The 51,759-nt window shown below is 68.1% G+C and carries 61 protein-coding genes, 1 tRNA gene and 2 riboswitches; of the genes, 34 read left to right on the top strand and 28 right to left on the bottom strand.

What is annotated here, in order from left to right:
* Nucleotides 1–98: 98 nt before the first annotated feature.
* Both ST3T6A_RS21440 and ST3T6A_RS0107250 read right to left on the bottom strand, forming a co-directional pair.
* On the bottom strand, nt 99–257 hold the full coding sequence (locus tag ST3T6A_RS21440) for a hypothetical protein (protein WP_019832248.1): 159 nt from the start codon (nt 255–257) through the stop codon (nt 99–101).
* A 5-nt stretch (nt 258–262) separates the two neighbouring features.
* The gene (locus ST3T6A_RS0107250) at nt 263–928 is read right to left on the bottom strand and encodes a uracil-DNA glycosylase (RefSeq protein WP_019832247.1); all 666 of its coding nucleotides are present in this window, start codon (nt 926–928) and stop codon (nt 263–265) included.
* A gap of 23 nt (nt 929–951) precedes the next feature.
* On the opposite strand from ST3T6A_RS0107250, the gene folK reads away from it, so the two are divergent.
* From folK to ST3T6A_RS0107235, 3 genes are all read left to right on the top strand, one after another.
* The gene (gene folK / locus ST3T6A_RS0107245; RefSeq protein WP_019832246.1) at nt 952–1,482 is read left to right on the top strand and encodes a 2-amino-4-hydroxy-6-hydroxymethyldihydropteridine diphosphokinase; all 531 of its coding nucleotides are present in this window, start codon (nt 952–954) and stop codon (nt 1,480–1,482) included.
* Nucleotides 1,483–1,507: 25 nt separating this feature from the next.
* Nucleotides 1,508–1,583: transfer RNA gene (locus ST3T6A_RS0107240), tRNA-Lys, on the top strand.
* Between the two features lie 198 nt (nt 1,584–1,781).
* Complete coding sequence (locus ST3T6A_RS0107235) at nt 1,782–2,147, top strand: hypothetical protein (RefSeq protein WP_019832245.1); 366 nt, start codon at nt 1,782–1,784, stop codon at nt 2,145–2,147.
* 48 nt (nt 2,148–2,195) lie between these two features.
* Here the strand turns inward: ST3T6A_RS0107235 and gcvPB are convergent, their stop codons facing one another.
* From gcvPB to ST3T6A_RS0107205, 6 genes are all read right to left on the bottom strand, one after another.
* Nucleotides 2,196–3,755: an aminomethyl-transferring glycine dehydrogenase subunit GcvPB gene (gene gcvPB / locus ST3T6A_RS0107230; RefSeq protein ID WP_019832244.1), complete on the bottom strand. Its 1,560-nt coding sequence runs from the start codon at nt 3,753–3,755 to the stop codon at nt 2,196–2,198.
* A complete protein-coding gene (gene gcvPA / locus ST3T6A_RS0107225) occupies nt 3,752–5,116 on the bottom strand; it encodes an aminomethyl-transferring glycine dehydrogenase subunit GcvPA (RefSeq protein ID WP_019832243.1) in 1,365 nt (454 codons plus the stop codon). Before gcvPA ends, gcvPB begins: the two co-directional genes overlap by 4 nt.
* Nucleotides 5,116–5,883 (bottom strand): class I SAM-dependent methyltransferase, encoded by a 768-nt coding sequence (locus tag ST3T6A_RS0107220; protein WP_019832242.1) that lies wholly within the window; start codon nt 5,881–5,883, stop codon nt 5,116–5,118. The genes gcvPA and ST3T6A_RS0107220 overlap by 1 nt, the downstream gene beginning before the upstream one ends.
* A 97-nt stretch (nt 5,884–5,980) precedes the next feature.
* Entirely contained in the window at nt 5,981–6,361 is a 381-nt protein-coding gene (gene gcvH, locus ST3T6A_RS0107215; protein ID WP_019832241.1) for a glycine cleavage system protein GcvH, read from the bottom strand.
* Nucleotides 6,361–7,542, bottom strand: a complete 1,182-nt coding sequence (gcvT, locus tag ST3T6A_RS0107210; RefSeq protein WP_019832240.1) for a glycine cleavage system aminomethyltransferase GcvT — start codon at nt 7,540–7,542, stop codon at nt 6,361–6,363. Before gcvT ends, gcvH begins: the two co-directional genes overlap by 1 nt.
* A 57-nt stretch (nt 7,543–7,599) precedes the next feature.
* Nucleotides 7,600–7,725, bottom strand: a riboswitch (glycine riboswitch).
* Nucleotides 7,726–7,830, bottom strand: a riboswitch (glycine riboswitch). It lies immediately after the preceding riboswitch.
* A gap of 112 nt (nt 7,831–7,942) precedes the next feature.
* Nucleotides 7,943–8,608, bottom strand: coding sequence for a hypothetical protein (locus tag ST3T6A_RS0107205; RefSeq protein WP_019832239.1), 666 nt, complete (start codon nt 8,606–8,608; stop codon nt 7,943–7,945).
* Nucleotides 8,609–8,706: 98 nt separating this feature from the next.
* Between ST3T6A_RS0107205 and ispH the strand changes: the two genes are divergently transcribed.
* Genes ispH through ST3T6A_RS0107185 form a run of 4 tightly spaced genes read left to right on the top strand, consistent with a single transcriptional unit; the run spans nt 8,707 to nt 11,491 of the window.
* A complete protein-coding gene (gene ispH / locus ST3T6A_RS0107200) occupies nt 8,707–9,687 on the top strand; it encodes a 4-hydroxy-3-methylbut-2-enyl diphosphate reductase (RefSeq protein ID WP_019832238.1) in 981 nt (326 codons plus the stop codon).
* A 33-nt stretch (nt 9,688–9,720) separates the two neighbouring features.
* Nucleotides 9,721–10,680, top strand: a complete 960-nt coding sequence (thrB, locus tag ST3T6A_RS0107195) for a homoserine kinase (protein WP_019832237.1) — start codon at nt 9,721–9,723, stop codon at nt 10,678–10,680.
* Nucleotides 10,677–11,129, top strand: a complete 453-nt coding sequence (rnhA, locus tag ST3T6A_RS0107190) for a ribonuclease HI (RefSeq protein ID WP_019832236.1) — start codon at nt 10,677–10,679, stop codon at nt 11,127–11,129. Before thrB ends, rnhA begins: the two co-directional genes overlap by 4 nt.
* Entirely contained in the window at nt 11,129–11,491 is a 363-nt protein-coding gene (locus ST3T6A_RS0107185; protein ID WP_019832235.1) for a DMT family protein, read from the top strand. Before rnhA ends, ST3T6A_RS0107185 begins: the two co-directional genes overlap by 1 nt.
* Here the strand turns inward: ST3T6A_RS0107185 and ST3T6A_RS0107180 are convergent.
* Together ST3T6A_RS0107180 and ST3T6A_RS0107175 are read right to left on the bottom strand one after the other, a co-directional pair.
* Nucleotides 11,481–12,602 (bottom strand): NAD(P)/FAD-dependent oxidoreductase, encoded by a 1,122-nt coding sequence (locus ST3T6A_RS0107180; protein ID WP_019832234.1) that lies wholly within the window; start codon nt 12,600–12,602, stop codon nt 11,481–11,483. The genes ST3T6A_RS0107185 and ST3T6A_RS0107180 overlap by 11 nt on opposite strands.
* Nucleotides 12,599–13,549 (bottom strand): alpha/beta fold hydrolase, encoded by a 951-nt coding sequence (locus ST3T6A_RS0107175; protein WP_051103408.1) that lies wholly within the window; start codon nt 13,547–13,549, stop codon nt 12,599–12,601. The genes ST3T6A_RS0107180 and ST3T6A_RS0107175 overlap by 4 nt, the downstream gene beginning before the upstream one ends.
* A 39-nt stretch (nt 13,550–13,588) precedes the next feature.
* Between ST3T6A_RS0107175 and ST3T6A_RS0107170 the strand changes: the two genes are divergently transcribed.
* The 9 genes from ST3T6A_RS0107170 (at nt 13,589) to ST3T6A_RS0107130 (ending at nt 21,736) form a co-directional block, all read left to right on the top strand.
* Nucleotides 13,589–14,074 (top strand): A24 family peptidase, encoded by a 486-nt coding sequence (locus ST3T6A_RS0107170; RefSeq protein ID WP_235785749.1) that lies wholly within the window; start codon nt 13,589–13,591, stop codon nt 14,072–14,074.
* Between the two features lie 45 nt (nt 14,075–14,119).
* Nucleotides 14,120–15,139: a Flp pilus assembly protein CpaB gene (gene cpaB, locus ST3T6A_RS0107165; protein WP_019832231.1), complete on the top strand. Its 1,020-nt coding sequence runs from the start codon at nt 14,120–14,122 to the stop codon at nt 15,137–15,139.
* Nucleotides 15,140–15,141: 2 nt separating this feature from the next.
* On the top strand, nt 15,142–16,671 hold the full coding sequence (locus ST3T6A_RS0107160; RefSeq protein WP_019832230.1) for a type II and III secretion system protein family protein: 1,530 nt from the start codon (nt 15,142–15,144) through the stop codon (nt 16,669–16,671).
* 11 nt (nt 16,672–16,682) lie between these two features.
* Entirely contained in the window at nt 16,683–17,351 is a 669-nt protein-coding gene (locus ST3T6A_RS0107155) for a CpaD family pilus assembly protein (RefSeq protein WP_019832229.1), read from the top strand.
* On the top strand, nt 17,351–18,625 hold the full coding sequence (locus ST3T6A_RS0107150) for a hypothetical protein (protein ID WP_019832228.1): 1,275 nt from the start codon (nt 17,351–17,353) through the stop codon (nt 18,623–18,625). Before ST3T6A_RS0107155 ends, ST3T6A_RS0107150 begins: the two co-directional genes overlap by 1 nt.
* Nucleotides 18,626–18,674: 49 nt before the next feature.
* Nucleotides 18,675–19,643: a type II secretion system F family protein gene (locus ST3T6A_RS0107145; RefSeq protein WP_019832227.1), complete on the top strand. Its 969-nt coding sequence runs from the start codon at nt 18,675–18,677 to the stop codon at nt 19,641–19,643.
* 19 nt (nt 19,644–19,662) lie between these two features.
* Entirely contained in the window at nt 19,663–20,667 is a 1,005-nt protein-coding gene (locus tag ST3T6A_RS0107140) for a type II secretion system F family protein (protein WP_019832226.1), read from the top strand.
* 67 nt (nt 20,668–20,734) lie between these two features.
* A complete protein-coding gene (locus ST3T6A_RS0107135; protein ID WP_019832225.1) occupies nt 20,735–21,217 on the top strand; it encodes a hypothetical protein in 483 nt (160 codons plus the stop codon).
* 120 nt (nt 21,218–21,337) lie between these two features.
* Nucleotides 21,338–21,736: a DoxX family protein gene (locus ST3T6A_RS0107130; RefSeq protein ID WP_019832224.1), complete on the top strand. Its 399-nt coding sequence runs from the start codon at nt 21,338–21,340 to the stop codon at nt 21,734–21,736.
* A 3-nt stretch (nt 21,737–21,739) separates the two neighbouring features.
* Here the strand turns inward: ST3T6A_RS0107130 and ST3T6A_RS0107125 are convergent, their stop codons facing one another.
* From ST3T6A_RS0107125 to ST3T6A_RS0107110, 4 genes are read right to left on the bottom strand one after another with little or no spacing between them, the layout of a single operon-like run.
* The gene (locus tag ST3T6A_RS0107125; protein ID WP_019832223.1) at nt 21,740–21,988 is read right to left on the bottom strand and encodes a hypothetical protein; all 249 of its coding nucleotides are present in this window, start codon (nt 21,986–21,988) and stop codon (nt 21,740–21,742) included.
* Nucleotides 21,985–24,648 (bottom strand): pyruvate, phosphate dikinase, encoded by a 2,664-nt coding sequence (gene ppdK / locus ST3T6A_RS0107120; RefSeq protein WP_019832222.1) that lies wholly within the window; start codon nt 24,646–24,648, stop codon nt 21,985–21,987. The genes ST3T6A_RS0107125 and ppdK overlap by 4 nt, the downstream gene beginning before the upstream one ends.
* A gap of 56 nt (nt 24,649–24,704) precedes the next feature.
* A complete protein-coding gene (glyS, locus tag ST3T6A_RS0107115) occupies nt 24,705–26,945 on the bottom strand; it encodes a glycine--tRNA ligase subunit beta (RefSeq protein WP_019832221.1) in 2,241 nt (746 codons plus the stop codon).
* The gene (locus ST3T6A_RS0107110) at nt 26,942–27,844 is read right to left on the bottom strand and encodes a glycine--tRNA ligase subunit alpha (RefSeq protein ID WP_019832220.1); all 903 of its coding nucleotides are present in this window, start codon (nt 27,842–27,844) and stop codon (nt 26,942–26,944) included. Before ST3T6A_RS0107110 ends, glyS begins: the two co-directional genes overlap by 4 nt.
* A 125-nt stretch (nt 27,845–27,969) precedes the next feature.
* Here ST3T6A_RS0107110 and ST3T6A_RS0107105 point away from each other — a divergent pair, with 125 nt between their 5' ends.
* The 3 genes from ST3T6A_RS0107105 to pth all read left to right on the top strand — a co-directional run bounded on the left by ST3T6A_RS0107105 (nt 27,970) and on the right by pth (nt 30,289).
* On the top strand, nt 27,970–28,890 hold the full coding sequence (locus tag ST3T6A_RS0107105; RefSeq protein ID WP_019832219.1) for a TraB/GumN family protein: 921 nt from the start codon (nt 27,970–27,972) through the stop codon (nt 28,888–28,890).
* Between the two features lie 135 nt (nt 28,891–29,025).
* Complete coding sequence (locus ST3T6A_RS0107100; RefSeq protein ID WP_019832218.1) at nt 29,026–29,649, top strand: 50S ribosomal protein L25/general stress protein Ctc; 624 nt, start codon at nt 29,026–29,028, stop codon at nt 29,647–29,649.
* A 70-nt stretch (nt 29,650–29,719) separates the two neighbouring features.
* Nucleotides 29,720–30,289 carry an aminoacyl-tRNA hydrolase gene (gene pth, locus ST3T6A_RS0107095; RefSeq protein WP_019832217.1) on the top strand — a complete coding sequence of 190 codons (570 nt, stop codon included), beginning with the start codon at nt 29,720–29,722 and terminating at the stop codon, nt 30,287–30,289.
* An 8-nt stretch (nt 30,290–30,297) separates the two neighbouring features.
* Here pth and gcvA read toward each other — a convergent pair whose 3' ends face one another.
* Entirely contained in the window at nt 30,298–31,197 is a 900-nt protein-coding gene (gene gcvA / locus ST3T6A_RS0107090; protein ID WP_019832216.1) for a transcriptional regulator GcvA, read from the bottom strand.
* Nucleotides 31,198–31,313: 116 nt separating this feature from the next.
* Here gcvA and ST3T6A_RS21435 point away from each other — a divergent pair, with 116 nt between their 5' ends.
* From ST3T6A_RS21435 to ychF, 6 genes are all read left to right on the top strand, one after another.
* Nucleotides 31,314–31,478, top strand: a complete 165-nt coding sequence (locus ST3T6A_RS21435; RefSeq protein WP_157602554.1) for a hypothetical protein — start codon at nt 31,314–31,316, stop codon at nt 31,476–31,478.
* Between the two features lie 94 nt (nt 31,479–31,572).
* Complete coding sequence (purC, locus tag ST3T6A_RS0107080; RefSeq protein ID WP_019832214.1) at nt 31,573–32,352, top strand: phosphoribosylaminoimidazolesuccinocarboxamide synthase; 780 nt, start codon at nt 31,573–31,575, stop codon at nt 32,350–32,352.
* 8 nt (nt 32,353–32,360) lie between these two features.
* On the top strand, nt 32,361–33,515 hold the full coding sequence (locus ST3T6A_RS0107075) for an acyltransferase family protein (protein WP_019832213.1): 1,155 nt from the start codon (nt 32,361–32,363) through the stop codon (nt 33,513–33,515).
* Nucleotides 33,512–33,742 (top strand): phosphoribosylformylglycinamidine synthase subunit PurS, encoded by a 231-nt coding sequence (purS, locus tag ST3T6A_RS0107070; RefSeq protein WP_019832212.1) that lies wholly within the window; start codon nt 33,512–33,514, stop codon nt 33,740–33,742. The genes ST3T6A_RS0107075 and purS overlap by 4 nt, the downstream gene beginning before the upstream one ends.
* A 12-nt stretch (nt 33,743–33,754) precedes the next feature.
* On the top strand, nt 33,755–34,420 hold the full coding sequence (purQ, locus tag ST3T6A_RS0107065; protein ID WP_019832211.1) for a phosphoribosylformylglycinamidine synthase subunit PurQ: 666 nt from the start codon (nt 33,755–33,757) through the stop codon (nt 34,418–34,420).
* Nucleotides 34,421–34,625: 205 nt separating this feature from the next.
* Nucleotides 34,626–35,726: a redox-regulated ATPase YchF gene (ychF, locus tag ST3T6A_RS0107060; RefSeq protein WP_019832210.1), complete on the top strand. Its 1,101-nt coding sequence runs from the start codon at nt 34,626–34,628 to the stop codon at nt 35,724–35,726.
* A 39-nt stretch (nt 35,727–35,765) separates the two neighbouring features.
* On the opposite strand, the gene ST3T6A_RS0107055 is transcribed toward ychF, so the two are convergent.
* Nucleotides 35,766–36,008, bottom strand: coding sequence for a hypothetical protein (locus tag ST3T6A_RS0107055; protein WP_019832209.1), 243 nt, complete (start codon nt 36,006–36,008; stop codon nt 35,766–35,768).
* 109 nt (nt 36,009–36,117) lie between these two features.
* Here ST3T6A_RS0107055 and ST3T6A_RS0107050 point away from each other — a divergent pair, with 109 nt between their 5' ends.
* A complete protein-coding gene (locus ST3T6A_RS0107050) occupies nt 36,118–36,561 on the top strand; it encodes a MaoC family dehydratase (RefSeq protein WP_019832208.1) in 444 nt (147 codons plus the stop codon).
* A gap of 4 nt (nt 36,562–36,565) precedes the next feature.
* Nucleotides 36,566–37,021 carry a YiiD C-terminal domain-containing protein gene (locus ST3T6A_RS0107045; protein WP_019832207.1) on the top strand — a complete coding sequence of 152 codons (456 nt, stop codon included), beginning with the start codon at nt 36,566–36,568 and terminating at the stop codon, nt 37,019–37,021.
* A 13-nt stretch (nt 37,022–37,034) separates the two neighbouring features.
* Here the strand turns inward: ST3T6A_RS0107045 and ST3T6A_RS0107040 are convergent, their stop codons facing one another.
* The 5 genes from ST3T6A_RS0107040 to petA form a co-directional block, all read right to left on the bottom strand.
* The gene (locus ST3T6A_RS0107040; protein WP_019832206.1) at nt 37,035–37,433 is read right to left on the bottom strand and encodes an NUDIX domain-containing protein; all 399 of its coding nucleotides are present in this window, start codon (nt 37,431–37,433) and stop codon (nt 37,035–37,037) included.
* Complete coding sequence (locus tag ST3T6A_RS0107035) at nt 37,433–37,975, bottom strand: adenine phosphoribosyltransferase (RefSeq protein ID WP_019832205.1); 543 nt, start codon at nt 37,973–37,975, stop codon at nt 37,433–37,435. Before ST3T6A_RS0107035 ends, ST3T6A_RS0107040 begins: the two co-directional genes overlap by 1 nt.
* A gap of 110 nt (nt 37,976–38,085) precedes the next feature.
* Entirely contained in the window at nt 38,086–38,925 is an 840-nt protein-coding gene (locus ST3T6A_RS0107030; protein WP_019832204.1) for a cytochrome c1, read from the bottom strand.
* Nucleotides 38,926–38,946: 21 nt separating this feature from the next.
* Nucleotides 38,947–40,233, bottom strand: a complete 1,287-nt coding sequence (locus ST3T6A_RS0107025; protein WP_019832203.1) for a cytochrome b — start codon at nt 40,231–40,233, stop codon at nt 38,947–38,949.
* 26 nt (nt 40,234–40,259) lie between these two features.
* Complete coding sequence (gene petA, locus ST3T6A_RS0107020; protein WP_019832202.1) at nt 40,260–40,850, bottom strand: ubiquinol-cytochrome c reductase iron-sulfur subunit; 591 nt, start codon at nt 40,848–40,850, stop codon at nt 40,260–40,262.
* A gap of 201 nt (nt 40,851–41,051) precedes the next feature.
* Here petA and ST3T6A_RS0107015 point away from each other — a divergent pair, with 201 nt between their 5' ends.
* Genes ST3T6A_RS0107015 through ST3T6A_RS0107005 form a run of 3 tightly spaced genes read left to right on the top strand, consistent with a single transcriptional unit; the run spans nt 41,052 to nt 42,960 of the window.
* Nucleotides 41,052–41,501, top strand: coding sequence for a tRNA (cytidine(34)-2'-O)-methyltransferase (locus tag ST3T6A_RS0107015; protein WP_019832201.1), 450 nt, complete (start codon nt 41,052–41,054; stop codon nt 41,499–41,501).
* A complete protein-coding gene (gene hemF, locus ST3T6A_RS0107010; RefSeq protein WP_019832200.1) occupies nt 41,498–42,349 on the top strand; it encodes an oxygen-dependent coproporphyrinogen oxidase in 852 nt (283 codons plus the stop codon). The genes ST3T6A_RS0107015 and hemF overlap by 4 nt, the downstream gene beginning before the upstream one ends.
* Entirely contained in the window at nt 42,346–42,960 is a 615-nt protein-coding gene (locus ST3T6A_RS0107005) for a GNAT family N-acetyltransferase (protein WP_019832199.1), read from the top strand. Before hemF ends, ST3T6A_RS0107005 begins: the two co-directional genes overlap by 4 nt.
* Here ST3T6A_RS0107005 and ST3T6A_RS0107000 read toward each other — a convergent pair.
* Nucleotides 42,909–43,724, bottom strand: coding sequence for a hypothetical protein (locus ST3T6A_RS0107000; protein WP_019832198.1), 816 nt, complete (start codon nt 43,722–43,724; stop codon nt 42,909–42,911). The two genes, ST3T6A_RS0107005 and ST3T6A_RS0107000, sit on opposite strands and share 52 nt — an antisense overlap.
* 105 nt (nt 43,725–43,829) lie before the next feature.
* Here ST3T6A_RS0107000 and lipB point away from each other — a divergent pair, with 105 nt between their 5' ends.
* The 3 genes from lipB (at nt 43,830) to ST3T6A_RS0106985 (ending at nt 45,713) form a co-directional block, all read left to right on the top strand.
* Nucleotides 43,830–44,489, top strand: a complete 660-nt coding sequence (gene lipB, locus ST3T6A_RS0106995) for a lipoyl(octanoyl) transferase LipB (protein WP_051103409.1) — start codon at nt 43,830–43,832, stop codon at nt 44,487–44,489.
* Nucleotides 44,490–44,575: 86 nt separating this feature from the next.
* Entirely contained in the window at nt 44,576–44,842 is a 267-nt protein-coding gene (locus ST3T6A_RS0106990) for a hypothetical protein (RefSeq protein ID WP_019832196.1), read from the top strand.
* A 202-nt stretch (nt 44,843–45,044) separates the two neighbouring features.
* Nucleotides 45,045–45,713 (top strand): hypothetical protein, encoded by a 669-nt coding sequence (locus ST3T6A_RS0106985; protein WP_019832195.1) that lies wholly within the window; start codon nt 45,045–45,047, stop codon nt 45,711–45,713.
* A gap of 43 nt (nt 45,714–45,756) precedes the next feature.
* Here the strand turns inward: ST3T6A_RS0106985 and queE are convergent, their stop codons facing one another.
* From queE to ST3T6A_RS0106955, 6 genes are all read right to left on the bottom strand, one after another.
* Entirely contained in the window at nt 45,757–46,392 is a 636-nt protein-coding gene (gene queE, locus ST3T6A_RS0106980; protein ID WP_019832194.1) for a 7-carboxy-7-deazaguanine synthase, read from the bottom strand.
* The gene (queC, locus tag ST3T6A_RS0106975; RefSeq protein WP_019832193.1) at nt 46,389–47,105 is read right to left on the bottom strand and encodes a 7-cyano-7-deazaguanine synthase QueC; all 717 of its coding nucleotides are present in this window, start codon (nt 47,103–47,105) and stop codon (nt 46,389–46,391) included. Before queC ends, queE begins: the two co-directional genes overlap by 4 nt.
* A 220-nt stretch (nt 47,106–47,325) precedes the next feature.
* Nucleotides 47,326–48,222: an Hsp33 family molecular chaperone HslO gene (locus ST3T6A_RS0106970; protein WP_019832192.1), complete on the bottom strand. Its 897-nt coding sequence runs from the start codon at nt 48,220–48,222 to the stop codon at nt 47,326–47,328.
* Nucleotides 48,223–48,362: 140 nt separating this feature from the next.
* Nucleotides 48,363–49,292 (bottom strand): ornithine carbamoyltransferase, encoded by a 930-nt coding sequence (argF, locus tag ST3T6A_RS0106965; protein ID WP_019832191.1) that lies wholly within the window; start codon nt 49,290–49,292, stop codon nt 48,363–48,365.
* Nucleotides 49,293–49,377: 85 nt separating this feature from the next.
* Complete coding sequence (locus ST3T6A_RS0106960; RefSeq protein WP_019832190.1) at nt 49,378–50,568, bottom strand: aspartate aminotransferase family protein; 1,191 nt, start codon at nt 50,566–50,568, stop codon at nt 49,378–49,380.
* Nucleotides 50,569–50,727: 159 nt separating this feature from the next.
* Nucleotides 50,728–51,576, bottom strand: a complete 849-nt coding sequence (locus ST3T6A_RS0106955) for an ABC transporter permease (RefSeq protein ID WP_051103407.1) — start codon at nt 51,574–51,576, stop codon at nt 50,728–50,730.
* Between the two features lie 62 nt (nt 51,577–51,638).
* On the opposite strand from ST3T6A_RS0106955, the gene ST3T6A_RS19560 reads away from it, so the two are divergent.
* On the top strand, nt 51,639–51,759 hold a 121-nt coding region (locus tag ST3T6A_RS19560), incomplete at its 3' end, for a GcrA family cell cycle regulator (protein WP_037537996.1).

The raw sequence follows: 51,759 nt of genomic DNA, 5'->3' as shown, positions 1-51,759 counted from the left end.
CGCGGCGGCGGCGCGNGNGNGNGNGNCGCCTTCATGCGTCGCGCCCTTCCCCTCCACCATGCTGCGCATGGTCCCCCTCCCCGCACGCGGGGAGGATGTCAGTCGCGCTTGCGGACCAGCCGCCGCACCGCCCAGAAGGTGCCGCCCAGCGCCGCGAGGCCGAGCAGGATCATCCCGCCCGCCGACGCCGCCGCCCAGAGAGCGGCGGTGATCAGGATCATCATGAAATCCGCGATCGCCAGCGTCAGATGGACCATGGCGCCTAGCCCGCCGCCTGCCCGAGCGCGGCGGCCCGTTCGAACACCGCCTCGAACAGCGGCGCGGTAATCACGCCCGTGTTCTGGTTGTAGCGCGACGGATGATAGCTATCCACGAGCCGCATCCCCGACGGCAACCGATGCTCGGCGAGGTGTGCGAAGGGCATCTTCGGCAGCTTACCGCCCAGCGCCTTCACGGCCGACTGGTGCGCGATCTGGCCGAGCGCCACCACCACCTTGAGGTTCGGCAACGCATCGAGCGCGGGTTCGAGGAACTGTCGACAGGTGCGGATCTCCTCCGGCGTCGGCTTGTTCTGCGGCGGCAGGCAGCGCACCGCGCTGACGATGATCGCCCCCTTCAACGTCACGCCATCGTCGGGCGTTCCCGCATAAGTGCCTTCGGACAGGCCGAACTTCGCCAGCGTCTCGTAGAGCAGCGGGCCTGAAAAATCCCCGGTGAAGGGCCGCCCGGTGCGGTTCGCGCCCTGCATCCCCGGCGCCAGCCCGACGATCGCGAGCCATGCCTGCGGGTCGCCAAACGAGGGCACCGGCGCGTTGAACCAGTCCGGGTGCAGCGCCCTCTGCTCCTCGCGCAACGCCACCAGCCGGGGGCAGAACGGGCAATCGGGCGAAGGCTCTGCGGCGGCGATATCGGGGGTTTCAACGGCCATCGGCCCGCGATAGGCGCTGGGGGATGGGATCGGCAAGTTATGTCATCGGCCTAGGCTCGAACCGCCCGCACGGGACGCACGGCCGGCCGCGCGCCGTCCTCGCCGCCGCGATCGAGGCGATGGCCGCCGAGGGCCTGACGATCCGCGCGCAGAGCGCCACGCTCCGCACCCCAGCGCTCGGCCCCAGCATCCGCGACTTCGCCAACGCCGCCGTGCTGGTGGAGAGCCGCCTTGCGCCTCCCGATCTGCTCGCGCTCCTCAAGCGAATCGAGCGCAGCTTCGGCCGGCGGCGTGGGCGGCGCTGGGGCGCGCGCGTGATCGATCTCGACATTCTGGCGTGGTCGGAAGGCGCATGGCCTCCCCTCCCGCGCCGCAGCTTCTCGGGCCGGCTCGCGGTGCCGCACATCGCCCTGCCTGCCCGCGATTTCGCGCTCGCCCCCGCCGCCGCCGTGGCGCCCGGCTGGCGCCACCCGATCGCCGGCCGCACGCTCCGCCAGCTCGACGCGCGCCGCCGCAAGCCGCGACCGGTTGACCGCCGGCCCCGAGACCAATAGGGACGGCCACGCGGCGGCGCGGCATGGGTCCGTAGCTCAGTCGGTAGAGCAAGCGACTTTTAATCGAGAGGTCCCGGGTTCGAGTCCCGGCGGACCCACCATCCGCACCGCCGCTCCCGTCGAAATATTTTCAGCCGATTCGAATGTCTCGTTTCGAGGCCGAATCAGCCTCGTTCCGGGCTGGGAACAAGGTGGCGCGCACTCGTCCCCACCAATTTGTCATGGAACCCGCCTTATTCTGCCGGGTTGGGCCCCACGCGAGACCTGTTCACTCGCCGACAACGGTTGGAGGAACGATAATGAAGATGATCCTTTTCGCGTCCGCACTGGCGCTGAGCAGCGCCGCCGTCGCGCAGGATACCCCGCCCGCCCCGACGACACCGCCTGCCGATGCGACCGCGCCGGCGACGCCGGATGCCGCGACGCCTCCCGCCGCGCCCGACCAGTCGGCCCCGACCACGTCCGCCCCGATGACCCCGGACGCCTCGTCGACGCCGCCGGCTCCGTCGCAGGCGTCGAGCGCCACCGCTGCCGCCGCATCGACCGACGACAGCAACCTGCCCGCCTGCTCGCGCACCGTCACCGACAAGTGCGTGCAGAAGGGCGGCTCGGGCCATCACGCCGCGTCGCACGCCCGCAAGCACCACACGGCGCCGAAGAAATAACCAGTTGGAGAGGAAGCCGGGCGGCATCGCACCGCCCGGCTGTATCTCTTAACCCTGCGTCGGTTCCTTCCAGACGAGCACCGGCTTGCGCGCGGCGGCCGTCTCGTCGAGGCGGCGGCGCGGCGCGTGGACCGGCGCGGCCTTGAGGCCGGCATCGCCCGCCTTTGCCTTCTCCGCGACATGGCGGAGCGCCCCGATGAACTGGTCGAGCGCGGCCTTGCTCTCGGTCTCGGTCGGCTCGATCAGCATCGCACCGTGGACGACGAGCGGGAAGTACATCGTCATCGGGTGGAAGCCCTCGTCGATGAGCCCCTTCGCCACGTCGAGCGTCGAGAAGCCCTCCGCGAAGCCCGCATCCGAGAAGATCGCCTCGTGCATGCAAGGGCCGGACTTGGCGAACGGCGCGTCGAGCGTGTCCTCGAGCGAACGCAGGATGTAGTTGGCCGAGAGCACGGCGTCTTCGGACACCTGCTTCAGCCCGTCCGCGCCATGGCTCAGCATGTAGGCCGCCGCGCGGACGAACATGCCCATCTGGCCATGGAAGGCGACCATCCGGCCGAAGGCGTCGTTATGCCCTTCGGCGGCCACCGTCTCCTCCTCGACGAGGGCGTAGCGATCGCCATGCTTCTCGACGAAGGGTAGCGGCGCGTAGGGCGCCAGCGCCGCCGAGAACACCACCGGCCCCGAACCCGGACCGCCGCCGCCATGGGGCGTCGAGAAGGTCTTGTGCAGGTTGATGTGCATCGCATCGACGCCGAGATCGCCCGGACGCACGCGCCCGACGATCGCGTTGAAGTTGGCGCCGTCGCAATAGACGTAGCCGCCCACCGCATGGACCGCCTCGCAGATCGCGATCATGTCGCGCTCGAACAGGCCGCAGGTGTTCGGGTTGGTGATCATCACGCCCGCCACTTCGGGCGAGAGCGCAGCCTTCAGGGCCTCCAGATCGACGCGGCCATCCTCGGTCGCCGGGATGCCCTTCACCGCATAGCCGGCGAAGGCGGCGGTGGCCGGGTTGGTGCCGTGCGCGCTCTCGGGAACGAGGATGACCTTGCGGGCATCGCCCTTCGCCTCATGCGCGGCGCGGATCGCGAGCAGGCCGCACAGCTCGCCATGCGCGCCGGCCTTGGGGCTCATCGCGATGCCGGGCATGTTGGTGAGTGTCTTGAGCCACTCGGCGACGAGATGGATCAGCGCCAGCGCGCCCTGCGTGCCGTCCACGGGGGTCAGCGGATGCAGATCGGCGAAGCCCGGCAGGCGAGCCATCTTCTCGTTGAGGCGCGGATTGTGCTTCATCGTGCACGAGCCGAGCGGGAAGAGGCCGAGGTCGATGGCGTAGTTCTGCCGGCTGAGGCGCGTGTAGTGGCGCACCGCCTCCGGCTCGGTGAGGCCCGGAAGCTCGATCGGCTTGAGGCGTTCGAGGCCGGCGAGGCGGCTCTTCACCTTGGGCGCTTCGGGCAGGTCCACGCCGGTGCGGTCGCTGCCGCCGATCTCGAAGAGCAGCGGCTCTTCCAGCATCAGCGCCTTGTTGCCGGTGTAAGTGGGGGCGGCATCGAGGCCGCCCGCGACAGGCGCTTCCGGGCGCCAGCCCGACTGATTGATCGTCATGCCAGCGCCTCCTCGAGCGCGGCCGCCAGCGCGGCAACATCTTCCTTGGTGGTCGTCTCGGTGACGGCGACGACCAGACCCTTTTCCAGCTCCGTCACGCCCGGATAGAGGCGGCCGAGCGACACGCCGCCCAGCACGCCACGCTCCGCCATATGGCGGACGACCGGGCGCGCTTCCTTCGACAGCGTCAGCGTGAACTCGTTGAAGAAGGCCCCGTCCATCACCTCGACGCCCGGCACCTTGGCCAGCGTCTCGGCCGCCTCGACGGCGAGCGCATGGTTGAGCTCGGCCAGCTCGCGCAGGCCCTTCTCGCCGAGCAGCGTCATGTGCACCGTGAACGCCAGCGCGCAGAGGCCGGAGTTGGTGCAGATGTTCGACGTCGCCTTCTCGCGGCGGATATGCTGCTCGCGGGTGGAGAGCGTCAGCACGAAGCCGCGCTGGCCGTCCGCGTCCACCGTCTCGCCGGCGAGGCGCCCCGGCATCTGGCGGACATGCTTCTCAGCGCAGGCGAACAGGCCGACATAAGGCCCGCCGAAGTTGAGGCCGACGCCCAGCGACTGGCCCTCGCCCACGACGATGTCCGCGCCCATCTCGCCCGGCGACTTGACGAGGCCGAGCGACACCGGCTCCGTCACCACCACGATCAGCAGCGCGCCCTTGGCGTGAGCAGCCTCCGCCAGCTCCGAGAGATCGGCGACGCGACCGAGGATGCCGGGGTTCTGAACCACGACGCAGCTCGTCTCGCTGTCGATGGCGGCGATCAGGCGCGCCATCTCCATCTCGGCGGTGCCATCGAGACGCGGGGTCGAGGTCTCCAGCACGTCGCCGGTGAACTTCGCCATCGTCTGGCAGACCGAGACATAATGCGGGTGCAGCCCGCCCGAGAGGATCGCCTTGCCGCGCCGCGTGATGCGGCGGGCCATGACGATCGCCTCCCAGCAGGCGGTCGAGCCGTCATACATGGAGGCGTTGGCCACCTCGCAGCCGAACAGGCGCGCGACCTGCGTCTGGAACTCGAACAGCGCCTGCAAGGTGCCCTGCGCGATCTCGGGCTGATAGGGCGTGTAGCTGGTCAGGAACTCGCCGCGCTGGATGATGTGATCGACCGAGGCCGGCACATGATGGCGATAGGCGCCCGCGCCGAGGAAGAAGGGCTGGTCGCCCGCCGCCTGGTTCATGCGGGCGAGCTGGCTGAGCTGGCGCTCGACCTGCTGCTCGGTGGCGTGGAGCGGCAGGCCCGGCACCGGGCCGGAAAGGCGCGCGGCGGCAGGCACGTCGACGAACAGATCGTCGACCGAGCCGGCGCCGATCACGCCCAGCATCGCCTGCCGGTCGGCGGGCTGAAGGGGGAGATAACGCATCAGTGGGGCTTCCTCATCGAAAAGCGGAGGCGGACATAATCGGCGAGCCAGCGCCCGTCGGGCTGGCGAAAGGCGGATTCGAGGCGGCGTTCGACGGCTTGCGCAACGCCGGCCTGCTCCTCGTCGGGAACAGCGGCGCTGTCGAGGAAGCCGGTGCGGAAGGTCTTGAGCCAGCCGGCGACACCGGCGGGCAGCGGCGTCGGGCGCGGGATCAGATGCGCCACGACATCGACGAAGCCGGCCGCCTCGTAGACGGCGCGGAACTCGTCGGGGGCGGCATACCATTGGGGATCGCCGCCGGGCATCGAATAGCCGCGCTCGGCCAGCTCGGCATGGAGCGCAGCGCGCAACGTGGCGATGTTCCCCTGCCCGCCCATCTCGCCGACGAAGCGGCCACCGGGCTTGAGCGCCCTGAACACGCCCCGCGCGACGGCGGCGGGATCGAGCATCCAGTGAAGCGCGGCGTTGGAGAACACGGCGTCGAACTCGGGCGGGAAAGTGAGCTGCTGCCCGTCCGCGACATGCGCGTCGAGGCCACGGGCCTGCGCCGCCTCGACCATCGCGGGCGAGGCATCGACGCCGGTGACGATCGCGCCGGCTTCCACCAGCTTCACCGTCAGCGCGCCGTCGCCGCAGCCGAGATCGAGGATGCGCTCGCCGGCCTGCGGGGCCAGCAGCTCCACCACCGGCGCGCCCAGCGCGGGCACGAAGGCGGCGTTCCGGCCGTAGTCGGCGGCATCCCAGCGGGAGGTCTTGTTGACGGTCATCGCCCTTCCCTCGCGGCCGTCGGGGCGGGCGCGGCGCTCCCTCTCATGCGCCTGCCGCGATGGGCAGGAAAATAGGAGGGAAGCGCCGCGTTCACGATTACAGGCCGTCGACGAAGGCCTTGTAGCCGGCCTCGTCCATCAGGCCGTCCAGCTCCGACGGATCGGCCAGCGTCAGCTTGAAGAACCAGCCGTCGCTCTCCGGCGCCGTGTTGACCAGCGAGGGATCGTCGCCGAGCGCGCCATTGCCCTCGATCACCTCGCCGGTGACGGGCGCATAGACGTCGGAGGCGGCCTTCACCGACTCGACGACGGCGGCTTCCTTGCCCCTCTCGACCTTGGTGCCGGCGGCCGGCACTTCGGCGAACACGATGTCGCCGAGCTGCGACTGCGCATAGTCGGTGATGCCGACGGTCGCGGTCGAACCGTCAACGGCGATCCACTCATGGTCCTGCGTGAAATAGAGCGTCGTCATGGCCATCAAGCTCCCTTGCGATGGTAACGGTGGGGGACGAAGGGCATCGGGGTCACCGTGCCGGTGTAGATCTTGCCGCGCTGGCTGAGCGTGATCTTCGCGCCAGCTACGGCGGAGGCCAGCGGCACATAGGCCATGGCGATCGGCTGGCCGGTCGAGGGCGAATGGCCGCCCGACGTCACGCGGCCCACCTCATTGCCCTCGGCATCGAGCACCAGCGCGCCCTCGCGGACCGGCTGGCGGCCTTCAACCACGAGGCCGACGCGCTTCAGGATCGAGCCCTGCTCGCGCTCCGCCATGATGCGGGCGTGGCCGGGGAAGCCGCCTTCCTCGCGGCGGCGCTTGGAGAGCGCGAAGCCGAGATCGGCGGCGACCGGCGTGGTCTCCTCGTCGAGATCATGGCCGTAGAGCGGGAGGCCTGCCTCCAGGCGCAGCGAGTCGCGCGCGCCGAGGCCGATCGGCTTCACCTCGGGCAGGGCGCAGAGCGCGTCGGCGACCTTCTCGACATCCTCGGCCGGGACCGAGATCTCGAACCCGTCCTCGCCGGTATAGCCGGAGCGGCTGACCCAGCAGTCCACGCCCGCGATGGTGAAGGCACCCGAGGTCATGAAGGTGAGGTCCGCGACGCCCGGCGCGAGGCGGGCGAGCGCGGTGACGGCCTCCGGCCCCTGAAGCGCCAGCAGCGCCTGCTCGTAGAGATGCGAGAGCGTCACCTCGTCGGGGAGATATTCGCGCAGATGCCCGATATCCTCCCACTTGGTCGCGCCGTTGACGACCATGTAATAGCCGCCCGGCGCGTCGAAGGGCGACGCGTCCGGCAGGTGCGTGACCATCAGGTCGTCAAGGATGCCGCCATTGTCGGCGAGCAGCAGCGAGTAACGCTGGCGGCCAGCGCCCAGCCCCTTCACGTCGGCCGGCAGCAGCGCCTCCAGCGCGGCGGCGACGTTGACGCCCTCCTCCTCGGCGGTGAAGAGGAGCTGGCCCATGTGGGAGACGTCGAACAGGCCGGCATGCTCGCGGGTCCAGAGATGCTCGGCCATGATGCCCTCATACTGGATGGGCATGTGGTAGCCGGCGAACTCCACCATGCGGCCGCCCTTGTTACGGTGCCACAGGTCGAGCGGAAGCGCCTCGGGCGCGTCGGCGACGATCTCGGTGTCGTCGGTCGGGGTGTTCGCGTCGGTCATCAGGCGCTCCGGTCAAAGTCAGACGAGGCGGCGGCGACGGGATTCGTCGCGTCCATCCTCGCCCCCTCTGTCACGGAACCTGAGAGCTTTCGCAGGCCGGCCACCTATCGGCGCCGTCCGCTTACCCCTTCGGTGGGGCGGCTGGCCGCATATGGCCCCCGCCCGCTTTCCAGAGTGCCCTGTTCTGCCCGCGCGGTCCCGTGGCCTGAGAGATTCCGGGGCGGTTGCTCCTTCGGCGGCGCCGTCATGGGCTGAAAGCCCGGCGGCACGCTCTCCCGCGCGTGCAGCCGACGGTCACCCGCCGGAAGCGAGTCGCGGAGTGGCCGAGCACCGCCTCCGAGTCAATCGGCGGACACGCTCTTTGCTGTGGAAAGAGGCGTACCCCCTTTCCGCGAAGCCCTTACCGGGTGGCGTTGTAGGCGAGCTGCTCGTTGGTGAGCTGGAAGCCGACCAGCAGCTCGAAGCTCGCCTTGTTGAGCGCCGCGCGCACGCCCGGATCGGTCATCGGGTCGATCGAGGCGTCGGCGTCCTCGGCATTGCGCTTGCGGATCAGGCGGTTGCGGATGTTCTCCGGCAGCGTCGCGTCGGCGCGGCTGACGGTCGCGCTCGCCTGGCCATTCGCCTCGCCCAGCAGCTTGCCGTCGTCGAAATGGATCGAGATGCGGCTGATCGACTTGGAGGCGATCTTGTCCCCACCGTGCATCACCACCGCATAATAGGGCAGCACCACGTCGCGCGCGCCATGGCTGTCGCGACGGCGGGCGACCACGCGGAAGGTCGCGTTGGTGGCGAGCGTGGGCGAATCCGCGTTGCTGTCGTCGCACTGGCTCTTGAGGTCGGTCATGGTGGCGACCACGTCGATCGCGTTGGAATCGCGGCTCGCCGGCGGATCGAACAGGGTGATCGTGCCCGTGTAGGCGGCGACACCGACCGCCGGGCAGCTCGTGCGCTTCACCTCCTGGCCGATCGAGCCGCCGATGGCGGTGATCTCGTTATCATGGGCGCATCCCGTGGCCAGCAGCGGCAGAAGGACGAGGGCGAGCGGCAGACGCTTGGCGATCGACAAGGGGACACTTCCTAGAGGCACGCCGAGTGGCGCGGAACGGCGCGGATCATAGGAAGCGCCTTTCGTGCAGGCAAGCAATCGCGTAAGGCTCGATGAGCATGGTCGACGCCCAGATTGAAACCCGCCCGCCGGCCGAGGCCGGCCTCCCGCCGCTCGAACTGCTGATCGCGGCGCCCCGCGGATTCTGCGCCGGAGTCGATCGCGCCATCCGCATCGTGGAGCTGGCGATCGAGAAGTTCGGCGCGCCCGTCTATGTGCGGCACGAGATCGTCCACAACAAATATGTCGTCGACACGCTGAAGGCCGAGGGCGCGATCTTCGTCGAGGAGTTGGACGAGGTGCCCGACGATGCGCCGGTCGTCTTCTCGGCGCACGGCGTGCCCAAGGCGGTGCCCAACAAGGCGACCGAGCGCGGGCTGACGTGGCTGGACGCCACCTGCCCGCTCGTCTCCAAGGTCCATCGTCAGGCGGAGCGCCTGTCCGAGCAGGGCCGCCACATCCTTTTCATCGGCCATGCCGGCCACCCCGAGGTGATCGGCACGCTCGGCCAGCTTCCCGACGGCGCGATGACACTGGTCGAGACCATGGAGGACGTCGCCGCGCTCGCGCCGGCCGATCCCGACAATCTCGCCTTCCTGACCCAGACGACGCTCTCGGTGGACGACACCGCCGATATCGTGGATGCGCTGAAGGTCCGCTTCCCGGCCATCCAGGGGCCGCGCGGCGAGGATATCTGCTATGCCACGTCCAACCGTCAGGCGGCGGTGAAGGCGATCGCGCACGAGTGCGACGCGATGCTGGTGATCGGCGCGCCCAACTCGTCCAACTCCGTCCGCCTCGTCGAGGTGGCCGAGCGCGAGGGCGCCCGCGCCCGCCTCGTCCAGCGCGCCGAGGAGATCGATTTCGACTGGATCGAGGGCGTGAAGACGCTCGGCATCACCGCCGGGGCTTCCGCGCCCGAGGTGCTGGTGCGCGAGGTAGTCGACCGGATCGCGACCCGCTATGCGATCAGCGAGCGCGAGATCACCACCACGGTGGAGAAGATGTCGTTCAAGCTGCCCCACGGCCTCGCCGCCTGAACGGGCGGCAGCCGGGCGACAGGGGGGAGCTTCATGGCAGTCTACACGCATGTTCCGGCCGAGGAGATGGCTGTGCTCCTCGCATCCTACGGGCTCGGCGCGCTGCGCTCGGCCAAGGGGATCGCCGAAGGGGTCGAGAACAGCAATTATCTGGTCGAGGCCGAGGCCGGGCGCTTCATCCTCACCCTTTATGAGAAGCGCGTGGATGCGGGCGACCTGCCCTTCTTCCTCGCGCTGCTCGATCATCTCGCCGATCGCGGCCTGCCCGTGCCGCGCGCGCTCAAGGATCGGGACGGCCGCCAGATCCAGACGGTCGCCGGCCGGCCCGCCTGCCTGATCGAGTTCCTCGAAGGCGTATCGCTCTCGCACCCGACGCCGGCGCAGGCGCGCGCGGCGGGCGAGGCGCTCGGGCAGATGCATGCGGCGCTCGCCGACTTCACGCCCGAACGCCCGAACACGCTCGGCCTTCCCGGCTGGCACGAACTGGCGGCGCGCTGCGGCGAGGCGGTGGATGCGATCCAGCCCGGCCTCTCCCGGCGGATCGCCGACGAACTGGCCTTCCTCGACGCGCACTGGCCGGCGGGCCTGCCGCGCTCGGTGATCCATGCCGATCTCTTCCCCGACAATGTGCTGATGCTCGGCGACCGGGTAACGGGGATGATCGACTTCTACTTTGCCTGCACCGAGCTGCGCGCCTGGGATCTCGCCGTCACGCACAGCGCCTGGGCTTTCTCCTCCGACGGCGCGACCTATGACGAAGCGGTCGGCCGCGCGCTGCTCGATGGCTATGCGCACGCCTTCGGCCTCTCCGATGCCGAGCGCGCGGCGCTGCCCGTGCTGGCGCGCGGATCGGCGCTGCGCTTCACCCTCACCCGCGCGTGGGACTGGCTGAACACGCCGGCCGACGCGCTCGTCACGCGGAAAGACCCCCTCGCCTTCCTGCGCCGGCTCGATTTCTATGCCGCGAGGGGCACGGAGTTGTTTGTCGCGTGACCGAAGAGCCTCCCCTCGTCTCGATCTTCACCGATGGCGCCTGCAAGGGCAATCCCGGCCCCGGCGGCTGGGGCGCGCTGCTGCGCATGGGCACGACCGAGAAGGAGCTGTCCGGCGGCGAGGCGCAGACCACCAACAACCGCATGGAGCTGACCGCCGCGATTCGCGGGCTTCAGGCGCTGAAGCGTCCGTGCCGGGTCACGCTCACCACCGACAGCCGCTATGTGATGGACGGCCTCACCAAGTGGATTCACGGCTGGCGCAAGAATGGCTGGAAGACCGCCGACAAGAAGCCGGTCAAGAATGCCGAGCTGTGGCAGGAACTGCTCGCCGCCGCCGCCCCGCACCGGATCGACTGGAAGTGGGTGAAGGGCCATGCCGGCCATGACGAGAATGAGCGCGTCGACCAGCTTGCCAGCAACGAAGCGCTGAAGTTCGGGCGGCGCTGATGCCGCCCCTCCTCGCCCGCCTGCTGCCGCCGCTGATGCTCATCGCCTCCAACCTGTTCATGACGACGGCCTGGTATGGCCATCTCAAATATAAGGACCGGGCGCTCTGGCTGGTGGTGCTGGTGAGCTGGGGGATCGCCTTCTTCGAATATTGGCTGGCGGTGCCGGCGAACCGGATGGGCAGCAACGTCTATTCCGCCGCCCAGCTGAAGGCGATGCAGGAGGTCATCACGCTGACCGTCTTCGCCGGCTTCTCGGTGCTCTATCTGGGGCAGAAGATTAGCTGGAACCACGCGATCGGCTTCGCGCTGATCGCGCTCGGCGCCTTCTTCGTGTTCCGCACGCCGGGCGCTACCGGCTGAAGCGCCCCGGCGCATAACGGGCGGCGTCGATCCCCGCGACCATCGGATCGGGGCTCATATTCCTCAACAGCGCCGCGCCGAGCCTGGCCGCCGCCGGTGCGGTCTGGATGCCAAAGCCGCCCTGCCCCGCGAACCAGAAGAAGCCCGGCCGCTCCGGTGCGAATCCATAGATCGGCAGACGATCCGGCGCGAAGCTCCTGAGGCCGGCCCAGGCGCGCTCCACCCGATCGACCTGCCAATCCACCACGCCGCCCATGCGATCGATAGCGGTGGCGACGTCGATCTCGTGCGGCGCGGCATCGGCGGCGGGCGCGGGCGTCTCGTCATGCGGGCTGAGCCAGAGGCGGCCGCCCGATTCGGGCTTGAAGTAGAAGCGCTCCGCCGCGTCGATCACCAGCGGCAACGCGGCGGGGGCGGCGGGCGTCACGCGGAGCTGCGCGATGGTCCGCCGGTAAGGCCGGATGCCGAGCGGCGCGGCATCGGCGATGTCCGCCACCTCGTCCGCCCAGGCGCCGGCGGCGTTGACCAGCACGTCCGCCTCGATCGTCAGCGCATTACCCGCGTCGATACGCCAGCGTCCGCCCTCGCGCTCCGCCGAGCGCAGCCGCGCCGCGCAGATCAGCTCCGCCCCCGCCGCCTTCGCCGCGCGCAGATAGGCGGCGTGGAGCCCGGCCACGTCGATGTCCGCCGTGCTCGCCTCCAGCAGCCCGCGCCAAGGCCCCGGCCGGAGCCCCGGCACGAGCGCCGCGATAGCCGTCTCGTCGAGCGGTTCCAGCGCCACGCCGCTCCCCGCGAAGCGCGCCTCGAAGGCATCGAGCGCGGCGAAATCCGCTTGCCCCGCCAGATGCAGGGCGCTGCGCGGCGTCAGGAATCCGCGCTCGGAGAAGCTCTCCGGCGGCGAAGCGAGGAAATCCCCCGATGCACTGGTGAGCGGCTGCACGCCCGGCCCGCCATAGCTCTCGGTCCAGAAGGCGGCGGAGCGGCCGGTGGCGTGGTAACCGGGCAGCGCCTCCGCCTCGATCATCGCCACGGAGGCGAAAGGCGCGACTTCGGCGGCGAGGCTCGCGCCCGCCATCCCCGCGCCGACGATCACGACATCCACGCGCTTCACAGGGCCGGCGCCTTCCGGTCGAGAAAATCGTCGATGGCGGCGAGCGCGGGCAGGCGATTGTCGTCGGCCTCGCGCAACACCTCATGCCGCGCGGCGGGAAGCGTCAGCAGCTCCGCCCCGGGAAGCCGGCGCGCGGCTTGCGCGATCGCGCCGTTATCCACCAGCACGTCGAGCCCCGCCGCTTCCAGCAGCACGGGCATCGTCACCGCTTCGAGCGTGTGCGGCCGGGCGATTCGCGCAGCCCCGGCGAGCGCGGCACCCAGCCAGTTCCAGCTCGGCGGGCCGAGCGCGAGGCCGGGCTGCTGCCGCTTCCACCATTGCGAATCCTCATAGCGCTCGCGGCTGGCGGTGAGGCGGAACTGGCGGCGCGGGTCGTTGAGATTATCCCGCCACGCCGCGCGATGGCCGAGGCCGAGCAGCTTGGCGCTGCGCACCATCGCGCGCGCCAGCGGCGCGGGGATTCGCCGCGTGTTGAGCGCCAGCATCGGCGCCACCAGCACCAGCGCATCGAGCCTCAGCCCCCGCTCGGCGCAGGCACGCAGCGCGACATGCCCACCCATCGAGTGCGCCACCAGCACATGCGGCCCCGGCGTCCGCGCCTTCCAGGCCTCCACGAAGGCGAGAAGATCGTCGATCAGCGGGTCGAAGCTCAGCCGGTCGTCGGCCCATGCGCCGGGCACGAAGCGCCCCGAGCCGCCCTGCCCGCGCCAGTCGAATCCCTCCGCGGACCATCCGCGCCCGTGCCAGTGATCGCAGGCCTCCAGATATTTCTCGATGAAGTCCGCCCGGCCGGACTGGAACAGCAGGCTGCCGCGCCGGCCGGCCGCATCCCAGCGCCAGGCGCGATGCGCCCAGCCGTCGGCGGCCTCCCACGTCCAGAATCGCATCCCGTCCGGATGTCTGCGGCGGTCGAAGATCGAGTCGGCGGGGAGAACGTCTAAAGGCATCGTCCGGGCTGGTTACGGTTTGGCAAGCCCCGCCGTCTAGTGTCCGCGGCCATGCAGACGGCCTTGATCGGAATCATGGCAGGCGGCCTCATCGCCGCACTCGCCTACGCAACGTGGACGGATATCCGTTCGCGCATCATTCCGAATCCGCTCAACGCCGGCATCGCGCTTTCCGCGCCGCTGTGGTGGTGGGCCTCCGGGCTCAGCCCGTGGCCGGGGATGGCGATCCAGATCGCGCTCGGCGGCGCGGCTCTGCTGGTGTTCATGGGCGCTTTCGCCATGGGCGCGATGGGCGGGGGCGACGTGAAGCTGATCGCCGCGCTGGGCCTGTGGCTGATGCCGCTCGATTTCCTCCGGATGATCGTCTGGATGTCGCTGGGCGGCGGATTGCTCACCTTCGGAATGCTGATCTGGAAGTGGGCAAGGAAAAACGAGGGACAGCTTGAAATCCCATATGGAGTGGCAATCGCCGCTGCGACAGCGCCCGTTCTAGCCGAACGATATATTTACCATTTCCCGGGATAATCCGGGTTCAAGATGGACCTGGGCCTGTAGGGGGCGAACAACGTCATGGATGGAAAGAAGCTAGCACTGCTGATCGGCGCGTTATTCGTCGCCGCAGTGACCGCGATCATGGCGAAGAGCATGTTCGGCGCGTCGGGTGCTCCGCAGGTCATGGCCGCAGCCGCTCCCGTCCCGACCGGGCCGAAGGTGCTGGTGGCGACCAAGCCGCTGCCGGTCGGCACGATCCTCGGGCCGGATGCCTTCCGTTTCCAGCCCTGGCCGAAGGATCTGGTCGACGGCGCTTATTATGTCCAGGGTCAGGCCAACGCCGATCCGGCCAAGATGGCGGGCATGGTCGTCCGTTCGGAGATCACCGCCGGCCAGCCGCTGACCCAGGGCGCGCTCGTCTCGCCGCAGGATCGCGGCTTCCTCGCCGCCGCGCTGACGCCGGGGATGCGCGCCGTCACCGTGCCCGTGGGCGGCGCCACGGGCGTCGCGGGCTTCGTGTTTCCCGGTGACCGCATCGATCTCGTGCTGACGCAGGACGTTCAGGGCAGCGGCGACGGCGGACAGCCGCTTCGCGCATCGGAGACGATGATCCGCAACGTCCGCGTCCTCGCCACCGACCAGCGCACCGACAACCAGCCGACTCAGGACGGCAAGACCGACGTCCGCAATTTCTCGATGGTGACGCTGGAAGTCACCCCCAAGATGGCGGAGAAGATCGGCGTCGCGCAGAAGCTCGGCTCGCTGTCGCTGTCGCTGCGCCCGCTCGCCGACAACACGCAGGAGCTGGAGCAGGAGATCGCCGCCGGCGACATCAACGTCCCCGCAGGCACCGATCCCAAGGCCGAGCGCAAGATGCTGCTCGACATGGCAAGCCGCCCGCAGGACACCCAGACCACCTTCACGACCGGCGGCGATGTGTCGCGCTTCGCCCGCTCCTCGATGCCACGCACGCAGGTTGCGGCGGCCGCTCCGGTAGCGGGCGGTGCCCCGAGCCCGGCGGCTGCCGTCGTCTCCGGCCCGGTCGTTCGCGTCGCCCGCGGCAACACCGTCACCGACACGCCCGTGGGGGGGAAGTGATCATGTCGATGAACCCTGTCTATCGCCACGGCGCCGCGGGCACCGCGCTGGCCGCGGCCCTCGCGCTGGGCCTGATCGCCGCGCCCTCGGCACCCGCCGAGGCCAAGCCGGCCGCCGTCCGCCAGCACCGCATCGGTGTCCAGCCCGCGGCCTCGCAGCCGACCGTCACCACGGGCGGCGCGGCCGTCGCCGTGGCGCCGGGGCAGGCGATCACGCTTTCCACCGGACGCGGCCAGCTCATCATGCTGCCCCGCCCGATGAGCGACCTGTTCATCGCCGATCCCGCGATCGCCGACGTGCAGGTCCGCTCGCCCACCCGCCTCTATGTGTTCGGCAAGGCGAGCGGCGAGACGACCCTCTCCGCCACCGCCAGGGACGGCTCGGTGGTCTTCTCCAGCTCGGTGCGCGTCGGCCCGAACATCGGCAATATCGGCCAGATGCTGAAGATCGCGATGCCCGAGGCGCAGATCACGGCGACACCGATGAACGGCCTTGTCGTGCTGACCGGCACCGTCGCCGCGCCTGACGACATCGAGGAGGCGAGCCGCCTCGTCACCGCCTTCGTCGGCAAGGACGTGCAGGTGGTGAGCCGCCTCAAGACCGCGACGCCGCTTCAGGTGATGCTGAAGGTGCGGTTCGCCGAGGTCAGCCGTTCGTTCGACAAGAGCATCGGCTTCAACATCCTGACCAGCGATTCCACGGGCGGCTTCAAGTTCGGCCTCGGGCAGGGGCAGGCGATCGACCCCGACACGCTCAAGACCACCATTCCGACGACCGGATCGGTGCTGAACTTCGCCGGGCCGCTCGCCGGCCTCAACATCATGAGCGCGCTCGATCTCGCGGAGACCGACGGCCTGGCCACCACGCTCGCCCAGCCGACGCTGACCGCGCTTTCGGGCGAGACCGCGAGCTTCCTCGCCGGCGGCGAGATCCCGATCCCCGTGCCGCAATATCAGGGCGTCACCACGATCGAGTACAAGCAGTACGGCGTCAGCCTCGCCTTCACGCCGACCGTGCTCGGCGACGGGCGCATCTCGATGCGCGTGCGGCCCGAGGTCTCGCAGCTCGACAAGACCAACGGCGTGACGATCGGCAGCATCTCGGTGCCCGGCATCCTCACGCGGCGCACCGAGACCACGGTGGAGCTGGGCTCCGGCCAGTCCTTCGTCATCGGCGGCCTGCTCAACAACAATGCCAACAACTCGGTCAACAAGGCGCCCTTCCTCGGCGACCTGCCGATCATCGGGCAGCTCTTCCGCTCGAACGGGTGGAAGCGTGACGAGGATGAGCTGGTAATCGTCGTCACGCCCTATCTGGTGCGGCCGGTGTCGGACAACCGGATCGCGCTGCCGACGGACGGCTATCGCATGGCGAACGACGCGCAGATCATCGCGCTCGACCAGCAGGCCGACGGCAAGTCGGGCAAGAAGGGCAAATATCCCAAGGCCCTGCCGCCCGTCACCGCGCCGGCGCCCGATCCGTCGCGCAAGACCACGCCGGACGCGCCCGCTCCCGGCTTCTCGATCAATTGAGGATGATCGCCATGGCCCAGCAGCTTCGCTATTTCGCCATCGGGCGCGCGGCCCTCGCCCTCGCCCTCGCCACCGGAGCGCTTGCCGGGGCACATGCGGGAACGGTCAACCGTTCGGTGGAATCGGTCCATCAGCCGGTCGTCAGCCGCACGGATTATGTGATCGACGTGGCGACCTCGCCCAACGGCCTCGCCCCCGGTGAGGCGGATCGCCTGACCGGCTGGTTCGACGGGCTGAACCTCGGCTATGGCGACACCGTCGCGATCGACGATCCGTCCGGCTGGCGCGGCGACGGCGCGCGGGACGCGGTGTCGGCGGTCGTCGCGCGGTACGGAATGCTCGTGTCGCATGAGCCCGCGCCCGTCACCGCCGGGCATCCCGATGCCGGCACGCTGCGCATCGTGGTGAGCCGCGCGGTGGCCCATGTCGAGGGTTGCCCGGACTGGTCGCACGGCAATTTCTCCGAATATAGCGGTTCGTCCATGTCGAATTTCGGCTGCGCGAGCGCCAACAACCTCGCCCAGATGATCGCCAATCCGCAGGATCTGATCGAGGGCCGCACCGGCGACCGCTCGGGCGACGCGATGCTCAGCGTCAAGGCGATCAAGACCTTCCGCGATGCTGCTGCGACCGGGGCCGGCCCGCTCAAGCAGGAAAGCACGAAGACGGGGAGCAACTGATGAACGCACCCTTCCAGCACCGGACCGCCGGCACGCGCGATCCCTTCGCCGCCTTCGTCTGCGACGATGCGACCATGGACCTGCTCCACCCCATCGTCATCGAGAATGGCTGGGCGCCGGAGAAGGTGGTCCGCGGCGGCCTGCGCGCGGCCGTGCAGGCGCTTGCCATCTCGGCCAGCCCGATGATCCTGTTCGTCGACATGTCGGAATGCGGCGATCCGCTGAGCGACATCAATGCGCTCGCCGAGGTCTGCGAGCCGGGCACGGTGGTGATCGCCGCCGGCCAGGTGAACGATGTCCGCCTCTATCGCGACCTCGTCGCCAGCGGCATCCAGGACTATCTGCTGAAGCCGTTCAACCCCGACCAGATGCGCGAGGCGCTCGCCCATGCGCAGTTCACGCTCTCCGGCCCGCGCTCGGCCGAGCATGTGGTCGACCGTCCGCACCTGATGACGGCGGTGGTCGGCGTTCGGGGCGGCGTCGGCGCGTCGACCATCGCGACCTCGCTCGGCTGGCTGCTCGGCAATGCCGAGGGCCGCTCGACCGCGCTGCTCGATCTCGACGTGCATTTCGGCACCGGCGCGCTCGCCTTCGACGTGGAGCCGGGCCGCGGCCTCACCGACGCGATCGAGAATCCAAGCCGCATCGACGGCCTGTTCATCGAGCGCGCGATGGTGAAGGCCACCGACAAGCTCTCGATCCTGTCGGCGGAGGCCCCGCTCAACCAGCCGCTCATCACCGACGGTTCGGCCTTCTACCAGCTTCAGGAGGAGTTGAAGGCCGCGTTCGAGGCGACCATTCTCGACCTGCCCCGCCACATGCTGATCCAGCATCCGCACCTGCTGCACGACGTGCAGACCGTCGTGCTGGTGGTGGAACTGACGCTGGCCGGCGCGCGCGACACGATCCGCATGCTCTCCTGGCTCAAGGCGAACGTGCCGGCGGCGCAGGTGACGGTGCTCGCCAACCGCGTGGTCCCCGGCGCCGTCGGCGAGATCACGCGCAAGGAGTTCGAGGAGTCGATCGAGCGCAAGCTCAGCCTGTGCGTGCCCTATGACATCAAGCTGTTCTCGCAGGCCGCCAAGCTCGGCAAGCCGCTCGCCGAGATCGCCAAGTCGCACAAGACGGCGGCGCCGATCGGCGAGCTGGCCCGCTCCATCTCGCGCGCGGCCGACACGGGCGTCGCCAAGCCCGTCGAGAACGAGGAAAGCAAGTCGCTGCTCGGCAAGCTCGGCGATCTGAAGTCGCTGCTGCCCAGACGGAAGGCGAAGTGAGGCCAGCCGGCATCGCGCCGGGCTTCGAGGACAGGAAGGCGATCGGCTGATGTTTCCGGCAGTTCTTCTCGCATTCAGCGCCGCGCTTTCGCTGGGCTTGCTGGCCATGGCCTTTTCCGGGCCGTCGGCGAGCAAGGCCAAGTCGCGCCGGATGAGCGCGCTCAAGAACCGCCATACCGGCGGCGGCGACTCGTCGGTGACGGCCCAGATGCGGCGCGCGCTCACCCAGCGCGACACCAAACTCGATTCCTACGCCAGCCGTTTCCTGCCCAAACCCGAGCTGCTGCGTCAGCGTCTCGCCATGACCGGCAAGAGCTGGACGCTGGGCCAGTATGGCGCGGCATGCGCGGGCCTCGCCGCACTGGTGATCTTCCTGCTGGTCGTGAAGGGCGCGGGATTCCTGATCGCGCTGCTGGTCGGCCTCGCGGTCGGCCTCGGCCTGCCGCACAAGGCGGTCGGCTTCCTGATCGCGCGCCGGGTGAACCAGTTCACCGCGCGCTTCCCCGATGCGATCGAGCTTCTCGTGCGCGGCCTGCGATCGGGCCTGCCGATCACCGAGACGCTGGGCGTGGTGGGCAACGAGATCCCCGGCCCGGTCGGCGTCGAGTTCCGCCTGATCGGCGATCGCATCAAGATCGGTCGCACCATGGAAGCGGCGATGCAGGAAACGGCGGACCGGCTCGGCACGCCGGAATTCCAGTTCTTTACCATCACGCTCGCGATCCAGCGCGAGACGGGCGGCAACCTTGCCGAGACGCTCGCCAACCTCGCCGACGTGCTGCGCAAGCGCGCGCAGATGAAGCTCAAGATCAAGGCGATGTCCTCGGAATCGAAGGCGTCGGCCTATATCGTGGGCTCGCTGCCTTTCTTCGTGTTCGCTGCGGTCTATTTCATGAACCCCACCTATCTGATGGGCTTCTTCACGCAGACGCGCCTGATGATCGCCGGCGGCGTGGGCCTGATATGGATGGCGATCGGCGGCTTCATCATGGCCAAGATGGTCAATTTCGAGATCTGATCGGCGAGGACGAGACGAGATGTACACAGCGCCGCATCCGAGCATCATGGGCATCGATCTGAAGCTGATCGGCACGATGCTGGCCGGCATGGCGACGCTCGCCGTGCTGGTCGCGCTCTATGCCGCCACCACGGTGCGCAACCCGATGGCCAAGCGCGTGAAGGCGCTGAACGAGCGGCGCGAGCAGCTTAAGCTCGGCATCACCGCCTCCACCTCGAAGCGCCGCGCCAAGCTGACAACCCGCACCGAAGCCACCGACTGGATGCGCTCGACGCTGGGCAATCTGAAGGTGCTTCAGGACAGCCAGCTCAAGCAGGCGCAGATCAAGCTGCTCCAGGCAGGCATCCGCTCCAAGGATGCCGCCGTCGCGGTGATCTTCGCGCGCATGGTGCTGCCGATCGTGATCGGCGGCACGGCGCTGGTGGGCGTCTACGGCCTCGGCTGGTTCCCGACCAAGGGGCCGCTCTTCCATTATGCCGTCGTCGCCGGCGCGCTGGTGCTGAGCTACAAGGGGCCGGACATCTGGCTCAAGAACACCATCACCAAGCGCAGCGCCGCGATCCGCAAGGGCCTGCCCGACGCGCTCGACCTGCTCGTCATCTGCGCCGAGGCAGGCCTCACCGTCGACGCCGCCTTCAGCCGCGTGGCGCGCGAGCTGGGCAAGGCCTATCCGGAGCTGGGCGACGAGTTCATGCTCACCGCGATCGAGCTGGGCTTCCTCACCGAGCGCCGCCAGGCCTTCGAGAATCTCGCCACCCGCGTGGCGCTCGATCAGGTGCGCGGCGTCGTCACCACCATGATCCAGACGGAGAAATACGGCACCCCGCTCGCCTCCGCGCTGCGCGTGCTGTCGGCCGAGTTCCGCAACGAACGCATGATGCGCGCCGAGGAAAAGGCCGCCCGCCTGCCCGCGATCATGACGGTGCCGCTGATCCTCTTCATCCTGCCGGTGCTGTTCGTCGTGATCCTCGGGCCGGCGGCCTGCTCGATCTCCGACGCCATGTCCTCGGGCAAGATGGGCTGACGGACGGGGCGCGCGGGAACGCCGCCCCCTGCCCATTGGTTCTCCCTGCGCAACGAGGAGAGGACCGATGGGCTTTACCGCAAACCAGTGGGCGATCGTCGCCCTCGTGCTGGTGCTCGGCTGGCTGCTGGGCCTGGTGTCGCGCTCGGGCGGCGCGAAATGGCGCCGCGCCTATGAGGAGGAGCAGGTCGCCCGCATCGCCGCCGAGAAGCGCGAGCAGGCCGCCCGCGAGCATATCGCCGAGCTGGAGCGCCAGCTCGCCGGCCGGCCGATCGGCCCCGGCACGGCGGCAGCGATCGGCGCCGCGGCCTCCGGCACGCGCGACGACCTTGCCCTCATCCGCGGCATCGGCCGCAGCCGCGAGACCGTGCTGAACGAGGCCGGCATCCACAGCTACCGTCAGGTCGAGGACCTCTCCGCCACGGATGCCGAGGTGCTGGAAGCCCGCATGGGCCTGTCTTCAGGCACGATTGCGCAGGAGGAATGGCGGGAGCAGGCGGCCCTCCTGCGCAGCGGCCAGATCGAGGCGCACCGCGCGCGTTATCCATAATGTTCGACTTTTTCGATCAATTAGACGGATATTATATCGATCCTGTCGAGGCCGAAATGGCTGCATAAGTATCCCGCTACCGCCACCCGCTCTTTGGTGGCTTCAAAGGGGGATACTGCCATGAACGAGACCAGCCCTTCGCCCGCCGCCGCCCTGCCGCTCATCGGCCGCATCGGGATCGCCGCCATCTTCCTGCTCAGCGGCTTCTCGAAGCTCGCCGCGCCGGCCGCGACGATCGGCTATATCCAGTCCGCCGGCCTGCCGCTGCCGCAGGTCGCCTTCGGCATCGCCGCGCTGATCGAGGTGGGTGGCGGGCTCGCGCTGGTGCTGGGCTTCCGCACGCGCATCGTGGCGGCCATCCTGGCGGCGTTCGCGATCGTGACCGCCTTCGCCTTCCATCATGATCTCGCCGACCAGGGCCAGTTCATCAACTTCTGGAAGAATGTCGCCATGGCCGGCGGCCTGCTCCAGGTCGTCGCCTTCGGAGCCGGCCGCTTCAGCCTCGACGCCCGCCGCTGAGCGTTACTTCGGACTGGCCGGAGCCGCCTCCACGGGCGGCTTCGGCTGGTTGATGTAGGACTGGCCCGGCTGCAACGCCGGGTCTTCCTGCGAGCCGACATCCTCGGGCGGCTTGGCCATCGGGTCCGGCCCATGCTTGTGGCGCGCCGCCGCGCCGAAGGGCTGGGCCGGCTTGTCGTCGGCCGGCGCCAGCTTGACCGGGGCCGCCGCGACCAGCAGCGCCCCCATCATCATCACGATCACCGTCTTCATTTCATCCTCAGAGCCGCCTGCGCAGCCGCGAGCCGCGCGATCGGAACGCGATAGGGCGAAGCGGAGACATAATCGAGCCCGACCTTCTCGCAGAAGGCGATCGACGCCGGATCGCCGCCATGCTCGCCACAGATGCCGAGCTTGATGCCGGGGCGCGCCTCCCGCCCGCGGCTCGCGGCGATCTCGATCAGCTCGCCGACGCCGTCGGTGTCGAGGCTGACGAACGGGTCCTTCGCGTAGATGCCCTTCTCGACATAGACCGACAGGAAGCGCGCCGCATCGTCGCGGGAGACGCCGAGCGTGGTCTGGGTCAGATCGTTGGTGCCGAAGGAGAAGAACTCGCCCACCTCGGCGATCTCGCCTGCCTTCAGCGCCGCGCGCGGCAGCTCGATCATTGTGCCGACCAGATAGGCAAGGCGACGATCCTTCTCGACGAAGACCGCCTCGGCCGCATCGTCGATCACCTTCTTCATCAGCTCCAGCTCGCGCCGGGTGGCGACGAGCGGGACCATCACCTCGGGGATCGGCGCCTCGCCGGTCTTCGCCGCGACGTCGCACGCCGCCTCGAAGATGGCGCGGGCCTGCATCTCGTAGATCTCGGGGTAAGTGACGCCCAGACGGCAACCGCGATGGCCGAGCATCGGGTTGAACTCATGCAGTTCGGACGCGCGCTGCTTGAGCTGCTCGATGGTCAGCCCCGAGGCCTCGGCGACCTCGGCGAACTCCGCCTCCTCATGCGGCAGGAACTCGTGGAGCGGCGGATCGAGCAAGCGGATGGTGACGGGAAGCCCCGCCATGATCTCGAAGATCGAGGCGAAATCAGCGCGCTGCTCGGGCAGCAGCCTGGCGAGCGCGGCGCGACGGCCAGCCTCCTTCTCGGCGAGGATCATCTGGCGCACCGCCGTGATGCGGCCCGCGTCGAAGAACATATGCTCGGTGCGGCAGAGGCCGATCCCTTCCGCGCCGAAATCACGCGCGGTCTGGCAGTCGAGCGGCGTCTCGGCGTTGGTGCGGACCTTGAGGCGGCGCACCGCATCGGCCCAGCCCATCAGCGTGCCGAAATCGCCGACCAGCTCGGGCTGCACGGTCGCGACCTCGCCCGCCATCACCTCGCCGGTCGAGCCGTCGATGGTGATGACGTCGCCTTCCTTGAACTCGCGGCCCGAGGCGCGCAGGCGCTTGGCCTTGGCGTCGATCGCGAGGGTTCCCGCGCCCGAGACGCAGGGCCGCCCCATGCCGCGCGCCACCACCGCCGCATGGCTGGTCATGCCGCCGCGCGCCGTCAGGATGCCGCGCGCCGCGTGCATGCCGTGGATGTCCTCCGGCGACGTCTCGATGCGGACGAGGATCACCGCATCGCCGCGCTCGGCGCGCGTCTCGGCGGTCTCGGCGTCGAACACGACGATGCCGGACGCCGCACCCGGCGAGGCGGGAAGCCCCTTGGCGATCACATCGCGCGGCGCTTCCGGGTCGAGCGTCGGGTGGAGAAGCTGGTCGAGCGCCTGCGGATCGACGCGCAGGATCGCCGTGTCGCGATCGATCAGCCCTTCGTTCGCCATCTCCACCGCGATCTTGAGCGCCGCCTTGGCGGTGCGCTTGCCCGAGCGCGTCTGGAGCATCCAGAGCTTGCCCTCCTGCACGGTGAACTCGATGTCCTGCATGTCGCGATAATGCGTCTCCAGCAGGTCGAACACGCGGGCGAGCTCGGCATAGACCTCGGGCATCGCCTCTTCCATCGAGGGGGCCTTGGCGCCCGCCTCCTCCTTGGCGGCCTTGGTCAGATATTGCGGCGTGCGGATGCCGGCGACGACGTCCTCGCCCTGCGCGTTGATGAGGAACTCGCCATAATAAGCGCGGTCGCCCTTCGACGGATCGCGCGTGAAGGCCACGCCCGTCGCCGAGGTGTCGCCCATATTGCCGAACACCATCGCCTGCACGTTGACCGCCGTGCCCCAGTCGCCGGGGATGTCGTTCAGCCGGCGATAGACCTTCGCCCGCTCCGACTGCCACGAGCCGAACACCGCGCCGACGGCACCCCAGAGCTGCTCCTGCACGTCCTGCGGGAAGGGCTTGCCCCACTGCTCCTCGACCAGCGCCTTATAGCGCGTGACGAGGCCCTTCCAGTCCTCGGCCTCCATCTCGGTGTCGAGATTATAGCCCTTGTCCTCCTTGGCGATCTCCAGCGCTTCCTCGAAGCTGCCATGATCCAGCTCGAGCACGACGTCGGAATACATCTGGATGAAGCGGCGATAGCTGTCCCACGCGAAGCGCTCGTCGCCCGAGCCTGTCGCCAGCCCCTCGACCGTTGCGTCGTTGAGGCCGAGATTGAGGACCGTGTCCATCATCCCCGGCATCGACACGCGCGCGCCGGAGCGCACCGACACCAGCAGCGGGTTCGCCGCATCGCCGAAGCGCTTGCCGGTGATGCCCTCGATATGAGCGATGCCGGCGGCGACCTCGGCCTTCAGGCTGTCCGGGAAAACCTCGCCATCGTCATAATAGCGGGTGCACATCTCGGTGGAGATGGTGAAGCCCGGCGGCACGGGCAGGCCGATCGAGGCCATCTCGGCCAGATTGGCGCCCTTGCCGCCGAGCAGATTCTTGTCGCCCGCGCCGCCGTCGGAAACGCCGCCGCCGAAGCGATAGACATAGCGGGCCATGCCGTCCTCCCCCTTATTCGTTGCAGAACCGGTGGAGAGGACGGTGGCCACGATGTCTATCCCTCAATCTTGGAGAAGTCGGCGACCTTTTGCATTGCAGCACGCAATTTATCAAGCAAGGCAAGGCGCGTTTCGCGCTTCGTCTCATCTTGGGAATTGACCGTCACGTCATCAAAGAAGCGGTCAATAGTCGGACGAATGACTGACAACGCAGTCATCGCTTCTTCAAATTGCTCGCGCGCAATTGCCTGCTCCGCAACGGGGAGTTGCGTGTCGAGCATCTGCGCCAGCTCGCCTTCCGCGGCGTCCGGCTCGTAGGAAAAGCCGGTGAAGGCTTTCGGTTCCGTGCCCTTCTTGGCTTCGGCCTTGAGGATGTTGGCGGCGCGGCGATAGCCGGCGAGGAGGTTGGCACCGTCCTCGGTCTCGACGAAGGCCTGCAACGCCTTCACGCGGGCGAGCAGGCGGACGAGATCATCCTCGCCGCCGAGCGCGAACACCGCGTCGATGAGGTCGTGGCGCACGCCGGCTTCGCGCTGCTGGACCTTGAGGCGGTCGGCGAAGAAGTCGAGGACTCCTACCATGCCCTCAGCAGATTCCTTCGTCTCCTTCCGAAGATCCTCATCCTCCAGATACTTATCTGTAAAAGTATCGAGATCTTCGATTGCGTTCCATTGATGCTTACGCGCCGCCTCCATGTCACGAATAACGTCCGGCGCCAGCAAGCTCATGATGCGCGGACGGATGGTAATTGGCGCCATCAGCCTAACAGCTTTTAGCAAGTTGAGGCGGATACCCCGCGCTTCCAAAACGCGCAGCACTCCCAAAGCGGCACGACGTAATGCAAAAGGATCGCGCGACCCGCTTGGGACCTCTCTGACGCTGAAAAATGCAAACAGCGTGTCCAGCTTGTCCGCCAGGCTTACCGCCACCGTCACCGGCGCGGTGGGGACGTCATCGCCCTGCCCGACCGGCTTGTAGTGATCGCGGATCGCGTCGGCGACGGCGTCGGGCAGGCCCTCGGCCCGCGCATAATAGCCGCCCATCACGCCCTGAAGCTCGGGGAACTCGCCGACCATGCCGGTGACGAGGTCCGCCTTGGCGAGGCGTGCGGCCTGCTCGGCCTGATCCGCGAGAGTGGCGCACCCGACAGGATTCGAACCCCCGACAATCCCCTCTTCCGCCAGCCAGCGGGCCAGCTTCGCCACGCGCTCCACCTTATCGGCGACGGTGCCGAGCTTCTCGTGGAAGACGATTTGGTCGAGCTTCTTCGCCTGCTCCGCTAGCGGAACCTTCAAGTCCTGCTCCCAGAAGAAGCGCGCGTCGGACAGGCGCGCCGCGAGCACCTTGGCGTTACCCTCGACGATCGCCTTGCCGCCGTCCGCCGCCACGATGTTGGCGGTGCAGACGAAAACCGGGGCGAGCCTCCCCTCGCCGTCGACGCAGGCGAAATATTTCTGGTTGGTCCGCATGGTGAGCTGGATCACCTCGCGCGGGACCGAGAGGAATTCCGGGTCGAAGCGGCCGAGCAGCGGCACCGGCCATTCGGTGAGGCCGGCATTCTCGTGGACCAGCCCCTCGTCCTCGACCAGCGTGAAACCGGCGATGGCGGCGGCCTCCTCGGCCTCCTCGCGCACGACCACGCGGCGCTCGCGATGATCGACCATGACGTGCGCGGCGTGGAGCGTCGCCTCATAGGCGTCGGCCGACGGGATCGAGATCGCACCCGTACTGTGGAAGCGATGGCCGACGGTCTCGCGGCCGCTCTCGATGCCGTCGATGCCGGTCGGCACCACGGCGTCGCCGAACAGCGCGACGATGCCCTGCAACGGGCGCACCCAGCGCAGGCTCTCGGACGAGGACGACGCCTTGCCCCAGCGCATCGACTTCGGCCACGGGAAGGCGCGGATGATCGCGGGGATCGCCTCGGCCAGCACGTCCGGCGTCGGGCGGCCCGGCTTGTCGATCACCGCGAAGAGCACCTTGTTGCCCTTGGCATCCTCACGCTCGACGAGTTGGTCGCGGGTGAGGCCGGTCTTGCCGAGGAAGCCCGCCAGTGCCTGCTCCGGCGCGTCCGCGCGGGGGCCCTTCAGCTCCTCGGAGACGGCCTCGGTCGCCGCCGGAAGCCCGCGCGCGATCAGCGCGAGGCGGCGGGGCGTCACGAAGCCTTCGATGTCCTTCGCCTTGAGCCCGGCCTTGGCGAGTTCCGCTTCCAGCAGGCGCACGAGATCGGCCGACGCCTTCTCCTGCATCCGCGCGGGGATTTCCTCGCAGAGGAGTTCGAGAAGGAAATCCGTCATGCCACCCACCCCGGAAACTGCTCCTGCCACGCGGGCGTATTCTTCTCGATCCACGACGCGCACGCGCCCTTCGCCAGATCGCGGACGCGGCCGATATAGGCCTGCCGCTCCGCCACCGAGATCACCCCGCGCGCCTGCAACAGGTTGAAGGTGTGGCTGGCCTTGATCGCCTGCTCATAGGCCGGCAGCGGGAGCTTCGCCTCGAGGCAGCGCTCGCACTCGGCCGCCGCCTTGCGGAAGGTGTCGAACAGCGCCTCGGTGTTGGCGATCTCGAAATTATAGGCGCTCTGCTGCTTCTCGTTCTCGAGGAAGACTTCGCCGTAGGTGACACCCTCGTCGTTGAACTTGAGGTCATACACCCGGTCCACGCCCTGGATGTACATGGCGAGGCGCTCGAGGCCGTAGGTCAGCTCGCCGGTGACGGGCTTGCAGTCATAGCCGCCGACCTGCTGGAAATAGGTGAACTGCGTCACCTCCATGCCGTCGCACCAGACTTCCCAGCCAAGGCCCCATGCGCCGAGCGTCGGGCTCTCCCAGTCGTCTTCCACGAAGCGGATGTCATGCTTGGTGAAGTCGATGCCGATCGCCTTCAGCGAGCCCAGATACAGCTCCTGAAGGTTCGCCGGCGAGGGCTTCAGCACCACCTGATACTGATAATAATGCTGGAGGCGGTTGGGGTTCTCGCCATAGCGGCCGTCGGTCGGGCGGCGCGAGGGCTGGACATAGGCCGCCTTCCACGGCTTCGGGCCGAGCGCGCGGAGCGTGGTGGCCGGATGGAAGGTGCCGGCCCCCATCTCCATGTCATAGGGCTGGAGGATCAGGCAGCCCTGATCGCTCCAATAATCATGGAGCGTCAGGATCAGCCTCTGGAAGCTCAGCGGCTCAGGATGGTGTGACATGCTTCCCTTATGGCGGGCGTGGTTCCGGATGGTCCCCGCCTTGGCGCAGCCCTCCCGCCCGGTCAAGCAAGCGCGGTTCGTCGCGCCCCGCTTGCGTGTCGGCGCACCGCGTGTAGGACGGCGGCATGAAGCTGAATCGCGCGGCTGTCCGCACCGCACTCCTCCTCGCGCTGCTCCAGCCCGCCCTGCCGCCTGCGCTGCTGGCGCGCCAGCCCGTCGAGCATAGCCGCGGCCACGCCCCCCATCCCGCGCTGTGGAAGCTGAGCAAGGGGCCGTCGACCATCTATCTGTTCGGCACGATCCACGCGCTCCCGCCCCATTTCGACTGGGAGACGCCGCAGATCCGCACCGCGCTCGCCCAGTCCGACCGGCTGGTGCTGGAGGCGGTGATCGATCAGGACCCGGCCAAGTCCGCCGCCGCGCTGATGCGGATCGGGATGCCGGCCTCGCCGCTGCCGCCGCTGGCCGAGCGGATCGCCCCCAAATATCGCCCGGCGCTGGCCGGCATGATCGCCAAGAGCGCCGTCCCCGCCGAGACGCTCAACGCGATGAAGACATGGGCCGCCGGGATGCTGCTGTTCGGCACCACCGTGCAGTCGCTCGGCGTCAGCAGCGCGGACGGCGTGGAGGAGCGGCTGAAGACGATGTTCCGCACCACCGGCAAGCCGATCGAGGGGCTGGAGACGCTGGAACAGCAGCTCGGCTTCTTCGACACGCTGACCGAGCCGCAGCAGCGCGACTTCCTCGAAAGCGTGGTCGACCAGAAGGGCGACGATGCGGCCGATTTCGGCAAGATGCTCGGCGCCTGGTCGCATGGCGACGAGAAGGGCATCTCGGCCAGCTTCGACAAGGACATGAAGAAGTCCGACGTGCTGCGCACCGTGCTGATCGCGCGGCGGGACCAGCATTGGGCTGACGCGATCGTCAGCCGCCTCGGCCAGCCGGGGACGCAGTTCGTGGCGGTCGGCGCGGGCCATCTGGTCGGGCCGGATTCGGTGCAGGCGATGCTGGCGAAGCTCGGCTACAAGGCGGAGCGGGTGGAGTAGATCGGTCGACGCATCAACAAATCGATCGATAGATAGACTCTTGGCGCGCTTTGCATTATGCGCGCCCGCTTGCCGCACAGGGTCATCCCTGGAGGCCTGTGTGGCATGTCACATTGTTATTTGGAGAATTGAGCGATGAGCGATCAGCTGACGCTGTCCGCCGAAACGCGCGATCGGGCTGGCAAGGGAGCCTCCCGCCATCTGCGTCGTGAAGGCCGCGTCCCCGCCGTGATCTACGGCGACAACAAGGAACCGGTTTCGATCCACGTCAACGAGCGTGAACTCATGAAGGCGCTGAACACCGGCCACTTCATGAACTCGGTCGTGATGATCGAAGGCGCCGGCGCCGCGATCCGCACGCTGCCGAAGGACGTGCAGCTGCACCCGGTCACCGATCGCCCGCTCCACGTCGACTTCTTCCGCATCGGCGAGCACTCGACCGTGCACGTCAACGTGCCGCTGGTCTTCGTCGACGAAGAGCTGTCGCCGGGCCTGAAGCGCGGTGGCGTTCTCTCGATCGTCCGTCACGAGATCGAGCTCGTCGTCGATGCGGCGAACATCCCCGACCAGATCACCGTCAGCATGAACGGCTTCGACGTCGGCGAGTCGGTCCACATCTCGTCCGTCGCCCTGCCGACCGGCGCGAAGCTCGCGATCGAAGACCGCGACTTCACCGTCGCGACGATCGCCGCTCCGTCGGCGCTGAAGTCGGCCGAAGGCGCCGCGGCTGACGAAGCCGAAGGCACCGCCGAGGCGTAAGCCACACTCCCCCGTCATTCCGGCCCTCGCGCCGGGATGACGGGGCGAGACGATGCCGGGAGGCCCATCGATGCAACTCTGGGTCGGCCTCGGCAATCCGGGCGCGCAATATGCGCTGCACCGGCACAATGTCGGCTTCATGGCGGTGGACGCCATCGCCGAGGTCCATGGTTTCGAGCCGTGGAAGAAGCAGTTTCGCGGATGGTCTTCGCTGGGCCGCATCGGCTCGCAGCGCATCCTGCTGCTCAAGCCCGCCACCTTCATGAACGAGAGCGGCCTGTCGGTTGGCGAAGCGGCGCGCTTCTACAAGCTCGACGTAGGCGCGATCACCGCCTTCCATGACGAGCTGGATATCGCCCCCTTCAAGGTGAAGGTGAAGACCGGCGGCGGCGCGGCCGGGCATAACGGCCTGCGCTCGATCGATCAGCATATGGGGCAGGACTATCGCCGCGTCCGCCTCGGCATCGGCCATCCGGGGCACAAGGACCGGGTGACGGGTTATGTGCTGGGCAACTACGCCAAGGCGGAGATGGACCCGCTCGCCGACATGCTCGGCGCGGTGGCGGCGGAAGCGCCATGGCTCGCCGCCGGTGGCGATGCGCGCTTCATGAACGAGGTCGCGCTCCGCCTTCAGGACTGACCGCCCCCCTAATCCGCCGCCAGATCGCGCGCCACCTCGGCCAGCAGCCATTCCCGGAACCGCTTGATCTTGGGCACCGCGCGCCGGTGTTCCGGCACCACCAGCCAATAGGCATAGCCGCGCGTCGAGGTCTGCGCGAAGGGCCGGACCAGCCGCCCCTCGGCCAGGTCGTTGCGCCAGAAGAAGGGGGTGAGCATCGCCATCCCCTGCCCCGCCATTGCGGCATTGCCCTCGTTCGCCTGCGAATCCATGCGCACGCCGGGCCGCATGTCGCCTTCCGCCACCTTGACCCCGGCCTCGCGCAGCCAGTGCGACCACCACGGATCATGGGGCGAGATCATCGGCAGGCGCAGCAGATCGGCGGGATGGAGCCGGTCGCCGCCATGCCGCTCCAGAAAGGCGGGACTGCACATCGGCGTGAAGTCGACCGGGATCAGCAGGTCCGCCGCCAGCCCCGGCCAAGGCCCCCGCCCCGCGCGCACCGCCACGTCGACCTCATCGGTCACGAAATCGGTGAGCGCATCGTTCACCGACAGCCTGACCGCCATCTCCGGATGCGCCATCTGGAAGCCGCCCAGCCGCCACGCCAGCCATGTGTTGGCGAAGGTGAGCGAGGTGGAGATGGTCAGCATCCCCTCATCCTCGGTGCGCAGCTGCGCGAAGGCGGCGTCGATCGCATCGAAGGCCCGCCCGATCGGCGCGGCGGCACGGCGGCCAGCGTCGGTCAGCATCACGCGCCGCTTCTCGCGCCGGAACAGCGGCACGCCCAGACGCTCCTCCAGCAGGCGGATCTGATAGCTCACCGCCGCCTGGGTCATCCCCAGCTCGGTGGCGGCGGAAGTGAAATTCTCGTGGCGCGCGGCCGCCTCGAACACGCGGACGGCGGCAAGGGGCGGAATGCGGCGCATAAGGCAGATGATAAGGCCAGCTTGTCAACGACGTCCAGCCTTTCGTTGGCGCGCGCCGGCCAAACTTGCCATTTTCCAATGCGGACAGGGAACCCGCTCAGGGGATGGAGGCGACGATGATCGATCAGGAATTGGCACAGATGTGGGCCAGCCATCATGTGGCGCTCGGAAAATGGGTGCGCGATGCGGCGCATCAGGTCGGCGATGCGTTCCGTGTTCTGGCGCGCGTCCAGTACGACCGGCCGTGGGATCGGGACGGACAGCCGCGCGCGCGTCATTGAAAAGCCGGCCCGGTTTCGTTAGAGGGCGTCAACGCCCCGGCTGCGTCCGCAAACGCACCGGGGCGTCCGTCTTTTAGGCCGACAGGAACCGCGCATGGCACGCCGCCGCCAGATTTACGAAGGCAAGGCCAAGATCCTCTATGAGGGCCCCGAGCCTGGCACTCTCATCCAGTATTTCAAGGATGACGCCACCGCGTTCAATGCCCAGAAAAAGGGCACGATCAGCGGCAAGGGCGTCCTCAACAACCGCATTTCCGAGCATGTCTTCACGATGCTCGGCAATATCGGCGTGCCGACGCACTTCATCCGCCGCCTGAACATGCGCGAGCAGCTCATCCGGCAGGTCGAGATCGTGCCGATCGAGGTGGTGGTGCGCAACGTCGTGGCGGGCTCGCTCGCCAAGCGCCTCGGCATCGAGGAGGGCACGCAGCTCCCCCGCACGATCATCGAATATTATTACAAGGACGATGCGCTGGGCGACCCGATGGTCACCGACGAGCATATCGCCTGCTTCGGCTGGGCCAGCCAGGAAGAGATGCACGACATCGCCGACATGGCGATCCGCGTGAACGACTTCCTGACCGGGCTGTTCGCCGGCATCAACATCCGCCTGATCGACTTCAAGCTCGAGTTCGGCCGGATCTACGAGAACGACTTCGCGCGGATCATCCTCGCCGACGAGATCAGCCCGGACGGCTGCCGCCTGTGGGACATGACCACCAACGAGAAGCTCGACAAGGATCGCTTCCGCCGCGATCTCGGCGGCGAGGTGGAGGCCTATCAGGAGGTCGCCCGCCGTCTCGGCCTGCTCCCCGAGGGCGCCGAGAATGCCGTGCTCGACCTTGAGAGCCATCGCAAGAAGCGGGGCCAGTAACCTTCGGCATGACGGTGAAACGGGCGGACTCGCTCCGCCAGGCGATTGGTATCGCCCGCGTCCTGGGCATCCTGGGCATCATCTATGTCCATGCCTGGACCGGGCGGACCGCCGAGGAACTCGCGATCCTCGACCAGAGCCCGCAGGGAGTGCTGCGCTGGGCGCTGATCGAGATGGTCGGCTACAGCGCGGTGCCGCTGCTCGGCATCATCTCGGGCTGGCTCGCCGGCCCCTCCTCGGCCAGACGCAGCTATCGGGATTTCGTCGCGGTCAAGGCGCGGACGATCCTGCTCCCCATGCTGCTGTGGAATGCGATCACCATGGCCGTGGTCGTCGGGCTCGCCGTCTGGGCCGGGCTCGCGGCGCCTGTGCCGAAGAACCTCGCCGAAACGCTCGACTGGTGGCTGTGCCTCACCCAGCCCAACCCCATCAACGTCCAGATCGCCTTCCTGCGCGACCTGTTCGTCTGCATGACGATCGCGCCCTTGCTGGCCCGGCTGCGGGACGGCTGGCTGGTAGCCCTGCTGCTGCTGACCGTGGCGTGGGCGATCACCGCTTACGCATTCCCCCTGCTGCTCCGCCCGCAGATCCTGAGCTTCTTCCTGATCGGAATGCTGGCGCGGCGGCATGACCTGATCGAGCGGATCGCCCGGTGGCGCCTCATCACCTGCGTCACGCCCTATCTGGTGATGGTGCCGATGCTGGTGTGGCTCACCAGCTCGGACGACGTGTGGCTTCGCGGCCACCTCCATCGCACCAATACGGTCGATCTCGTCATGCGGGTCTCCGCCGCGCTGGCGCTGTGCCGTGTCTCTATGGCGCTGGCGCCCACCCGTGCCGGCGCGTTCATCCTCAAAGGCGAGCACTACGCCTTCCTGCTCTTCTGCTGCCATATGCTGCTGATCTGGTGCGGCGGGCCGGTGATCGGGCTTTGGACGGGGCCGCTCGGCAGCCCTCTTTATCCAGCCCTGCTCATCGCCGAGCCGATTCTCGTGTTCCTCCCCACCATCCTGATCGGACGGACGCTCGAAGCCGTCTCTCCCGCCCTCGCCAATGTGCTGAGCGGAGGCCGCCTCGCCGCGCCGAAGGGCCGCGCCCCCTTGCCCCGAAGCGCCGCTTCCGTCAAAGAGCCCGCAAACTCGCCCCCCGGAGCAGCCTCATGAAGACCCGCGTCATCGTCACCCTCAAGTCCGGCGTGCTGGACCCGCAGGGCAAGGCCGTCCATCATGCGCTGGCCGGCCTCGGCTTCGGCGGCGTCAACGATGTCCGCGTCGGCAAGATCGTCGAGCTGGACCTCGCCGACGGCACCAGCGAAGCCGAGATCGACGAGATGTGCCGCAAGCTGCTCGCCAACACGGTGATCGAGAATTACCGCATCGAGCAGGCCTGAGGAGTAGCCACGATGAAGAGCGCCGTCATCGTCTTCCCCGGCTCCAACTGCGACCGTGACCTCGCCGTCGCCTTCCGCGACGTGACCGGCAAGGACGCCGCCATGGTGTGGCATGGCGAGAGCACGCTGCCCGACGGCATCGACGTGATCGGCATCCCCGGCGGCTTCTCCTATGGTGACTATCTGCGTTCCGGCGCGATGGCCGCCCGCTCGCCGGTGATGCGCGCCGTCGCTGAAGCCGCAGCCAAGGGCGTCGCCGTGATCGGTGTGTGCAACGGCTTCCAGGTGTTGACCGAGGCGGGGATGCTGCCCGGCGCGCTGATGCGCAACGCGACGCTGAACTTCGTCTGCCGCGACGTCGACCTGACGGTCGCCAATAGCCAGACGATGTTCACCAGCAAATATGCCGACGGCCAGTCGATCCGCATCCCGGTCGCGCACCATGACGGCAATTTCTCCGCCGATGAGGCGACGCTCGACCGCCTGGAAGGCGAAGGCCGCGTGGCCTTCCGCTATGCCGGCAACGTCAACGGCGCCGCGCGCAACATCGCCGGCATCGTCAACGACGCCGGCAATGTGCTCGGCCTCATGCCCCATCCGGAGCGCATGACGAGCGACGCCCATGGCGGCACCGACGGCCGTCGCATCTTCGAAGGCCTGTTCGCGGCTCTCGCTTAAGCGACTGCGGGCGTCGCGACCGCCACGGCAATCAGCACGGCTGCCGCGACCAGCGCCCAGACAAGTCTCATCGCGCCTCTCCTGTCGCAAGGTCGCGGCATCAACGCGCGGGGGCGCCCGCCGTTGCCGTGCGACACTGGCCTTGGCGCGCCTTGTCCGCTAACGGGCAAGGCAACTTCCGTTCTTTGACCAAGGTACACGCATCATGGGTTTCCGCTGCGGCATTGTCGGCCTGCCCAACGTCGGCAAGTCGACCCTCTTCAACGCGCTGACCGAGACGGCCGCCGCGCAGGCCGCGAACTATCCCTTCTGCACGATCGAGCCGAATGTCGGCCAGGTCGCCGTGCCCGATCCGCGCGCCGACAAGCTCGCCGAGATCGCCGGCTCCGCCAAGATCATCGAGACGCAGCTCGGCTTCGTCGACATCGCTGGCCTCGTGCGCGGCGCGTCGAAGGGCGAAGGCCTCGGCAACCAGTTCCTCGCCAACATCCGCGAGGTGGACGCAATCGTCCACGTCCTGCGCTGCTTCGAGGATGGCGACGTCACCCACGTCGAAGGCAAGGTCGATCCCATCGCCGACGCCGAGACGGTCGAGACCGAGCTGATGCTCGCCGACCTCGACAGCCTCGAGCGCCGCGTACCCAATCTCCAGAAGAAGGGCGCGCAGGGCGACAAGGACGCCAAGGCGCACGCCGCCGTCCTCGCGCCGGTGCTCGACCTGCTGCGCGACGGCAAGCCCGCCCGCCTCGGCCGCCCGAAGGACCCGGAAGAGGCCGCCCTCTTCGATCAGGCGCAGCTCCTCACCGGCAAGCCCGTGCTCTACGTCTGCAACGTCGAGGAAAGCTCGGCCGCCGAGGGCAACGCGCTCTCCGCCCGCGTGTTCGAGAAGGCCAAGGCCGAGGGCGCGCAGGCCGTCGTCGTCTCCGCCGCGATCGAGGCCGAGATCGCCACCATGGCGCTCGAAGACCGCGCCGAGTTCCTCTCCGACCTCGGCCTCACCGAGACCGGCCTCGCCCGCGTGATCCGCGCCGGCTATGCGCTGCTCGACCTCATCACCTTCTTCACGGTCGGCCCCAAGGAAACCCGCGCCTGGACCGTCACCAAGGGCGCCAAGGCCCCGCAGGCCGCCGGCGTGATCCACACCGATTTCGAGCGCGGCTTCATCCGCGCCGAGACGATCGCCTATGAGGATTATGTCGCGTTCAAGGGCGAGGCCGGCGCGCGCGACAACGGCAAGCTGCGCTCGGAAGGCAAGGAATATGTCGTCGTCGACGGCGACGTGATGCTGTTCCGCTTCAACGTCTGACCGGTTTCGGGGCGGCGGGGCCGGCCGCCGCCCCTCCCCTTATCTGTTCTGGTCCACCGCGTCGCCGACCTTGTCGGCCGTGCGCGACACGCTGTCCGCGGCGCCCGCGATGGCCTTGTCCTTGGCGTTCTGCTGCGGCGCCATGGTGAAGAGATAGAAGGCGCCGACCGCCACCGCGAACAGCAGCACGATCGCCAGCAGGATCGTGCCCCCGCCGCCGCGCCGCTCGATGATCGTGGTGTGCGTACCGCCTTCGGCACCGGTGGTGCGATCCTCGTCCATAATCAGCCTCTCCCGAAGCCCCGCCCCTTCAGAACCGGCCTCCCCGTGCCCCGGTTCCGCTTTTGGCTATCCGTTGCGATCTGCTACGCAGTAGGCAGAGGAGACGGACATGCCTTATTTCGAGGATTTCACGGTCGGCCAGACGGCCTCCTTCGGCCATTATGAAGTGACGCGGGACGAGGTGCTGGAGTTCGGCCGCCGCTGGGATCCGCAGCCCTTCCACCTCTCCGACGAGGGCGCCGCCGCCACCCATTTCGGCGCGCTCTCGGCCAGCGGCTGGCACACCTGCGCGATGACCATGGCGATGACGGTCGCCGAATGGGACAAGAGCGAGGGCGGCACGCTGGGCGCGATCGGCGTGGACAATCTGCGCTGGCTCAAGCCCGTGCGCCCCGGCGACGTGCTGCGGCTGGAGGCGGAGATCATCGAGACGCGCCCCTCCGGCTCGCGCCCCGACATGGGATCGGTGAGGAGCCGCAACACGGTCTACAACCAGAAGGACGAGCCGGTGATGCGCTTCGAGCCGATCGTGCTCTACCGGCGGCGAGGCTGATCTCATGATGGACGCCGCTGGGATCGGGGCGCTCGAAGATTATCTGCACCGCCAGATTCCGCTGTCGGCCGCGATGCAGGTGTCGGTCCGCTTCGCCTCGGCCGAGAGCGTGGTCCTCCACGCCCCGCTGGAACCCAATATCAACCACAAGAGCACGCTGTTCGGCGGGAGCGCCTCGGCGATCGCGACGCTGGCGGCGTGGACGCTCCTCCACGTCCGGCTCAGGGCAGCGGAGATTCCCTGCCACCTCGTGATCCAGTCCAACCGGATGGACTATGACCGCCCCGTCCTCGGCGCGTTCGAGGCGCGGGCGACCCTGCCCGACCCGGATGCGTGGCCGGGCTTCCTCGCCATGCTCGTCCGCAGGAAGCGGGCGCGGATCGAGGCGCAGTCCGTGCTGCTGTTCGACGGCGAGGTGGCGGGCCGGTTCGAGGGGCGATTCGTGGCGCTGCTCGCCTGAGCGCGGCTCAGCCTCAGGCTTGCCACGCCGCCATCGCCGCGACGGTCGAGGTGGTGAGCGGCGCGGGCAGCGCATCCAGCGCGAACCAGTCGAGCCCGGCATGTTTCTCCGGCTCGAGGATGCGCGACGTTCCTGCATAGGCCTCGGCCAGATACACCGCCGCGACCCAGTGCGTGCCGCCCGCGCGGTCGATCTGGTCGACGAAGCAGAGCAGCTCGCCTGTCTCAACGACGATCCCCAGTTCCTCCTCGACCTCGCGCCGCGCGGCGACGGCCGCCGTCTCGTAGAGATCGACCTTGCCGCCGGGCAGGCCCCAGCAGCCGCTCTCCGGCTCGGTCGCCCGCTTGAGCAGCAGGATGCGGCCCCCGACGATGATCGCGACGCCGCAGCCGACGCGGGGCTCCGTCTGCATCAGTCGCCCTCGAAGCTCACCAGCGTGGTGACGGGTACGCCCTCGGCGCGCAGCTTGTCGGCGCCGCCAAGGTCCGGCAGGTCGATCACGAACGCCGCGCCGACCATCTCGGCGCCCGCCTGACGCAGCAGGCGCACGGCGGCGAGCGCGGTGCCGCCTGTCGCGATCAGGTCGTCGACCAGCAGCACCTTCTGCCCCGGCACCAGCGCATCCTCATGCATCACCACGCGGTCGGTGCCATATTCGAGCGCATAGTCGACGCCGATCGTCACGCCCGGCAGCTTGCCGTCCTTGCGGATCAGCACCAGCCCCTTCGAGAGATGATGCGCCACCGCGGACGAGAAGATGAAGCCCCGCGCCTCGATGCCGGCGATCAGGTCCACGCCCTCCGGCGCCGCCTCCGACAGGCGCGACACCGACGCCGCGAAGCCCTTGGGATCGAGCAGCAGCGTGGTGATGTCGCGGAACTGGATGCCGGGCTTGGGGAAATCGGGAATGGCGCGGATCAGCGCGGCGAGGTCTTCATGATGGGCGGCGGTCATCCGGGGGCTCCGTCGAAAACAAAGGTCACAAAAGAGGCGGGCCGGGAGGCCGCCGGGTGGTTTCCCACCCCGGCGGCGCCCCGGCCCGTCCGGTTCCTGCGTCCTTTAGCTCAGTGCTTCTTGCCGGCCCAGATGTTCCGGTACGCCGCGAAGACCAGACCGGTCGCGATCAGCAGATAGAGGATCACGGCCACGCCGGTGCGATGGCGGTTCTCCAGCTTCGGCTCGGCGGCCCACATCAGGAAGGCGGACACGTCGGTCGCCATCTGCTGCTTCGTCGCCTTGGTGCCGTCCGCGTAGGTCACCTGACCATCGCTGACGAGCGGCGGCGGCATCGCGATGTTGAGGTTCGCGAAATAGGGGTTGAAGTGCAGGCCGGTCGGCACCTGGAAGTCCGGGAACTCCTTCTTGAGCGAGGCCGGCACGTCCTCATAGCCCGTCACCAGCGACTCGACGTACGCCGGCCCGCCCTCGCGCGCCTTGGCGAGCAGCGACATGTCCGGCGGCAGGGCGTTGTTGTTCGCCGCCCGCGCCGCCGTCTCGTTGGCATAGGGGCCGGGGATGAAGTCCGACGGGATCGACTTGCGCGTCGCGGGCTCGCCGGTGTCGGGGTTGATCGAGGGCGTCTCGGTCGCCCAGTTCTTGGCGATGGCCTTCACCTCGGGCTTGGAAAAGCCGATCTCCTCCAGATCGCGGAAGGCGACCAGCCGCATCGAGTGGCAGGCTGAGCAGACCTCCTTGTAGACCTGGAAGCCGCGCTGGAGCTGCTGCCGGTCATAGCGGCCGAGCGGCCCCTCGAAGCTGTAGTGCACCTCATTGGGTTCGCGATGATATTTGTCCGCCGGCTGAAGCGCGGTCGGATCGCGGTGGGAGAAGAAGGCGCAGGCCAGCGCCAGCACGAACAGCGCACCGACGATCGGAGCGATGAAGGGAGCGAAGAAGCGAAGCATGTGCGTTCAGTCTCCCTTGGATCAGGCGGCGGCGTGGCCGGTCGCGGCGTCGTCCGCCCCTTCGCCCAGCACCGATTCGGTGATCGAGTTGGGCAACGGCAGCGGCTTCTCCAGCCAGGCGATCAGCGGAATGATGATGAGGAAGTGCGCGAAGTAATAGGCCGCCGCGAACTGGCCGATGCGCACATAGGGCTCGACCGCCGGGCTCTTGCCGATGAAGCCGAGCAGCAGCACGTCCGCCACCAGCACCCAGAAGGCGATGCGGTACATCGGACGGAACCGCGCCGAGCGGATCGGCGAACGATCGATCCACGGCAGGAAGAAGAGCAGCGCGATCGCCGAGAACATCGCCACCACGCCCCACAGCTTCGCCGGCACCCACAGGAAGTCGAAGGTGAAGGCACGCAGGATCGCGTAGAAGGGCCAGAAATACCATTCCGGCACGATGTGCGCGGGCGTCGAGAGCGGGTTGGCCGCGATATAGTTATCCGGGTGCCCCAGCGCGTTCGGCGCGAAGAAGAGCAGCAGCGAGTAGCAGATCATGAACACGCCGAGGCCGAAGCCGTCCTTGGCGGTGTAATAGGGGTGGAAGGGCACGGTATCCTGCGGCCCCTTCACCTCGACGCCGGTCGGGTTGTTCGAGCCTGGAATGTGCAGCGACCAGATGTGCAGCACGATCACCGCCGCGATCACGAACGGCAGCAGATAGTGGAGCGAGAAGAAGCGGTTGAGCGCGGCGTTGTCCGGCGCGAAGCCGCCCAGCAGCCATTGCCGCACCGGCTCGCCGACCACGGGAATGGCCGAGAAGAAGCCGGTGATGACCTGCGCACCCCAATAGCTCATCTGCCCCCAGGGGAGCACATAGCCCATGAAGGCCGTCGCCATCATCAGCAGGAAGATCACGACGCCCAGCAGCCAGACCATCTCGCGCGGGGCCTTGTACGAGCCGTAATAGAGGCCGCGGAAGATGTGCAGATAGACGACGATGAAGAAGAAGCTCGCGCCGTTCATATGGGCGTAGCGGATCAGCCAGCCCGAATTGACGTCGCGCATGATGTGCTCGACCGAATCGAACGCCACCAGCCCGTTGGCGGCATAATGCATCGCCAGAATGACGCCGGTCAGGATCTGGATCACCAGCGCGGCGCCGGCGAGAACGCCGAAGTTCCAGAAGTAATTGAGGTTGCGCGGCACCGGATAGCCGGCGCCCACCGCGTTGTAGACGAGGCGCGGAAGCGGCAGCTTCTCGTCCATCCAGCGCATGAAGGGATTCTTCGGCGCGTAATGCTCAGCCCAGGGGAAGCTCATAAGATCTACCTCAACCGATCTGGCGGTTAGCCGATTTGAACCGTGGTGGCCGACTTGAAGCTATATTCCGGCACGACGAGGTTCTTCGGCGCGGGACCGCCCCGGATGCGGGCTGCGGTATCGTATTGCGAACCGTGGCACGGGCAGAAATAGCCGCCATAAGGCCCGCGATTCTCGCGCGGCGTGATGCCGAGCGGCACGCAGCCGAGATGGGTGCACACCGCCATCGTGATGAGCCAGTTCTTGTGGCCGGGCTTGGTGCGCTGCTCCAGCGTCTCGGGGTCGCGCAGCGACGCGAGCGGCACCGCATCCGCGTCGGCGATTTCCTTGGGCGTCAGGTTGCGGACGAAGACCGGCTGCTTGCGCCAGCTCACCTTGATGCCCGAACCCAGCTCGATCTTCGAGATATCGACCTCGATCGAGGCCAGAGCCAGCACGTCGGCCGACGGGTTCATCTGGTTGACCAGCGGAATCACCACCGCTGCCGCACCCACGCCCGCGAAACTGACAGCGGCAATATTCAGGAAGTCGCGGCGGCGAGGCCCCTGCCCTTCCTCTTCACCCCCGATGATCGGAGGCCGCTGATTGGGGTCGTCGGTGGTCTCAAGCGTCGCCATGCACTCAGCCCCTCAACATTCTAGAACGTCACCTCTTGGAGGAGAGATGGCCCAGAACGCCGCGGACATCCCCCAAGCAAACGCAACGGTTCCATGTATCCTGAAACTCGTCCACGGGATTGATAGCGTTCGTATTGCGGCTTTGCCAACCACGTTTTTGTAGCGCTTGCGGAACCACCGCCGGAAGCCTAGCGGCAATACATGCGGATCGCGCTTCATCAGCCCGAGATCGCCGGCAATGTCGGCACCATATTGCGCCTCGCCGCCTGCCTTGGCCTTCCTGTCGATGTGATCGAGCCGTGCGGCTTCGCCTTTTCGGATCGCGCGCTGGCGCGGGCGGGCATGGACTATGCAGAGCGCGCTGCCGTCACCCGCCATGCCGAATGGAGCGCCTTCCGCGCCGCGCGCACCGGGCGGCTGGTCCTCTTCACCACCGCCGGCGACATCCGCCTGCCCGACATGCGGTTCGAGCCGGGCGACGTGCTCCTGTTCGGGTCGGAGGGGTCAGGCGCGCCCGCGCATGTCCATGAGGCGGCTGCGTGCCGCGTCCGCGTTCCGATCGCGCCCGACGCGCGTTCCCTCAATCTCGCTATCGCCTGCGCCATGGCCGCGGGCGAGGCGCTTCGGCAGACAGGAGGCTGGCCCACATGATCCCCTTGGACGAGCAACAGACCCGCGCCCGCGCCTGGTTCGAGAGCCTGCGCGACCGCATCTGCGCCGCGTTCGAGGCGATCGAGCGCGAGGCCGGTTCGTCGGCCGCCTTCGAATACACCCCGTGGGATCGCGAGGATGTCTCCGGCCCCGGCGGCGGCGGGGTGAAGGGCCTGATGAAGGGCCGCGTGTTCGAGAAGGTGGGCGTCAACGTCTCCACCGTCGCGGGCAGCTTCTCGCCGGAGTTCGCCAAGTCGATCCACGGCGCGCACGACGATCCGCGCTTCTTCGCGACCGGGATCAGCCTCGTCGCGCACATGGCGAACCCGCATGTGCCGGCCGTCCACATGAACACGCGCTTCCTGCGCACCACCAAAAGCTGGTTCGGCGGCGGGGCGGATCTCAACCCGCCCATCCCCTATGAACAGGACACCGCCGACTTCCACGCGGCGATGAAGGCCGCCTGCGACGCGCACAAGCCGGTCGGCGACTATCCGCGCTATGCCAAATGGGCGGAGGATTATTTCCATATCCCGCACCGCAAGGTGCAGCGCGGCGTGGGCGGCATCTTCTACGATCATCTCGACGCCGACGGCGCGCATTTCGAACCGGCCTTCGCCTTCACGCAGGCGGTGGGCGAGGCCTTCCTGTCGATCTATCCGAAGATCGTCCGCCGCCGGCTCGACACGCCCTTCACGCCCGAGGAGGAGCGGCAGATGCTCGCCTGGCGCGGCCGCTATGCGGAGTTCAACCTCGTCTACGACCGGGGCACGCTGTTCGGCCTGCGCACCGGCGGCAATATCGACGCGATCCTGATGAGCCTCCCCCCGCGGGCGATCTGGGAATGAGCCTCATCAAGGTTCCCGAGGGTCAGCTCGCGACGGTGGTGACGTCGCTCCAGATGCTGGAGCGGCCGAAGGCGCGGCCGATGCCCTCTTCGCATCTCCGGCTCGACCGCTGGCGGGAGCCCGCGCCCGATCGCTATCGCACGCTGTTCCGCCGGGTCGGCGAACCGTGGCTGTGGTTCTCACGGCTGGTGATGAGCGACGAGGCGCTGGCCGCGATCATCCACGATCCGGCGGTGGAGATCTATGCCGTCACCGACCTGCGCGGCATCGAGCTGGGCCTGCTGGAGCTGGACTTCCGCGAGGCCGGCCACTGCGAGATCGCATTCTTCGGCCTCGTGCCGGAACTGACCGGACAGGGCGAAGGCCGCTGGCTGATGACGCAGACCCTTGCGCTCGGCTGGCGCAAGGGGGTGGAGCGCATGTGGGTCCACACCTGCACGCTTGATCACCCCAAGGCGCTCAATTTCTACCGCGCGCAGGGCTTCGTGCCCTTCGCCCGCGCGGTGGAGACCTTCATCGATCCGCGGCTGGCCGGGCTCGCGCCGGCCAGCGCGGCGCCTCACATCCCGCTGATCGGAACGCCGTTCACCGAGGCGTCGAGCCGGCGGTAGAGCCGCGCCACGAACACCGTCCAGATGCCGCCGATCACGGCGACCATCGCGCCGGTCGCCACAAAGGACAGGATGATCGACACCGACGTGCCGCCCGCCAGCGTGCCGATCAACTGCGCGATCGCCCCGATCGGGATCAGCAGCACCAGCATCAGCAGCAACGAGGCGAACACCATCACCACGCGCAGCAGCAGCAGCTTGGGGTAGCAGCCGCGCGTCAGCCGGAAGGCGGCGCGCACCGCCTCCCACGGCCGCTGCGGACGGTCGGAGAGCACCGCCCAGATCGGCATCAGCCGCACGAACAGCCAGATCGTCACCGCGATGCAGGCGAGATTGGCGATCATCGAGACCGGGCCGATCTGCCCGGCGACCTTCAGCTCGATCACGCTGATGAGGCCAAGCGGCACGGCCATGGCGAGCTGAAGCCCGACATAGAGCAGAAACAAACCCAGCGCCGACGGCATCCGCGACACCGCCACGCCGAGGCTCTCGCGCACGCTCACCCCCGGGCGGAGCGCCAGCGCGGACACCGCGAGCGAGCCCAGCATCGACAGCGCGCCGCACGGCAGGAACCAGAGCATCCACAGCCCCGGCTTCAGCATCCCCACCTGCGTGGCCTCCATCGGCACCGCCAGCAGCATCACCACCGTCGGCAAGCCGAATCCCAGCATCGCCACCGGCAGCAGCAACGAAAGCTCCGCGCGCACGAACGCGACGGTTTCTTCCCAGATGGCGCCCAGCGCCAGATTGGTCCTGTCCCTCATATCCGCCCCTCTAGAGCGATTTCGGGGGTGCTGGAAAGCGGCCTCTCCGCAACCCGGCGCACGTGCGACTTGATCGCGAGGCCCGCCCGCGCCATCTCCCGCGCCATGTTGGGTGACGATATCGAATGGCGGGTCTCCGAAGGCCTGCTCCCTTATCCCGAGACGCTGGCCGAGATGGAGGCGCGCGCCACCGCCATCCGTGACGGCAAGGCGCGCGAGCTGGTGTGGCTGCTGGAGCACCCGCCGCTCTACACCGCCGGCACCAGCGCGGTGGAGACGGACCTCATCGCGCCTGGCCGCTTCCCCGTCTATCCCGTTGGGCGGGGCGGGAAATATACCTATCACGGGCCGGGGCAGCGGGTCGGCTACCTGATGCTCGACCTCGACAAGCGCGGCCGCGACGTGCGCCATTTCGTGCACACGCTCGAGGCGTGGCTGATCGGCGCGCTGGCGCGGCTCGACACGCCCGCCCATATCGCACCCGGCCGCGTCGGCATCTGGGTGGACCATGAGGGGCAGGAGGCGAAGGTCGGCGCGATCGGGGTGCGCTTGCGCCGCTGGGTGACGCTGCACGGCTTCGCGGTGAACGTGGAGCCCGATCTCGGCCACTTCAACGGCATCGTTCCGTGCGGCCTGCCGGAGTTCCCAGTGACCAGTCTGGCCCAGTTGGGGAAGGTTACCGCCATGAAACAGTTTGACGATGCGCTGCGAATTGGCTTTGAGTCCTTCCTGTCCGGTCTGAGTGGCGCGAAGAACGACGTCTGAAACAGCCGGACGGGAAGTTTCGATCCGATCGCGGGGGCAATCGGAGCAGTCACCGAGCCCGCATCACTTTCCAGGGAGTCCATATCATGCGCAATCTCGTTTCGAAGTTCGCCGCCGGTTCGATGGTCATCGCCGCCTCGCTGTTCGTCGCCGCCTGCGGCCACAGCGAAAACGCCGCCAACACCGCCGACACCAACATGACCGACATGAACACGATCGACAGCGCCACCGGCACCACCAACGACATGAGCGCCACCGACGCGACCGCGACCGACGCCAACATGGCGATGGACAACAGCGCGATGGCCGCCGTTGCCGGCAGCAACGAGGCGGCGCCCGCCAACCAGATGTAAGGTTGCCAACAGGGTCCGGGAAAAGGGCTGTCCGGGAAACCGGGCGGCCCTTTTTTCTTGGCCGGGTCGTTGCCGGCCGCGCGCCGGATCGTGCCGCCCCTCCCTTGATGCGGTGCCCGGATCGGTTAAGGCTGTGTGCAGACCTGCCGCCTCAGGGTGCGGCCGGGCGAGTGCCCCTGGGGGCTTGTGGAGAGGGTGTATCATGAAGGTTGGTTCGCGCCGCTATGCGGTGGCGTTGATGGGCGTTGCAGCGGCGTTCGCGGCTCCGGCTTCCGCGCAGCTCTACTGGGAATCCCCCAACTTTCAGGGCGCGCCGGTGACGGGCGCCGAGCCGGGCGTGCTCATCCCGCTGCCGGGCGCCACGCCGGCCGAGCTGAACGCCGAGATCGTCTGGACGATGCGCGCGGGCCTCAATTTCGCGGCACTCCAGTGCCAGTTCGCGCCGTCGCTGATGACGGTCACCAACTATAACGAGCTGCTGACGCATCACGGCAAGGAACTGGCGGCCGACTACAAGCTGCTTCAGGGCTATTTCAAGCGCAGCGCCAAGAAGGGCACCAGCCAGGCCGCGATCAACGCCGCCTTCGACAGCTTCAACACCCGCACCTACAGCAGCTTCTCGTCGGTGTTCGCGCAGATCGGCTTCTGCCAGACCGCGTCCCGCATCGGCACCACCGCGCTGATGACGCCCAAGGGCTCCTTGCAGGTCGTCGCCCACAACCGCCTCCAGGAACTGCGCAACAGCCTGAAGCCCGCGGCGGACCGGCTCTACGCAGCCCCGCCCTATGTCCAGTTCGTCGGCGCCAACGTGCCCGCCTTCGGCCCCGAATGCTTCGACAAGAAGGGCCAGATCAAGAAGCGCTGCCTCTGATCCGAACGCCCGACCCGCTCGGTGTAAACGAGCGGGTCTACTTTCAGCGGATGCCGATCACCTTGTGGGTCTGCACCGACAGCCGCCAGCGCGGATGATCGATCACATACTGGATCGCGGCGGCGTGGTTCTCGCTCGCCGCCGGATTATCCATCGGCTGGACGAGGAAGTGGTCGAAGTCCCAGCCTTCCATGGCCTGCGGATCGATCCCCGCCTGCGGCCAGACGAGCTTCAGCTCGCTGCCCGAGCGCTGGACGACCTCGTTGCCCGCCTTGGGGCTGACCGTGATCCAGTCGACGCCGGGCGTCACCGCCAGCGTGCCGTTGGTCTCCATCGCGATCTCGAAGCCGGCGGCGTGGAGCGCGTCGACCAGCGCCTCATCGACCTGGAGCATGGGCTCGCCTCCCGTGATGACCACGAGCGGCCTGCCCCCGCCCTGCCCGCCCCACAGTTCGGAGACCTTGGCAGCCAGTGCTCCGGCATCGGCATAGCGACCGCCATGATCGCCATCCAGCCCCACGAAATCGGTGTCGCAGAAGGTGCACTGGGCGGTCGCGCGATCCTCCTCGCGGCCGCTCCACAGGTTGCAGCCGGCGAAGCGCAGGAAGACGGCCCGCCGCCCCGCGTTCAGCCCCTCGCCCTGAAGCGTGAGGAAGATCTCCTTGACCGCATAGCTCATGCAGCGCTCGCGTAGACCGTCGGATCGGGGAGGCCGGCTTCCTCGAAGCCCTTGCGGCGGAGCCGGCAGCTATCGCACAGGCCGCAATGCTGGCCTTCCTGCGGATCGTAGCAGGACCAGCTCATCCCCGCGTCCAGACCAAGCCGCGCGGCCTCGCGCACGATATCGGCCTTGGTCATGTGGAGCAGCGGCGCGTGGACCTTGAAGCGATTGCCCTCGACGCCCGCCTTGGTGGCGACGCCGGCGAGGGCCTCGAACGCCTCGACGAAGGCCGGGCGGCAATCGGGATAGCCCGAATAATCGAGCGCGTTGATGCCGAGAAACATGTCCCGCGCGTTGTCCGCCTCGGCCCAGCCGAGCGCCAGCGACAGGAAGATGGTGTTGCGCGCCGGCACATAGGTGACGGGGATCGCGCCCTCTTCCTCCTCGCCGAGGCCGACGCCCTCCTTGGGCACGTCGATATCGGCCGTCAGCGACGAGCCGCCGAAGGCGCGCAGGTCGATCGGCAGCACGACGTGCCGCTCGGCGCCCAGCTCGGCCGCGATACGGCGGGCGGAGGCCAGCTCCACCAGATGGCGCTGATTATAGTTCACGGTGAGCGCCAGCAGCGAATAGCCGGCTTCGCGGGCCAGCCCTGCGGCGACCATCGAGTCGAGGCCGCCCGAGAGCAGCACGACGGCCTTGGGACGGCCGGTTCGGTTCATGTCGGTCATTGCGTATCCCGCGCTACCTCCGGGCGATCCCGCAGGCAAGCGCCTCAAAGAGCGGGCCGCCCCTGATGGAGCGGCCCAGTTTTGCCCTTGCCAGGGCTCTCAGGGAGACATGCTCGTCCCGCCATCCTCGGGACAGGCATCCGTCACATAACCCCATGCACATAAATGCGGGCTTAATGCCAGCCGGGATCGCCCGCCGCGGTCCCAGCCGTTCCCGTCGTCAGGCGGGCAGCGCGACCGGGAAGCTCTTGGCGCAGAACTCGCAGTCGACATGGACGAATCCGTCCTCATCGGCCATCGCAGCGCGCTCCTCGGGCGGGAAGCGGGCGATCACCGACTGGATATGCTCGGGCGAGCAACGGCAGCCGCGGCGGATGGTGCCGAGCGGCACGGTCCGCACGTCCTGCTCCTCATGGAACAGGCGCCACAGCAGATCGTCGAGCGGCAGCGCCGGATCGGTCAGCTCGTCCATGCTCACCGTATGGGCGAGCGCCTCGACATGCTGCCATTCGGGATGGTCGAGCCGGGTGTGGAGGCGCTCGCGCCCCTCCTCGCCCTCGGGCAGGTGCTGCGCGAGCAGGCCGCCCGCCGCATAGCGGCCGTCCCTCAGTTCCTTCACCGCGACGCGGACGAGGCTCGGGATCTGCTCGGACTGGGCGAAATAATGCTCCGCCGCCTGCGCCAGCGAGCCGCCCTCCAGCGGCACGATGCCCTGATAGCGTTCGCCCGAAGACGCCTGATCGAAGGTGATCGCCAGATAGCCCTTGCCGAACAGCGCGAACAGCGACGGGGTGGCGGGCGCTTCGGCCATGCGATCGGCGTCGAAACGCAGATAGCCGCGCATCTCGCCGCCGCGATAATCGACGACGAGCAGGTCGACGACACCGCCCTCGGCCTGCGCCTGGATGGTGAGCTGGCCCTCCTCATGCTTCAGCGTCGAGCCGAGCAGCCCGGCGAGCACCAGCGCCTCGGCCAGCAGCTTCGCCAGCGCGGGCGGATAGGCGTGCGCGGCGAGGATCGAATCCAGCGCCGGCCCCAGCCGCACCACGCGGCCGCGCGCATGGCGCGACGCGATGGTGAAGCCCAGAATATCGGGCGTGGTGGTCTCTGTATCCATTTTCTTCTTGTCCTCAGGCCCCACAGCCCCATTCGCGCCAAGCCTTGTCCGAAGGCTCCGGCCGGCTCGACCCGAACGGCGGTGGAGGATATCGGGGGCGATATCGGTTCGAGGCCCCGCGATTTCCACCCTTGGCCCGATCAGAGCAGGCCGAAGCTCCACAGCAGCACCGACTTCTGGGCGTGGAGACGGTTCTCCGCCTCGTCCCAGATCGCCGACTGCGGGCCGTCAATCACGGCGTCCACCACCTCCTCGCCGCGATGCGCGGGCAGGCAGTGGAGGAAGGTGGCGCCGGGCTTGGCCTTAGCCATCAGCCCGGTCGTCACCTGATAGGGCATCATCGCGGCGAGCTTCGCCTCGGCGTGCTTCTGGCCCATCGAGATCCAGGTGTCGGTGACGACGATGTCCGCGCCTTCGACGGCCTTCGCGGGATCGCGCTCGATGCGGACCTTGGCGCCCTGGTTGGTGGCTGAGCCGATCACGTCGGGATCGGGATCATAGCCCTCGGGACAGGCCGCCACGACCTCGAAGCCCATCAGCGCACCTGCCTCGACGATCGAGTGGAGGACGTTGTTGCCGTCGCCCAGCCACGCCCACTTGGAGCCGGCGAGGCTGCCGCGCCGCTCGATCACGGTCTGCATGTCGGCCATGATCTGGCAGGGATGGCTCATGTCGGTGAGGCCGTTGATCACCGGCACGGTCGCATGGCGGGCCATCTCGACGATCTTGGCGTGATCGTCGGTGCGGATCATGATCGCGTCGACCATGCGGCTGAGGACGCGCGCCGTATCCGCCACCGTCTCGCCGCGGCCGAGTTGCATCGAGCCCGCGTCCATCACGATCGTGGTCCCGCCGAGCTGGCGCATCGCCATATCGAAGGAGACGCGCGTGCGGGTCGAGTTCTTCTCGAAGATCATCGCCAGCGTGCGGCCGGCGAGCGGCGCGTCGGGGTCCACCGTGCCCTTGGGGAGCGCGGCGCGCGCCTTCTTGCGCGCCGCCGCGTCGTTCAGCATCGCCGCGATCGCGGCCGGGCCGGCATCGGAAAGGTCGAGGAAATGACGGATGGTCATGCAATCACCCCTGAATGCAAAACCCCGCCCGCACCGGCCTGGCCGACGTGAACGGGGTGGAAGTCAATTCTGTCGAAGGCGTCTCTTATTCGTCGGCCGGCGGCACATAGGTGCGCGCGGCTTCGGACAGCTTGGTGACGAACTCGTCGATATGCGCCTGCTCGATCACCAGCGGCGGCAGCACGCGCACGACATTGTCGCCGGCCGAGACGGTCAGCAACCCATGATGGTCGCGCGCATGGCCGACGAAGCGGCGGCTGTCCGACTTCATCTTGACGCCCAGCATCAGGCCGAGCCCGCGCACGCTCTCGAAGAGATGATCGTGATTGGGGATCATCTGCTCCAGCGCGGCGCGCAGGCGCTGGCTCATGTCGTTGACATGATCGAGGAAGCCCGGCGCCAGCACCACGTCGAGCACCGCCTGCCCCGCCGCCATCGCGAGCGGATTGCCGCCATAGGTCGAGCCGTGGGTGCCGAACACCATGCCCTGCGCGGCCTTCTCGGTCGCGAGGCAGGCGCCGAGCGGGAAACCGCCGCCGATGCCCTTGGCCACCGCCATGACATCCGGGGTGATCCCGTATTGCTCATGCGCGAAGAAGGTGCCCGAGCGCGCATAGCCGCACTGCACCTCGTCCAGCACCAGCAGCAGGCCATGCTTGTCGGCGAGCGCGCGGAGACCTTTGAGGAACTCCTGAGACGCCGGGCGGAGGCCGCCCTCGCCCTGCACCGGCTCGACGAGGAAGCCGGCGGTGGTCTCGTCGATCAGCGCCTCGGCGGCCGCGAGATCGTCGAACGGCGCATAGGCGAAGCCCGGCAGCAGCGGCTCGAACCCGCCGCGCATCTTGTCCTGATCGGTCGCCGAGATGGTGCCCAGCGTCCGCCCGTGAAAGGCGTTCTTGAAGCAGATCAGCGTGTGGCGCTGCGGATTGCCGGTGACGAAATGATAGCGGCGCGCAGTCTTGATCGCGCACTCCACGGCTTCCGCGCCCGAGTTGGTGAAGAACACCGTATCCGCGAACGTGTTGTCGACGAGACGCTGCGCGAAGGCCTCGCCCTGTGGGCTACCGTAGAGGTTGGAGACGTGCATCAGCGTCGCCGCCTGATCCTGGATCGCCTTGGTCAGCACCGGATGGCCATGGCCGAGCAGGTTGACCGCGATGCCGGATGCGAAGTCGAGATAGCGCTGGCCATCCTCGCCGATCAGGTAGCAGCCTTCGCCTCGGACCGGTCGCACACCACAGCGCGGGTAGACCGGCATGAGGGGTGTGATGGCCATGATCTGGGCTCCTTCCAATGACAAACGGATGACGGAAAAACAGCTCCGGGAACGCAAAAAGGCGGCCGCTTCCGGCCGCCCTGTCGGGATGCGAGCCACTAGCGCCCGAAGGCGCCTCCCGTCAACGCGGCGCTGAGCCCGCGTCGGCCGGCCAGCCGCTCAGTTCTTGATCTTCCAGCCCTTGCGCAGGAGCGTGTAGCAGGCGACGCCCATCACGATGTTGATCGCGAGCAACAGCCCCGCGCCGAACGCCACCGGCGAATCGGCCACGCCGAGGAAGCCCGAGCGGAAGCCCGAGATCACATAGAAGATCGGATTGAAGTGGCTCACCGTGCGGAAGGACGGCGCCAGCTTCTCGACCGAGTAGAAAGTGCCGGAGAGCAGCGCCAGCGGCTGCACCACGAAGTTGGTGACGGCCGCGGCATGGTCGAACTTGTCCGCCCAGATCGAGGTCAGCACGCCGAGGAAGCTGAGCAGCAGCGCGCCCATCAGACCGAACCACAGCACGACAAGCGGGTTCGCCATGCCTACATGCACGCCCGGCCACAGCGACATCGCGATCCACAGCGCCCCGCCGACGAGGAAAGCCCGCGTCACCGCCGCACCGACCAGCCCGGCCAGCAGCTCGGAGGTGGAGAGCGGCGGCATCAGATAGTCGACGATCGTGCCCTGCATCTTGCCGACCAGCAGCGAGAAGCTGGAGTTGGCGAAGGCATTGGTCATCATGCCCATCACGATCAGGCCCGGCGCGATGAAATCGGCGAAGGCGACGGTCGTGCCGCCGACATGCACCGCCGCGCGCGCGCCCAGAGCCACCGTGAAGATGACCAGATACAGCAGCGTCGTGACCGCCGGCGCCCACACGGTTTGAAGCTGGACCTTGAAGAAGCGGCGCACCTCCTTCACATAGAGGGTGCGCAATCCTCCCCAGTTGACCTGTCGGATCACGGGCTCGCCCGGGGGGGAGATTTTATTCGCGGGCGACGCGCCTGATGTCTGATCGAGCATGGCGCTCGAACTAAGGCCTCGGGTTGAGCCTCGCAAGGGATACGACGGAGCAGATACGAACCATGGCGTGGACTGACGAGCGGATCGACAAGCTCAAGAGCCTGTGGGGTCAGGGCCTCACCGCCAGCCAGATCGCCGACGAGCTGGGCGGCGTCAGCCGCAACGCGGTGATCGGCAAGGCGC

The organism is Sphingomonas sp. PR090111-T3T-6A (genome assembly GCF_000383095.1).
Taxonomy (GTDB): domain Bacteria; phylum Pseudomonadota; class Alphaproteobacteria; order Sphingomonadales; family Sphingomonadaceae; genus Solisphingomonas.
The sequence above is the reverse complement of the archived record's forward strand: the minus strand, read 5'-3'. Positions and strand labels throughout refer to the sequence as shown.

What these genes read in the sequence shown, in the direction of transcription:
- thrB (WP_019832237.1), top strand. Translation starts at nt 9,721, where the DNA reads ATGGCAGTCTACACGCATGTTCCGGCCGAGGAGATGGCTGTGCTCCTC.
- ST3T6A_RS0107250 (WP_019832247.1), bottom strand. Translation starts at nt 928, where the DNA reads ATGGCCGTTGAAACCCCCGATATCGCCGCCGCAGAGCCTTCGCCCGAT.
- ST3T6A_RS0107175 (WP_051103408.1), bottom strand. Translation starts at nt 13,549, where the DNA reads ATGCCTTTAGACGTTCTCCCCGCCGACTCGATCTTCGACCGCCGCAGA.
- ST3T6A_RS0106990 (WP_019832196.1), top strand. Translation starts at nt 44,576, where the DNA reads ATGCGCAATCTCGTTTCGAAGTTCGCCGCCGGTTCGATGGTCATCGCC.
- ST3T6A_RS0107005 (WP_019832199.1), top strand. Translation starts at nt 42,346, where the DNA reads ATGAGCCTCATCAAGGTTCCCGAGGGTCAGCTCGCGACGGTGGTGACG.
- purC (WP_019832214.1), top strand. Translation starts at nt 31,573, where the DNA reads ATGGCACGCCGCCGCCAGATTTACGAAGGCAAGGCCAAGATCCTCTAT.
- ST3T6A_RS0106960 (WP_019832190.1), bottom strand. Translation starts at nt 50,568, where the DNA reads ATGGCCATCACACCCCTCATGCCGGTCTACCCGCGCTGTGGTGTGCGA.
- cpaB (WP_019832231.1), top strand. Translation starts at nt 14,120, where the DNA reads ATGGATGGAAAGAAGCTAGCACTGCTGATCGGCGCGTTATTCGTCGCC.
- ST3T6A_RS0106985 (WP_019832195.1), top strand. Translation starts at nt 45,045, where the DNA reads ATGAAGGTTGGTTCGCGCCGCTATGCGGTGGCGTTGATGGGCGTTGCA.
- ispH (WP_019832238.1), top strand. Translation starts at nt 8,707, where the DNA reads ATGGTCGACGCCCAGATTGAAACCCGCCCGCCGGCCGAGGCCGGCCTC.
- ST3T6A_RS0107055 (WP_019832209.1), bottom strand. Translation starts at nt 36,008, where the DNA reads ATGGACGAGGATCGCACCACCGGTGCCGAAGGCGGTACGCACACCACG.
- gcvPA (WP_019832243.1), bottom strand. Translation starts at nt 5,116, where the DNA reads ATGCGTTATCTCCCCCTTCAGCCCGCCGACCGGCAGGCGATGCTGGGC.
- ST3T6A_RS0107000 (WP_019832198.1), bottom strand. Translation starts at nt 43,724, where the DNA reads ATGAGGGACAGGACCAATCTGGCGCTGGGCGCCATCTGGGAAGAAACC.
- ST3T6A_RS0107220 (WP_019832242.1), bottom strand. Translation starts at nt 5,883, where the DNA reads ATGACCGTCAACAAGACCTCCCGCTGGGATGCCGCCGACTACGGCCGG.
- ST3T6A_RS0107105 (WP_019832219.1), top strand. Translation starts at nt 27,970, where the DNA reads ATGAAGCTGAATCGCGCGGCTGTCCGCACCGCACTCCTCCTCGCGCTG.
- ST3T6A_RS0107110 (WP_019832220.1), bottom strand. Translation starts at nt 27,844, where the DNA reads ATGTCACACCATCCTGAGCCGCTGAGCTTCCAGAGGCTGATCCTGACG.
- ST3T6A_RS0107160 (WP_019832230.1), top strand. Translation starts at nt 15,142, where the DNA reads ATGTCGATGAACCCTGTCTATCGCCACGGCGCCGCGGGCACCGCGCTG.
- ST3T6A_RS0107030 (WP_019832204.1), bottom strand. Translation starts at nt 38,925, where the DNA reads ATGCTTCGCTTCTTCGCTCCCTTCATCGCTCCGATCGTCGGTGCGCTG.
- ST3T6A_RS0107135 (WP_019832225.1), top strand. Translation starts at nt 20,735, where the DNA reads ATGGGCTTTACCGCAAACCAGTGGGCGATCGTCGCCCTCGTGCTGGTG.
- gcvT (WP_019832240.1), bottom strand. Translation starts at nt 7,542, where the DNA reads ATGACCGACGCGAACACCCCGACCGACGACACCGAGATCGTCGCCGAC.
- ST3T6A_RS0107050 (WP_019832208.1), top strand. Translation starts at nt 36,118, where the DNA reads ATGCCTTATTTCGAGGATTTCACGGTCGGCCAGACGGCCTCCTTCGGC.
- purS (WP_019832212.1), top strand. Translation starts at nt 33,512, where the DNA reads ATGAAGACCCGCGTCATCGTCACCCTCAAGTCCGGCGTGCTGGACCCG.
- ST3T6A_RS0107155 (WP_019832229.1), top strand. Translation starts at nt 16,683, where the DNA reads ATGGCCCAGCAGCTTCGCTATTTCGCCATCGGGCGCGCGGCCCTCGCC.
- ST3T6A_RS0107125 (WP_019832223.1), bottom strand. Translation starts at nt 21,988, where the DNA reads ATGAAGACGGTGATCGTGATGATGATGGGGGCGCTGCTGGTCGCGGCG.
- ST3T6A_RS0107145 (WP_019832227.1), top strand. Translation starts at nt 18,675, where the DNA reads ATGTTTCCGGCAGTTCTTCTCGCATTCAGCGCCGCGCTTTCGCTGGGC.
- folK (WP_019832246.1), top strand. Translation starts at nt 952, where the DNA reads ATGGGATCGGCAAGTTATGTCATCGGCCTAGGCTCGAACCGCCCGCAC.
- hemF (WP_019832200.1), top strand. Translation starts at nt 41,498, where the DNA reads ATGATCCCCTTGGACGAGCAACAGACCCGCGCCCGCGCCTGGTTCGAG.
- gcvA (WP_019832216.1), bottom strand. Translation starts at nt 31,197, where the DNA reads ATGCGCCGCATTCCGCCCCTTGCCGCCGTCCGCGTGTTCGAGGCGGCC.
- gcvH (WP_019832241.1), bottom strand. Translation starts at nt 6,361, where the DNA reads ATGGCCATGACGACGCTCTATTTCACGCAGGACCATGAGTGGATCGCC.
- gcvPB (WP_019832244.1), bottom strand. Translation starts at nt 3,755, where the DNA reads ATGACGATCAATCAGTCGGGCTGGCGCCCGGAAGCGCCTGTCGCGGGC.
- ST3T6A_RS0107150 (WP_019832228.1), top strand. Translation starts at nt 17,351, where the DNA reads ATGAACGCACCCTTCCAGCACCGGACCGCCGGCACGCGCGATCCCTTC.
- ST3T6A_RS21440 (WP_019832248.1), bottom strand. Translation starts at nt 257, where the DNA reads ATGGTCCATCTGACGCTGGCGATCGCGGATTTCATGATGATCCTGATC.
- ST3T6A_RS0107140 (WP_019832226.1), top strand. Translation starts at nt 19,663, where the DNA reads ATGTACACAGCGCCGCATCCGAGCATCATGGGCATCGATCTGAAGCTG.
- ST3T6A_RS0107130 (WP_019832224.1), top strand. Translation starts at nt 21,338, where the DNA reads ATGAACGAGACCAGCCCTTCGCCCGCCGCCGCCCTGCCGCTCATCGGC.
- ST3T6A_RS0107075 (WP_019832213.1), top strand. Translation starts at nt 32,361, where the DNA reads ATGACGGTGAAACGGGCGGACTCGCTCCGCCAGGCGATTGGTATCGCC.
- queC (WP_019832193.1), bottom strand. Translation starts at nt 47,105, where the DNA reads ATGACCGACATGAACCGAACCGGCCGTCCCAAGGCCGTCGTGCTGCTC.
- ychF (WP_019832210.1), top strand. Translation starts at nt 34,626, where the DNA reads ATGGGTTTCCGCTGCGGCATTGTCGGCCTGCCCAACGTCGGCAAGTCG.
- ST3T6A_RS0107015 (WP_019832201.1), top strand. Translation starts at nt 41,052, where the DNA reads ATGCGGATCGCGCTTCATCAGCCCGAGATCGCCGGCAATGTCGGCACC.
- ST3T6A_RS0107045 (WP_019832207.1), top strand. Translation starts at nt 36,566, where the DNA reads ATGATGGACGCCGCTGGGATCGGGGCGCTCGAAGATTATCTGCACCGC.
- ST3T6A_RS0107235 (WP_019832245.1), top strand. Translation starts at nt 1,782, where the DNA reads ATGAAGATGATCCTTTTCGCGTCCGCACTGGCGCTGAGCAGCGCCGCC.
- ST3T6A_RS0107100 (WP_019832218.1), top strand. Translation starts at nt 29,026, where the DNA reads ATGAGCGATCAGCTGACGCTGTCCGCCGAAACGCGCGATCGGGCTGGC.
- ST3T6A_RS21435 (WP_157602554.1), top strand. Translation starts at nt 31,314, where the DNA reads ATGATCGATCAGGAATTGGCACAGATGTGGGCCAGCCATCATGTGGCG.
- pth (WP_019832217.1), top strand. Translation starts at nt 29,720, where the DNA reads ATGCAACTCTGGGTCGGCCTCGGCAATCCGGGCGCGCAATATGCGCTG.
- lipB (WP_051103409.1), top strand. Translation starts at nt 43,830, where the DNA reads ATGTTGGGTGACGATATCGAATGGCGGGTCTCCGAAGGCCTGCTCCCT.
- ST3T6A_RS0106955 (WP_051103407.1), bottom strand. Translation starts at nt 51,576, where the DNA reads ATGCTCGATCAGACATCAGGCGCGTCGCCCGCGAATAAAATCTCCCCC.
- ST3T6A_RS0107040 (WP_019832206.1), bottom strand. Translation starts at nt 37,433, where the DNA reads ATGCAGACGGAGCCCCGCGTCGGCTGCGGCGTCGCGATCATCGTCGGG.
- petA (WP_019832202.1), bottom strand. Translation starts at nt 40,850, where the DNA reads ATGGCGACGCTTGAGACCACCGACGACCCCAATCAGCGGCCTCCGATC.
- ST3T6A_RS0107185 (WP_019832235.1), top strand. Translation starts at nt 11,129, where the DNA reads ATGCCGCCCCTCCTCGCCCGCCTGCTGCCGCCGCTGATGCTCATCGCC.
- glyS (WP_019832221.1), bottom strand. Translation starts at nt 26,945, where the DNA reads ATGACGGATTTCCTTCTCGAACTCCTCTGCGAGGAAATCCCCGCGCGG.
- queE (WP_019832194.1), bottom strand. Translation starts at nt 46,392, where the DNA reads ATGAGCTATGCGGTCAAGGAGATCTTCCTCACGCTTCAGGGCGAGGGG.
- ppdK (WP_019832222.1), bottom strand. Translation starts at nt 24,648, where the DNA reads ATGGCCCGCTATGTCTATCGCTTCGGCGGCGGCGTTTCCGACGGCGGC.
- argF (WP_019832191.1), bottom strand. Translation starts at nt 49,292, where the DNA reads ATGACCATCCGTCATTTCCTCGACCTTTCCGATGCCGGCCCGGCCGCG.
- ST3T6A_RS0107035 (WP_019832205.1), bottom strand. Translation starts at nt 37,975, where the DNA reads ATGACCGCCGCCCATCATGAAGACCTCGCCGCGCTGATCCGCGCCATT.
- ST3T6A_RS0106970 (WP_019832192.1), bottom strand. Translation starts at nt 48,222, where the DNA reads ATGGATACAGAGACCACCACGCCCGATATTCTGGGCTTCACCATCGCG.
- purQ (WP_019832211.1), top strand. Translation starts at nt 33,755, where the DNA reads ATGAAGAGCGCCGTCATCGTCTTCCCCGGCTCCAACTGCGACCGTGAC.
- ST3T6A_RS0107025 (WP_019832203.1), bottom strand. Translation starts at nt 40,233, where the DNA reads ATGAGCTTCCCCTGGGCTGAGCATTACGCGCCGAAGAATCCCTTCATG.